The organism is Pseudomonas sp. NPDC087336 (assembly GCF_044744285.1).
In the GTDB taxonomy this organism is placed as follows: domain Bacteria; phylum Pseudomonadota; class Gammaproteobacteria; order Pseudomonadales; family Pseudomonadaceae; genus Aquipseudomonas.
Genome location: NZ_JBIUYA010000040.1, coordinates 1 through 47599 on the forward strand (window position 1 = coordinate 1; position 47599 = coordinate 47599).

Consider the following 47599-nt stretch of genomic DNA (forward strand, 5'->3'; position numbering starts at 1 on the left):
GAGCGTCCTGGACCTGGGCCTATAGGTTAGGTTGATCCGGAGGACCATGAGCCAGATCAACATCTTCACCACCGGCCGTGTCTACGAGCACGTGCTGCGCAAAGAGCGCCGTGGTGACTACCTGGGTGCAACCATCCAGGTGATCCCGCACATCACCGACGAAATCAAGCGCCGCATCATCAAGGGCGCTGGCGATGCCGACGTGGCGATGGTCGAGATCGGTGGCACCGTGGGTGACATCGAATCCCAACCGTTCCTGGAGGCTATCCGCCAGCTGCGTTTCGAAGTCGGCGCCAAGCGCGCGATGCTGATGCACCTGACGCTGGTGCCGTACATCGCCACTGCAGGCGAAACCAAGACCAAGCCAACCCAGCACTCGGTGAAGGAACTGCGTTCCATCGGCCTGCAACCAGACGTGCTGGTGTGCCGCTCCGATCACCCGATCGATGTGTCGTCGCGTCGCAAGATCGCGCAGTTCACCAACGTTGAAGAACGTGCGGTGATCGCACTGGAAGACGCCGACACCATCTACAAGATCCCGGGCATCCTGCACTCCCAGGGTCTGGACGACTTCGTCGTCGAGCGTTTCGGCCTGCAATGCGGCGGTGCCGACCTGTCCGAATGGGAAGCCGTGGTCGACGCCAAGCTCAACCCTGAGCATGAAGTCACCATCGCCATGGTTGGCAAGTACATGGAACTGCTGGACGCGTACAAGTCGCTGATCGAAGCGATGAGCCACGCCGGTATCAGCAACCGCACCAAGGTCAACCTGCGCTACATTGATTCCGAAGACATCGAGAACCAGGGCACTGCGCTGCTCGAAGGCGTCGACGCGATCCTGGTACCTGGCGGCTTCGGCCTGCGTGGCGTGGAAGGCAAGATCACTGCCGTCCAGTACGCTCGCGAAAACAAGGTGCCTTACCTGGGCATCTGCCTGGGCATGCAGGTGGCCGTGATCGAGTTCGCTCGTAACGTGCTGGGCTGGAAAGACGCCAACTCCACCGAGTTCGATCGTGCCAGCGGTCACCCGGTCGTGGGCCTGATCACCGAGTGGGAAGACGCCACCGGTGCTGTCGAAACCCGTACCGAATCGTCCGACCTGGGTGGCACCATGCGCCTGGGCGCACAGGATTGCCTGCTGGAGCCGGGCTCCCTGGTTCACGGCTGCTACGGCAAGGACGTGATCGTCGAGCGTCACCGTCACCGCTATGAAGTGAACAACAACCTGCTGCCACAGATCATGGAAGCCGGCCTGAAAATCTCCGGTCGTTCCGGTGATGGCGCGTTGGTCGAAGTGGTGGAAGCACCGGATCACCCATGGTTCGTCGCTTGCCAGTTCCACCCGGAGTTCACTTCGACACCACGCGACGGTCACCCGTTGTTCAGCGGTTTCGTTAAAGCTGCTTTGGCTCAACACCAGAAGAAGGCGTAAACCTGATGGCGCAGAAGATCATCCGCGTAGGCGATATCGAAATTGCCAACGACAAGCCTATGGTGCTGTTCGGTGGCATGAACGTGCTGGAAAGCCGCGACATGGCGATGCAGGTCTGCGAAGAGTATGTGAAGGTTACCCAGAAACTGGGTATCCCTTACGTGTTCAAGGCCAGCTTCGACAAGGCCAACCGCTCCTCCGTGACCTCTTACCGTGGCCCAGGCCTGGAAGAAGGCATGCGGATTTTCCAGGACATCAAGCAAGCTTTCGGCGTGCCGATCATCACCGACGTCCATGAGCCGGAGCAGGCCGCGGTCGTCGCTGAAGTCTGCGACATCATCCAGTTGCCGGCCTTCCTGTCGCGCCAGACGGATCTGGTTGTCGCGATGGCCAAGACCGGCGCGGTGATCAACATCAAAAAGGCCCAGTTCCTCGCGCCTCAGGAAATGAAACACATCCTGAACAAGTGCGTGGAAGCGGGTAACGATCAGTTGATCCTCTGCGAGCGTGGTTCGAGCTTCGGTTACAACAACCTGGTCGTCGACATGCTCGGCTTCGGCATCATGAAGCAGTTTGAATACCCGGTGTTCTTCGACGTGACCCACGCGCTGCAAATGCCGGGCGGTCGTGCTGATTCCGCTGGTGGTCGTCGCGCCCAGGTCCTGGATCTGGCGAAAGCCGGCATGAGCCAGTCTCTGGCCGGCCTGTTCCTCGAGGCCCACCCGGATCCGGACAACGCCAAATGCGACGGCCCTTGCGCCTTGCGCCTGGACAAACTGGAGCCATTCCTGGCCCAGCTCAAAGCCCTGGACGAACTGGTGAAGAGTTTTCCGACGGTAGAAACCGCGTAATCCTCAATTCTCCCTGTAGGAGCTGGCTTGCCAGCGAAGGGGCCCTCAAGTCTTTCCGAGATTTGGAGAAAGCCTTCGCTGGCAAGCCATCTCCTACAAAAAGTAATATGACCCACAAGTTATAAATCGAGCGGTACAAAGCGTTTTCGTCAACTTTGGAGTGTTTACAACAATGGCTAAAATCGTCGACATCAAAGGTCGTGAAGTTCTCGACTCCCGTGGCAATCCCACCGTGGAAGCGGATGTGCTTCTCGATAACGGCATCATCGGCAGCGCTTGCGCGCCGTCCGGTGCTTCCACTGGCTCGCGTGAAGCGCTCGAGCTGCGTGATGGCGACAAGAGCCGTTACCTGGGCAAGGGCGTACTCAAGGCCGTGGCCAACATCAACGGTCCGATCAAGGACTTGTTGAAAGGCATGGACCCAAGCGACCAGAAAGCCCTCGACCTGGCGATGATCAAGCTTGACGGTACTGAAAACAAAGGTTCCCTGGGCGCCAACGCGATCCTCGCCGTTTCCCTGGCCGCGGCCAAGGCAGCAGCGCGGGACCAGGACCTGCCGCTGTACGCGCACATCGCCAACCTGAACGGCACCCCGGGTGTGTACTCGATGCCGGTTCCGATGATGAACATCATCAACGGTGGCGAGCACGCCGATAACAACGTCGACATCCAGGAATTCATGGTGCAGCCGGTTGGCGCCAAGTCTTTCTCGGAAGGCCTGCGCATGGGCACCGAGATTTTCCACCACCTCAAGGCTGTTCTGAAGGCCCGTGGCCTGAGCACTGCCGTAGGTGACGAAGGTGGTTTCGCACCTAACCTGGCTTCCAACGAAGACGCTTTGAAAGTGATCTCCGAAGCTGTGGCCAACGCCGGTTACACCCTGGGCACCGACGTGACTCTGGCCCTGGACTGCGCAGCCAGCGAATTCTACGAAGACGGCAAGTACAACCTGTCCGGCGAAGGCCAGGTGTTCACCGCTGAAGGTTTCGCTGATTACCTCAAAGGCCTGACCGAGCGTTACCCGATCATCTCCATCGAAGATGGCCTGGACGAGTCCGACTGGGCTGGCTGGAAAATCCTCACCGACAAGATCGGCGAGAAGACTCAGCTGGTAGGTGACGACCTGTTCGTGACCAACACCAAGATTCTGAAAGAAGGCATCGACAAGAAGATCGCCAACTCGATCCTGATCAAGTTCAACCAGATCGGCACCCTGACCGAAACCCTGGAAGCCATCCAGATGGCCAAGGCCGCCGGTTACACCGCCGTGATCTCGCACCGCTCGGGCGAAACCGAAGATTCGACCATTGCCGACCTGGCCGTGGGCACTTCGGCTGGCCAGATCAAGACCGGCTCCCTGTGCCGTTCCGACCGCGTTTCCAAGTACAACCAACTGCTGCGTATCGAAGAGCAGTTGAACGGTAAAGCCAAGTACAACGGCCGCAGCGAATTCCGCGGTTGATCGTTAGCTGGTAAAAAAGACACCGGATTGTGTCGGAAAAATCGCAACAGCGACGTTTTTGCCACTAATCTGATGCCTTGAAAGCACAAGCCTGGTTTTTCCAGGCTTCGTGCTATCAGTAGCTTCATGTTTTGGTATGGCTGTCTTTTTCCACTGGATACCTGATATTCGATGCGCAGTCCCAATTGGTTGTTTCTCGTCTTGCTCCTGTTGCTGGCTGGCCTGCAATACCGCCTGTGGGTGGGTAATGGCAGCCTGGCGCAAGTGGCTGAGCTGACCCAGCAGATTGCGGATCAACAAGCCGAGAACCAAACATTGTTGGAACGCAATCGGGTGATGGACGCGGAAGTCAGCGAGTTGAAAAAAGGCATGGAGACCGTTGAAGAGCGGGCTCGCCATGAGTTGGGCATGGTCAAGGACGGTGAAACCCTTTACCAGTTGGCCCAATGAACCTTGAACTACCGGCCTTCTGGGCCGTGATTCCTGCCGCGGGCGTCGGTGCCCGTATGGCCGCGGACCGTCCCAAGCAATACTTGCAACTGGGCGGGCGCACTATTCTCGAACACAGCCTTGGCTGTTTCCTTGATCATCCAGGCCTCAAGGGCCTGGTGGTCAGTCTTGCCGTTGATGATCCTTATTGGCCGAACCTGACGCTTGCCGCCGACCCGCGTATTGCACGGGTCGAGGGGGGCGCCGAGCGTTCCGGGTCGGTGCTCAACGCGTTGCTGCATTTGCATGCACAAGGTGCCGATGATGAGGATTGGGTGCTGGTTCACGATGCCGCACGGCCAAACCTGAGCCGTAACGATCTGGACAAGCTGCTGGCTGAACTGGCTGACGATCCTGTGGGTGGACTGCTGGCGGTTCCGGCGCGGGATACACTCAAGCGGGTCGACAAGCACGGTCGTGTGATCGAAACCGTGGACCGCAGTGTGATCTGGCAGGCCTATACGCCGCAGATGTTTCGCCTTGGGGCGTTGCATCGGGCATTGGCGGACAGTCTGGTGGCCGATGCCGTTATCACTGACGAAGCGTCGGCGATGGAGTGGGCGGGTTCGGCACCGCGACTGATCGAAGGGCGGTCCGATAACCTCAAGGTTACGCGTCCTGAAGACCTTGAATGGTTGAGACAGCGTTGGGCCAATCGTCACTGATTGACATTGGTTTTGTGCTGCCCCCAATCGCGAGCAAGCTCGCTCCCACAGGGTTTTCTGGCGTTTACAAGATTTGTGTTCGACCCCGCCCACTGTGGGAGCGAGCTTGCTCGCGGTTGCGGTAGCCCAGGCAATCGACATCTTGCTGACACGCCAGCTAGCTTCGGTATTCCGGCCTTTCAGCCAATCCCTCTTTTAAAAAATCCACCAACTTGCGCACCTTCGGCGACAAATGCCGTTGCTGCGGATACAACGCCCACACCGCCGTATTTGGTGGTTGATGCGCTTCCAGCAACGAAATCAACGCGCCGCTTTTCAGATGCTCCAGCACGTAATAGTCCGGCAGCTGACACAACCCCACGCCCTGTAGCGCCGCATCCAGCACCGCTTGCCCACTGTTGCAGCGCCAGTTTCCCTGGACTCGTTGGGAAAATTCCCGCCCGTTCTGTTCCAGTTGCCAGAGGTCCGAACTGCCAATAAGACAATTGTGCCGGCTCAATTCCGACAAGCTGTGTGGCCGACCATAGCGTTCCAGGTAGGAAGGCGACGCGCAGAGGAACATGCGCCGTGGCGCGAGGCGGGTGGCGACCAGTCTTGAGTCCTGCAAGCGCCCCAGGCGGATCGCCAGGTCCAGGCCTTCATGCACGAGGTCAAGCTGGCGATTGCTCAGTTCGATGTCGATCCGCAGTTGCGGATAGAACCCCATGAAGCGAGTCACCAGCGGCACGATGAAGCGTTCGCCGTAGGCCACGGCACAGGTCATGCGCAGCATGCCCTTGGGTTCACTGGTCAGATCGCCGACCGCCCGCAGCGCCTCTTCGCGGCCATCCTGCAAACGCTGACAATGTTGCAGAAAGGTTTGCCCGGCCTCGGTCAGCGTGACCCGCCGGGTACTGCGATAGAGCAGGCGGGTTTGCAGGCGCTCTTCGAGGCGTACGATTTGCCGACTGACGTGCGAGGAAGAAACCCCCAGGCGTTCGGCCGCCGCAGTGAACTGGCTGCATTCGGCGACGGCCACGAATTCGTCGATCCCTTCCCAGCGGTTTTCCGACATGGAGGATTATCCCTGTGTAGCAATAATGTTTTGCTTTTGTCCTGATTATTCACCGTAAGGCGCTGTATTACACTCTCAGTCTCGTTTTTATTCACTGGAGAATCACCATGATCAAGTCACGCGCCGCCGTTGCCTTCGAGGCCAAGAAACCTTTGGAGATCGTTGAAGTCGATGTCGCCATGCCCAAGGCCGGTGAAGTGTTGCTGCGCGTGGTGGCTTCCGGTGTCTGCCATACCGATGCCTACACCCTCTCGGGCGCTGACCCGGAAGGCATTTTCCCGTCGATCCTTGGTCACGAAGGCGGAGCGATCGTCGAAGCGATCGGTGAAGGCGTGACCTCGGTGGCGGTGGGCGATCATGTGATCCCGCTGTACACCCCGGAATGCCGCCAATGCAAATTCTGCCTGTCGGGCAAGACCAACCTCTGCCAGGCGATTCGTGCGACCCAGGGCAAAGGCCTGATGCCGGATGGCACATCGCGCTTTTCCTACAAGGGCCAGCCGATTTTCCACTACATGGGTACTTCGACATTCTCCGAGTACACCGTGCTGCCGGAAATTTCCGTGGCCAAGATCGCCAAGGAAGCACCGCTGGAAAAAGTCTGCCTGCTGGGTTGTGGTGTCACCACCGGCATCGGTGCCGTGTTGAACACCGCCAAGGTGAAACCCGGTGATACCGTGGCCATTTTCGGTCTCGGTGGCATCGGTCTGTCGGCGATCATCGGTGCGGTAAAAGCCAAGGCCGGACGGATCATTGCCATCGACATCAACCCGGCCAAATTCGAGATCGCCAAACAGCTGGGTGCAACCGACTGTGTAAACCCGAAAGACTTCGATCGTCCGATCCAGGAAGTCATCGTCGACATGACTGACGGCGGCGTCGACTTTTCCTTCGAGTGCATCGGTAACGTGCAATTGATGCGTGCCGCCCTTGAGTGCTGCCACAAAGGCTGGGGCGAGTCGGTGATCATCGGTGTCGCCGCTGCCGGTCAGGAAATCTCTACCCGTCCGTTCCAGCTGGTCACCGGTCGCGTCTGGCGCGGTTCGGCGTTCGGCGGTGTGCGTGGCCGTACCGAATTGCCAAGCTACGTGGAAATGGCCGAGACCGGTGAGATCCCGCTGGATACCTTCATCACCCACACCATGGGCCTGGAAGATATCAACAAGGCGTTCGACCTGATGCATGAAGGAAAAAGCATCCGCTCCGTCATTCATTTCTGAGAAGCAGCTACAAGCCACAAGCTTCAAGCGGCAAGCAGATCATATCGGCTGGACGTTTGAGGTTTTGGCTTTAGTGAGGAGTTTGCTATGAGTTTGGAAAACATCTCCTGCCAGAAAAGTTTTGGCGGCTGGCACAAGCGTTATCGCCATCGCTCGGAAACGCTCGGCTGCGACATGGTGTTTGCCGTGTACCTTCCGCCGCAAGCGGAGCAGGGCGGCAAGTTGCCGGTGCTGTACTGGTTGTCCGGCCTGACCTGCACCGACGAGAACTTCATGCAGAAAGCCGGCGCCATGCGCATGGCCGCCGAATTGGGCCTGATCATCGTCGCGCCGGACACCAGCCCACGAGGTCCCGATGTGCCGGGTGATCCGGACGGTGCCTGGGACTTCGGCCTCGGCGCCGGGTTCTACTTGAACGCCACCCAGGAACCCTGGTCGCGCCACTATCGGATGCATGACTATGTCGTGCAGGAATTGCCGGCATTGGTCGAGGCGCATTTCCCGGCGTCGGACAAGCGCGGCATCAGCGGTCACTCCATGGGGGGGCACGGTGCGCTGGTCTGTGCGTTGCGCAATCCGGGGCGTTATCTGTCGGTATCGGCGTTCTCGCCGATCAACAACCCGATGGATTGCCCGTGGGGGCAGAAAGCCTTTTCCCGCTATCTGGGAGAAGACCGTTCGAAATGGCGTGAATGGGACGCCTGCGCGTTGATTGCCGAGGCCGATGAAAAGTTGCCGCTGTTGGTCGACCAGGGCGATCGCGACGATTTCCTTACCAACCAGCTCAAGCCCGAAGCCTTGCAACAGGCGGCCAAACTGGCCGGTCACCCGCTGACGTTGCGCCTGCAACCGGGCTATGACCACAGCTATTTCTTCATCGCCAGTTTCATCGATGAGCACTTGCGGCATCACGCGCATGCTCTAGGTGCCTAATGCAGGTAGAATCACGCCCTGACAAAATTCGGGGCGTTTTTTTATGCGTATTGGCCACGGCTATGATGTGCACCGTTTCGCTGAAGGCGATTTCATCACTCTGGGCGGCGTGCGCATTGCACACGGCTTCGGGCTGCTCGCTCACTCCGACGGTGACGTCCTGCTGCACGCCTTGAGCGATGCCTTGCTCGGCGCTGCTGCGCTGGGTGACATCGGCAAGCATTTCCCGGACACCGACCCGCAATTCAAGGGCGTCGACAGCCGAGTGCTGTTGCGTCATGTCGTCGCGTTGATCCACGCCAAAGGCTGGAAAGTCGCTAACGTCGACAACACCATCGTTGCCCAGGCGCCGAAAATGGCCCCGCATATCGAATCGATGCGCGCGCTGATTGCCGCGGATCTTCAAGTTGAGTTGGATCAAGTGAACGTGAAAGCTACCACCACCGAAAAGCTTGGCTTTGTCGGTCGCGAAGAGGGCATTGCCGTGCATTCCGTTGCCTTGTTGCTGCGCGCATGAACGAACTGCAATTGCTCGGCCCGCGGGCCTATGGTGAACCGCTCGGCAGCGCCGTACTGAAAGCCATCGCCGAAGATTTCCAGGTCGACGAAGTCCTCGATATCCCCTTGAGCGGTGACGGTGAACACCTGTGGATCTGGGTGGAAAAACGCGGCCTGAATACTGAAGAGGCAGCACGTCGAATCGCCAAGGCGGCGGGGGTGCCATTGCGTACTGTCAGCTACGCCGGGCTCAAGGACCGCCAGGCGCTGACGCGCCAGTGGTTCAGCGTACAACTGCCGGGCAAGGCCGATCCGGATCTGTCCGCGGCCGAAAACGACACGCTGAAAATCCTCAAGACCAGCCGGCATAAACGCAAGCTGCAACGCGGTGCCCACTCGGCCAACGGCTTCACATTGCGCCTGACGCAGTTCGCAGGCGACAAGGCCGCCATTGAAGAGCGCCTGCAGCTGATCGCCAGGCAAGGCATTCCCAATTATTTCGGTGCCCAGCGCTTTGGGCATGACGGCGGCAACGTGGTCGACGCCCGCGCCTGGGCCGCGCGCAAGGCCTTGCCCGAGCAGCGCAACGTGCGTTCGCGCCTGCTGTCGACCGCTCGCAGTTTCCTGTTCAACCAGGTGTTGGCCGCGCGTGTCGCCGACGGTACCTGGCAGCGTGCTCAGGTCGGTGACCTGCTGGCGTTCACCGATAGCCGCAGCTTTTTTCCGGCAGGTGTTGCCGAGTGCAGCGACCCACGCCTGGCGATTCTCGACCTGCACCCGACCGGTCCGCAGTGGGGCGAAGGTGACTCGCCGACCACGGGCGCTGTCCATGAACTGGAGCAGGCGATCGCCGCTCGCGAAGCGGACCTTCGCGATTGGTTGATCAACGCCGGAATGAGCCACGAACGTCGCATTCTGCGGCTGCCCATTGCCGGGTTGACGTGGCATTATCCCGAACCTGACATTCTGCAACTGGAATTCGTCCTGCCGGCCGGATGCTTCGCCACCGTATTGGTGCGCGAGCTTGTTGATCTGGTGCCGGTGGGGCAGACGGACAGCCCATGCGTATTCTGATTTCTAACGACGACGGGGTAACCGCACCCGGTCTCGCCGCGCTTTATGCTGCGCTGGCGGATTACACCGAGTGCTTGGTGATTGCCCCGGACCAGGACAAAAGCGGCGCGAGCAGTTCGCTCACGCTGGACCGTCCGTTACATCCGCACACGCTGGCCAACGGCTTTATCAGCGTCAATGGCACGCCGACTGACTGCGTGCACCTGGGCCTCAACGGCTTGCTGGAGCGTGAAGCGGACATGGTGGTGTCTGGCATCAACCTGGGCGCCAACCTGGGGGACGACGTGCTCTACTCGGGTACCGTGGCGGCGGCACTCGAAGGTCGGTTCCTGGCGCGCCCTGCGTTTGCCTTTTCGCTGGTCTCGCGACAAGTCGATAACCTTGCCACGGCGGCCTACTTTGCGCGCAAACTGGTCGAGGCCCATGCGGATCTCGAACTGCCACCGCGTACAGTACTGAACGTGAATATTCCCAATTTGCCGCTGGAGCACATCCGCGGTATCCAGTTGACCCGCCTCGGGCATCGCGCCCGCGCGGCTGCACCGGTGAAAGTGGTCGATCCGCGAGGCAGGTCCGGGTACTGGATCGCGGCGGCGGGGGACGCTGAGGATGGCGGACCCGGCACCGATTTCCATGCCGTGATGCAGGGCTTTGTTTCCATCACGCCGTTGCAGCTGGATCGCACCTTCAATGATGCCTTCAGAAGCCTCGACGGCTGGCTGGAGGGGCTGCACCCATGACCCGTGGACAAGACGACATGATGCGCCGCGGCATCGGCATGACCTCGCAACGGACCCGCGAGCGCCTGATCCAGCGCCTGTACGAAGAGGGGATTTGCAACGCCAAGGTGTTGGAAGTCATTCGTCGTACACCGCGTCACCTGTTCGTCGACGAGGCGCTGGCGCATCGGGCCTACGAAGACACGGCGCTGCCCATCGGCCATAACCAGACCATCTCCCAGCCTTACATGGTAGCTCGCATGAGCGAATTGCTGCTCGAAGCCGGGCCGTTGGACAAGGTCATGGAAATCGGCACGGGGTCGGGTTACCAGACGGCGGTGCTGTCTCAGCTGGTCGAGCGGGTCTTTTCCGTGGAACGTATCAAGGTGCTGCAAGACCGGGCCAAGGAACGCCTGGTCGAGCTGAACTTGCGTAACGTGGTATTTCGCTGGGGCGATGGCTGGGAGGGCTGGCCAGCGCTGGCGCCCTACAACGGCATTATCGTCACGGCGGTGGCAACCGACGTGCCTCAGGCGCTGCTGGATCAACTGGCGCCAGGGGGGCGACTGGTGATCCCGGTCGGCTCCGGTGAGGTGCAACAACTGATGCTGATCATCCGGGAAGAACATGGCTTCTCCAGGCGTGTCCTGGGGTCGGTGCGCTTCGTCCCGTTACTCAATGGTCCACTGGCCTGAGCATTTATTTAAACGTGCTGAATTCTCTTCGATTGCCTCTGTCTTACAGCGGCGTCGATTGATTAAACGGGTTGCTTTGGCGGACAGCAAACGTGTGCGCCAAGCCATTTCGCTTCATTAAGGGTAAAGCCGGCACGGCCCGTTATACTTGCGACACTTCGTGCCGACACACGGCAAATCACATTTTCAGCCACCACAAAGGGAGCGGCGGGTGAGTCTCACAGTCATAGCGCAGCGTATAGGTACAACGAGCTTTCAGCGCCTGGTGACTGGCCTTGTCATGAGCACCTTGCTGGTCGGTTGCTCCAGTAACAAATCCAGCGATGTAGGGGTTGTCGACCGCAACAAAGCCGCCGCCCAGCGTCCGGCTGTGACCACCGGGCAGTACGTCGTTCGCCCCAAGGACACTCTGTTCTCCATCGCCTTTCGCTACGGGTGGGACTACAAGGCGCTGGCGGCGCGCAACAACATTGCGCCGCCATACACCATCCATCCGGGCCAGACGATTCGCTTCGATGGACGCAGTGGTTCAACGCCCACCACCGTGGTCAGCTCGTCCAGTTCCTCGCCTTCATCCTCGAGTAAAACCACGGTCATCCGTCGCTCTGCGGACGGTACGACCACGACCACACCGGTGGTTGTACCGTCCGTCGCCAACAAGCCGGCACCCGCTCCACTGCCTCCACCGGGCCCAGCCCCGACCGGCTGGGGGTGGCCATCTAATGGCATTTTGATTGGCAAATTCTCATCAAACGGTAGTTTGAATAAAGGAATTGATATCGCAGGGGATTTGGGACAGCCTGTTTTAGCTGCGTCTGATGGGACGGTGGTATACGCCGGGAGTGGCTTAAGGGGCTACGGCGAATTAGTCATCATCAAACACAGTGAAACCTACGTCAGTGCCTACGGACATAACCGCAGGCTGTTGGTTCGGGAGGGGCAGCAGGTCAAGGTCGGACAGACAATTGCCGAAATGGGGTCAACGGGTACAGACCGGGTGAAACTGCATTTTGAGATTCGCCGCCAAGGTAAACCAGTAGATCCGCTGCAATTCCTGCCGCGTCGTTGATCGCTTCCAGCCTGTTCCGTCACGTAGAGGGGACAGGCTCCAGCGTTGCCAAGGATAAAGGCGCCGCTTGAGCTTGAGGTCGAACTCACCAAAGGACTATAACAATGGCTCTCAGTAAAGAAGTGCCGGAGTTTGACATCGACGATGAGGTTCTCCTGATGGAGACCGACGTCGCCGCGGATTCGATGTCGAATGATGAAGGGGCGGCTCCACCTTCCGTTCGTGCCAAATCCAAACACTCCGCGACATTGAAGCAACACAAGTACATCGATTACACGCGGGCACTCGATGCCACGCAGCTGTACCTCAATGAAATCGGCTTTTCCCCTCTACTGTCCCCCGAAGAAGAAGTGCATTTTGCGCGCCTGTCGCAAAGTGGCGATCCGGCCGGGCGCAAACGCATGATTGAAAGTAACCTGCGGCTGGTGGTGAAAATCGCCCGGCGTTACGTCAATCGGGGTCTTTCGCTGCTCGATCTGATCGAAGAGGGCAACCTCGGCTTGATCCGGGCGGTGGAGAAGTTCGACCCTGAGCGCGGTTTCCGCTTCTCGACCTACGCAACCTGGTGGATTCGTCAGACCATCGAGCGCGCGATCATGAATCAGACCCGGACCATCCGGTTGCCGATCCATGTGGTCAAGGAGCTCAATGTGTACCTGCGGGCCGCACGGGAGCTGACGCAAAAACTCGATCATGAACCCTCACCCGAAGAGATCGCCAACCTGCTGGAAAAACCGGTAGCGGAGGTCAAGCGCATGCTGGGCCTGAACGAGCGGGTTTCTTCGGTCGACGTCTCGCTGGGTCCGGATTCGGATAAAACCCTGCTGGACACCCTTACCGACGATCGCCCAACCGATCCATGCGAACTGCTGCAGGATGACGACCTGTCTCAAAGCATCGACCAGTGGCTCTCGGAATTGACCGACAAGCAGCGCGAGGTGGTTGTACGCCGCTTCGGCCTGCGCGGTCATGAGAGCAGTACCCTTGAAGATGTGGGCCTGGAAATTGGCCTGACCCGGGAACGGGTCAGACAGATTCAGGTAGAAGGTCTGAAGCGTCTGCGGGAGATCCTGGAGAAAAACGGGCTGTCGAGCGAGTCGCTGTTTCAATAAGCCATTCGTTAAGCGGATAGCAAGAAGCCCCGACTGGTTCGGGGCTTTTTGTTATCCGCCTACCCTGGTGTTATCCCCGGGACGCCTGCGCTGCTTTGTAGCGTCAGGATGTAAGTCTTCGCTTACTCTTTTCGTAAGTGTTCACTATTTTTACAGGTTGGCAGTCAACCATGTTCTTCGCAGGTCAGTTTTATCCCGTTGAAAAACAAGCCGATTTTTTAACATGAACGGGATGTGACAAGTCATGCGGGCATGGACAGGCGATTGCTCTTGGCGCTAAAAACTCTAGTATCGGTGTTGTGTCTACGGACAGACACGCCCTTCAAGGACGAGGGGAAAGGACATCGCAGGACGCGATTCATCAGGATGATGAAAAGGAACACAGGGAATAGGGAAAAAATGTGGGCGGGTCAGACCGCCCCTTTTTTTGCCTGCAGAAAAGCAAAAAGGCCCTTGTGGGGCCTTTTTCAGGAACGCGGGGATAATCAGCGTTCGAGGTATTCGAGCTTGCCTTGCTTGCCATCCCACTCAGCGGCATCGGGCAACGGATCCTTGCGTTCGGTAACGTTCGGCCAGACCTCGGCTAATTCGAGGTTCAGCGCGATAAAGTTTTCCATGCCGGCAGGGACTTCATCTTCGGAGAAGATGGCCACAGCCGGGCATTCAGGTTCGCACAGTGCGCAGTCGATGCACTCATCCGGGTGAATCACCAGGAAATTCGGGCCTTCGTAAAAGCAGTCCACCGGACAGACTTCTACGCAGTCGGTGTACTTGCACTTGATGCAGTTGTCGGTGACGACGAAGGTCATTTCTAATTTTCTCCTCAGGCGCGGCTTGCTGCGCCCCTTCACGTAGGGGTCGCAAGGTTTGGGAGCGATAGTCTGCAGGCCAGGCTAAAAGCCAGCAGCATCCCAAACCGCGCGAGATTCTAACAGCTTGCAAGCCGCTGCGTTAGACCCGTGTCTTTAGTGTATAGAGCATTTCGAGTGCGCGACGTGGCGTCATGTTGTCCAGATCGAGCTTGGCCAGTTCATCCAGCACCGGATGTGGCAGGCTGGCGAACATGTCGCTTTGCTGCGGCGCGGCCGGTTTGCCTTTGGTCGGCGCAGGCGCCTCATGGGGCAGGGCGGTGTCTTCCAGCCGGCTCAAGTGCTCACGGGCACGCACGATCACTTCGTTCGGCACACCAGCCAACTGCGCGACCGCCAGGCCATAGCTCTGGCTGGCCGGCCCTGGCAGCACATGGTGCAGGAACACGATGCGTTCGTTGTGCTCGGTGGCATTGAGGTGCACGTTGGCTACCAATGGCTGGGCTTCCGGCAGCACCGTCAGCTCAAAGTAGTGGGTGGCGAACAGCGTATAGGCCCGCAGGTGCGCCAGGCGCTCAGCCGCCGCCCATGCCAGGGACAGGCCGTCGAAGGTGCTGGTGCCGCGTCCGACTTCGTCCATCAGCACCAGGCTGCGGTCGGTGGCGTTGTGCAGGATGTTGGCGGTTTCGCTCATCTCGACCATGAAGGTCGAGCGTCCGCCGGCCAGGTCGTCGCTGGAACCGATCCGGGTGAAAATGCGGTCAACCAGGGACAATTCGCAACTGGCCGCCGGCACGAAACTGCCGATGTGTGCCAGGAGCACGATCAAGGCGGTCTGACGCATGTAGGTGGATTTACCGCCCATGTTCGGACCGGTGATCACCAGCATGCGGGTGTTGTCGTCGAGGCTCAGGTCGTTGGCCACGAACGGGGTGGTCAATACCTGTTCAACCACCGGGTGGCGACCCTGGTTGATGCGCATGCACGGCTCGCTGACAAAGCGCGGGCAGTTCAGGTCGAGGTTCAGCGCCCGTTCGGCCAGGTTGCTCAGCACGTCAAGCTCGGCCAGCGCAGCCGCGGTGTCCTGCAGGGGTGGCAGCTGGGCAATCAGGTCTTCGAGCAGTGCTTCGTACAGCATCTTCTCCCGCGCCAGGGCACGGCTCTTGGCTGACAGGGCCTTGTCTTCAAAGGCCTTCAGTTCCGGCGTAATGAAGCGCTCGGCGCCTTTGAGGGTCTGGCGGCGAATGTAATCGGCGGGTGCGGACTCCGCTTGCTTGCTCGGCAGTTCGATGAAGTAGCCGTGGATGCGGTTGTAGCCGACTTTCAAATGGGAGAGGCCGGTGCGGGCTTTTTCCCGGGCTTCGAGGTCAATCAGGAATTGCCCGGCGTTCTCGCTGAGCGATTGCAGTTCATCGAGTTCGCTGTCGTAACCGGTTTTTAACACGCCGCCATCGCGGATCACCGCGGGCGGGTTGTCGATGATGGCTTTTTCCAGCAATGCCGCCAGCTCCGGGTAGGTGCTGGTGGTGGTCGCCAGTTGGTTGAGGTGCGGCGCTTCCAGTTCGGTCATTGCCACTTGCAGTTGCGGCAACGCGCCGAGGGCGTCACGCAGGCGAGCGAGGTCCCGTGGACGGGCATTGCGCAGACCGATCCGGGCGAGAATGCGCTCGATGTCGCCGATTTCCTTGAGCTGTGGCTGCAGCTTTTCGAAACGGTAGCCGTCCAGCAGGCAGGTGATCGATGTCTGGCGCGCCAGCAACACGTTCAAGTCGCGCAGTGGGCGGTTCAGCCAGCGAGTCAGCAGGCGGCTGCCCATGGCGGTCTGGCAACGATCGACCACCGACTGCAGGGTGTTGTCGCGACCACCGGCCAGGTTGGTGTCCAGTTCCAGGTTGCGGCGACTCGCACCGTCCAGCACCACTGTATCGTCCAGGCGTTCGTGACGCAGGCTGCGCAAGTGCGGCAGGGCGGTGCGCTGGGTTTCTTTCGCGTAGGCCAGCAGGCAGCCGGCGGCCCCGATGGCCAGGGTCAGGTTTTCGCAACCGAAACCTTTCAGGTCCTGGGTCGAGAATTGCTGGCAAAGACTCTTCAGTGCCGAATCACGCTCGAAATCCCACGGCGCACGGCGACGAACGCCGCGACGTTTTTCGGCCGGCAGGTCCTTGGGCCAGTCATCCGGTATCAGCAATTCCACCGGATTGACGCGCTCCAGTTCCGCCAACAGGTTTTCCCAGCCCTTGATTTCCAGCACGCTGAAGTTGCCGCTGGTGATATCCAGCACTGCCAGGCCGAACAGGCGCTCATCGCCCAGGACAGCGGCGATCAGGTTGTCCCGGCGCTCATCGAGCAGCGCCTCATCGCTTACCGTACCGGGGGTGATGATCCGCACCACTTGGCGATCCACCGGGCCTTTGCTGGTGGCCGGGTCGCCGACCTGCTCGCAGATCACCACGGACTCGCCGAGCTTCACCAGTTTCGCCAGATAACCTTCTGCGGCATGGTAAGGAATGCCGCACATCGGAATCGCTTGGCCGGCCGACTGCCCGCGAGCGGTCAGGGTGATGTCGAGAAGCTTGGCGGCCTTTTTCGCGTCTTCATAGAAGATCTCGTAGAAGTCGCCCATGCGGTAAAACATCAACTGGTCAGGGTGCTGGTTCTTCAGGCGCCAGTACTGCTGCATCATCGGCGTGTGCGAGGACAGGTCGGAGAGGGCTTTATTCATCGGATTGCCAGGAAAACTCGTTCAAAAGGTGTGGGGCAAAAGCGGGCGTTGGCACGGCTTTTCCGCGATGGGCGCAAGGTTACCATGGGCAGTCTTGTCGACGCAGGCATCACGGCCGGGTGACGTCTTTATTGATGGTTCATGCATGATTTATGCAAATAAGCATTTGTCGTGGCAAAAAACTTCGAGCATTATGCGCGTTATGCAAAATCGCAATGTTTCGACCGTTTTAAGAGCGCTGCTCGATCAGCACGGTATCTCCCCCACGGAGCTTCACCGTCGCACCGGCGTGCCGCAATCCACGCTCTCGCGCATCCTCGGCGGGAAAATTGTCGACCCCTCCGATAAACACATTTCGAAGATCGCCGAATACTTCGCCGTCAGTACCGATCAGTTGCGTGGCCGGGTGGACATCGCGAAGGCATTGGGTGCCCGGCGTGAAAGCGCGCATTCGCAACTCACCGACATCAGTCTGTGGGACGACGACACCCCCATTGATGACGACGAGGTCTCGGTACCCTTTCTTCGCGAGGTTGAATTGGCTGCAGGATCAGGAAGATTCGTGATCGAAGAGAGCGAGCGCGCCAGCCTGCGCTTCGGCAAGCGCAGCCTGCGTCATAACGGCGTGCAGTTCGACCAGGCCAAATGCGTGACGGTGCGCGGCAACAGCATGCTGCCGGTGTTGCGCGACGGCGCCACGGTGGGCGTCAACGCCGGCAAGCGCGGGATCGGCGATATCGTCGATGGCGACCTCTATGCCATCAATCATAACGGCCAACTGCGGGTCAAACAGCTGTATCGACTGCCGACCGGGATTCGCCTGCGCAGCTTCAACCGCGACGAACATCCCGATGAGGACTATTCCTTCCAGGAAATGCAGGAAGAGCAGATCCTGATTCTGGGCCATGTGTTCTGGTGGGGCATGTACGCTCGTTAATCGTTGGTTGGCCTGTGACAGCCATTTCTTTCGGATTGAAAAATGCACTACTGCATTGACTGTATATGCATCCATGCATAATCTGACGCTCTACCGCTTGCATACCCTGGAGGCCTGACATGACACACGAGCAACAATTGTTGCTGGACCTGCCGATATGGCTGGTCGTCGCGCTCGCGGTGGTCAGCGGGGTGTCCGGGGAAATGTGGCGAGCCGACAAGGAGGGGGCTCGCGGCTGGTCATTGCTGCGACGAGTTGCTTTGCGTTCCGGGGCCTGCATGGTCTGCGGCGCATCGGCAATGATGTTGCTGTACGCCGCCGGCATGTCGATCTGGGCCGCGGGTGCCTTCGGCTGCCTCACCGCGATAGCCGGCGCCGACATGGCCGTCGGACTCTATGGGCGCTGGGTGGCCAGGCGTATCGGTATCGAGGACGGACCCTCGCGGGATTCTCGCCCCGACCAACAGTGAATGGGTGTCGCTCTGTTGGCTGCCATGGTCGCAGCGCTGCGTGGCATAACAATGCGCAACAATTGCTGGGGAGGCTTGCGTGAGGCAGGTCTGTAATCTTGTGTTCAGGGTGCGGCGCTCCCAGCCCCACCTTGCGAATTTCATGCATCAATCAAGGAGCGAGCGATGCACCTCACCGAGCAACAGTTACTCATGATTTTTCCAGGCGCCCGCACTCAGGCGGGTGTGTTCATCCTGGCTCTCAATAACGCCATGACACGCCGCAATATCAGTACCCCCGGGCGCATCGCCGCCTTCCTGGCGCAAATCGGCCACGAGTCGGGGCAGTTGCAGCATGTGCGGGAGTTGGGCAGCGAGAAGTATTTCGATAAATACGATACCGGGGACCTGGCCAAGCGCCTGGGCAATTCCCCTGAGCCTGACGGCGACGGTCAACGCTATCGGGGTCGTGGCCTGATCCAGGTCACCGGCCGCAGTAATTATCTGCAGTGCAGTCGGGCACTGTTTGCTGATGAGCGCTTGCTGCAGCAACCCGAACTGTTGGAGTTGCCACAGTGGGCGGCTGAATCCGCGGCCTGGTTCTGGGAACGAAACGGCCTCAATGAACTGGCGGATGGCGATGAGTTCAACAGTATTACCCGGCGGATCAATGGGGGCTTGAACGGGCTGCCAGAGCGTTTGCTGCTGTGGGAACGGGCAAAGGCGGTGTTAATCCCGCCCGCGGTCTGATCCGGCTGGCGACTGGCCGCCTGCAAGCCTTTGAGGCCTGCGTCAGAGCGTTTGCCCGCAAACATTTTGATCAGTCCTGTCACTTGCAAGCGCTACTCGCTCGTGTACGTTAGCTTCATTCCGTTCGATCAGGAGATGACCGTGAAAGAAATCACACAGCTGGCTGCTGAACTCGGCAGGCGCCTGCAGGTTCTCAATGCCCACGTCGCCGCCGCCGAATCCTGTACGGGCGGGGGTATCAGCGAGGCGATTACCCGGATCCCTGGTAGCTCGGCGTGGTTCGAGGCCGGTTATGTCACCTATTCCAACCGACAGAAGACGCTTCAGCTGAATGTTCCGACCGAGCTGTTTTCAACGGTGGGGGCGGTCAGTCGGGAAGTGGTCGAGGCCATGGTCCGTGGCGCGCAGGAAAAAAGCCGTGCGCGGTTTGCCGTGGCGGTCAGCGGGGTGGCAGGGCCGGACGGCGGTTCGCCTAGCAAGCCGGTGGGTACCGTTTGGCTGGCGTGGGGCGTCAACGACCAGGTGTTCAGCGAGGTACAGCACTTTGCCGGTAATCGCGACGAGGTCCGCCGACAAACGGTGAAGGCCGCGCTAGAGGGGCTGCTGCGCCATGCCGCGGGAGAAATCGCAAATCAGGGGTAGGCGATCTGCAAGCGCTGTGGAATAATACTGTCTACTTATACAGGTGTTGGCCGTCAGGCCTTATTGATTACGTGAGGACTTTAATGGACGACAACAAGAAGAAAGCCTTGGCTGCGGCCCTGGGTCAGATCGAACGTCAATTCGGCAAGGGTGCCGTAATGCGTATGGGCGATCAGGATCGTCAGGCGATCCCCGCCATCTCCACTGGCTCTCTGGGTCTGGACATCGCTTTGGGCATTGGCGGCCTGCCAAAAGGCCGCATTGTTGAAATCTACGGTCCTGAATCCTCCGGTAAAACCACACTGACATTGTCCGTGATTGCCCAGGCTCAAAAAGCCGGCGCGACCTGCGCATTCGTCGATGCCGAGCACGCCCTGGACCCTGAGTACGCCGGCAAGCTGGGCGTCAACGTCGACGACCTGCTGGTGTCCCAGCCTGACACCGGTGAGCAGGCCTTGGAAATCACCGACATGCTGGTGCGTTCCAATGCGGTCGACGTGATCATCGTCGACTCCGTGGCGGCGCTGGTGCCGAAAGCTGAAATCGAAGGCGAAATGGGTGACATGCACGTGGGCCTGCAGGCTCGTCTGATGTCCCAGGCACTGCGTAAAATCACCGGTAACATCAAGAACGCCAACTGCCTGGTGATCTTCATCAACCAGATCCGTATGAAAATCGGCGTGATGTTCGGTAGCCCGGAAACGACTACCGGCGGTAACGCGCTGAAGTTCTATGCGTCGGTTCGTCTGGATATCCGCCGTACGGGTGCGGTGAAAGAAGGTGATGAAGTCGTCGGTAGCGAGACTCGCGTCAAGGTTGTAAAGAACAAGGTGGCTTCGCCGTTCCGTCAGGCCGAGTTCCAGATTCTTTACGGCAAGGGCATCTACCTCAACGGCGAGATGATCGACTTGGGTGTTCTGCACGGTTTCGTCGAGAAGTCCGGTGCCTGGTATGCCTATAACGGCACCAAGATCGGTCAGGGTAAGGCCAACTCGGCCAAGTACCTGGCGGATAACCCGGATATTGCCGCAACGCTCGAGAAACAACTGCGTGACAAACTGCTGTCTCCGGCTTCGGTAGCGGATGCCAAGGCTTCTGCGGTCAAAGAGACCGAAGACGATCTGGCTGACGCAGATATCTGATTGATCCGATGACCGCCGTACTCGATACCCTCGTCGCGGTGCGGCGAACCGCAATGGACCTGCTCGCACGTCGCGAGCATGGTCGAGTTGAGCTGACGCGTAAACTGCGTCAGCGCGGCGCTCTCCCCGAAATGATCGAAACAGCACTCGACCGATTGACGCAAGAGGGCTTGTTGTCCGAATCCCGCTACCTTGAAAGCTTCGTTTCCTACCGTGCCCGTAGTGGCTATGGTCCTTTGCGCATTCGTGAAGAGTTGAGTCAGCGTGGCCTCCAGCGTAGCGACATCGAGCTCGCCCTGCGCGAGAGCGGCATCGACTGGCAGGAACAATTGCAGGACACCTGGCGACGCAAGTTTTCCGGGCAGTTACCGATAGATGCCCGGGAGCGCGCCAAGCAAGGCAGGTTTCTGGCGTATCGGGGCTACTCCATGGAAATGATCAGCCGCTTGTTCAGCGGCCGAGGGATGGACGATTGACTGAAACGGCTCGCTACTTCGATAGCGGGCCGTTTTTTTTCGCCTCACGTAACCTTTAATGGTTCTCGCGTTCGCTGCTGCGCCTGTGGCTGGGTATGTGCCCAGTTTTCCGGCAGGTTGATGTAATCCACCAACTCGCGCAGCCGGCCGTGATCACGGGCGGTGAAGGTGAAGGCCAACCGCGCCAAGTGGCTGAACCGTGGTTCGTCCTGCTCCTCGCCGTTATAGGCATGTTGATGGAATTGATCGCTCAGGCACAGGTCGGCGAATGCCTGCTGCATGTGTTCGAGTGCCACGTCACTGAGCTTGTGGTTCATGCGAATCACGAACTGGTGCTTGAGCCAGCGGCTGGAGTGGTAATTGCTGTAGAACTGGTTGATCTGCTCCACCGCTTCCTCGGCACTGTAGACCAGTTTCACCAGCTTCATGTCGGTGGGCAGGATGTAGCGATTCTCCTCCAGTTGATGGTGAATGAAGTCCAGGGCGCCCTGCCAGAACTTGCCACCTGGCGCGTCCAGCAACACCACGGGCACCAACGGGCTTTTGCCCGTCTGGATCAGCGTCAGTACTTCCAGCGCTTCGTCCAGGGTGCCGAAGCCGCCAGGGCACAGCACCAGTGCATCGGCTTCCTTGACGAAGAACAGCTTGCGCGTGAAGAAAAAATGGAAGGGCAGTAGGTTGGTGGTGCCCTGAACGGTGGGGTTGGCATGCTGCTCAAAGGGCAGGGTGATGTTGAATCCCAGGCTGTGTTCCAGGCCTGCACCTTCGTGGGCAGCGGCCATGATGCCGCCGCCCGCGCCCGTGATGACCATCATGTCCGAGCGCGCCAGGGCGGCGCCGAGTTCCCGGGCGAGGCCGTACAAGGGGTGTTCCACTGGTGTGCGCGCGGAGCCGAAGACTGTGACTTTGCGTCGCCCCTTGAATTGCTCCAGTACACGGAAAGCGTGCTCGAGTTCGCGCAGGGCTTGCAGGGTTATCTTGGCATTCCAGCGGTTGTGGTCTTCCTGGGCCATGCGCAGCACGGTCAGGATCATGTCGCGGTAGATCGGAGTGTTCGGGCTGTTGGGTGAAACCAGGTTGAGTTGCTCTTCGACCTTGCTGATGAGGTTGTGGCCGCTTTGTTCAAAATGACGGCTCAGGAGGTCATTCGGTTGGTAAGGCATTCAACTTCTCCTTCTGCACAGAGCCATCGGCTTCGACCATTGAAGCGCCAACGCCACGACACTTCATGTGTCGCTGTCTGCCCAGGCCCATGCCTGGGCGATTCACTTGACCCTGATCGGGTCATCCATACCGGCTCTGTTTTTCCCTTGGGTGAAAGAAACGTTCGCACAGTACAAGGCGAAACGGGTAGCCCTTTCCTGCCCTGACACAATGAACGTAGATACCTGAAATCTAGACCCTCGCGATGATTCGTGCTGCCTTGATCATTGCGCCGCAAAGTCTTTCCTGGCAACCGTTTATTGACGATTTGCAAGGTGCTTTCACCGCCCGTCCGAACCCGCCCCGAGTGCTTCGTACTCTGATTTACTAAGTTACAGGTATTACACGACAACTTGGCGTCAAGGGCAGGGCGCAGGGTATAAGCGGTTCAAGGATTTTTCGCTCATCACGAGCGAGGTGCAGGGAGCGGGTAAGCCATGGCCAGGGTCATTCTGGAGATCGATACGCAACTGTATCGATTGCTGAAGTCATCAGCCGAGATCAATCATTTGAGTCTCGAGGAGGAGTGCTGCCGGCGTCTTATGGACGCGGAGCGGCGTTCACGCTATTTGCAGGCGCTGGTGGCGGAACTGCGCGCCGAGGATGAACAGCGGCGCGCAAAATCCCACTGACTTACTTTTTCTTCTGGGTCGCTTTCGGGCAATCCGATTCCTGGTAGCTTGCAGAACCGACCGCACGGTTGGTCTTTACCTCGGTGAAGTCGTAACGCATGACCGCACCCTTGGCCATCAGCTTGCGGAAGGACGGGTTGTTGCATACCGAGGCGCCAAGCTGGAAGTACACAGCCTTGGGGTCGGCACGCATCTTGTTGGCGTGGCTGCTTTGCACGCTCAGGTGGTTGATCAGCACATTGCCTTCGACCGTGTAGCCCTGATCGAGAATGTCTTCATTGATCGCCCGTGGAGTGCCGACGCTGCTTTGGGTGGCGACGTTTCGCAGCTCTCTGTTCAGATTCTGCTCACTCAAGGACGCAGCCTGAGCGTTGAAGGACGACGCCAGCAGAATGGCAGCGGTGGGAACGATAAGGCGCAGCATGAAACTCTCCTGGGGCAGTGATGGGGGTTTGACCCACCACATGACTGTGCGTTCAGTGGCGGCGAATTATAGGGGAGCGGGCCTGGACGGTACAGGTTTGCGCCAGAGGGTCTGGTAAACTGCCTGTACTTTCACCCCTTGCCGAGTGCTTTTCGTGTCGATCTCTTTTTCCTGCCGGCGTGGCCTGCGATGAACCATGCTCCCAACGCCGTAGCCCGCCTGCGCGACCAGCGCGAAGAGGAAGGCATCAAGCCGATCCAGGCCCGTGGATGGCGGGCAACGCGCTGCCGTGCGTGCCGCGTGATCGAGAGTCACTGCCTGTGCGCCTGGCGCCCGCAGGTCGAGACTCGCTCCGGGGTGTGCTTGATCATGACCGGCAAGGAAGTTTTCAAGCCCAGCAACACCGGCTGGCTGATTGCCGATGTAGTGCGTGACAACCACGCATTCATCTGGTCGCGTACCGAAGTCGATCAACAGTTGCTGGCGTTGCTGTCCGACCCGCAATGGCAGCCTTATCTGGTGTTCCCGGGTGAATATGTCGCGCCCGAGCGGGTGACTCACGGCGTGGCGGTGGATCAAAGCAGGCGGCCGCTGTTCATCTTGCTGGATGCGACCTGGACCGAAGCCCGGAAGATTTTCCGTAAAAGCCCGTATTTCGACACGCTTCCGATCCTCAGTCTGTTGCCCGAGAAGCTCTCGCGCTATCAATTGCGCCGCTCCACCCGAAGCGAACACCTGTGCACCGCGGAAGTCGCGGCGTTGTGTCTCGATCTTGCGGGGGATGTAGAAGCAGCCGCGGCACTCGACGCTTATTTCGATGTGTTCAGCCAGCATTACCTCGACGCCAAGCGTCAGCTGGAAATGAATGTTTCGACCCCGGCGCACACCGAGTTGATGGCCTATGTTCAACCAGCAGTGGTATCGATGGACTGATTGTCGCCGATACTGCAATAAAGTGTACCGGCCATGTCGCTTGACCACCCCGGTTTCGCTGGGCATGCTTGGCGCCGATTAGGGTGCGGCCAGAGTTTGAAACGCCGTTTTTTGCGTTGAACGTGCCCCGTTGGTGCAGCTGCGTGGCTGTTACCTCGCGTTGTATTGGCGATACCCGAATGCATCGGGCATCCCGTGAAAAACAGGATCATTTGAAAAATGGCCACATACGAAATCCTGATTGCCGATGACCATCCTCTTTTTCGTTCCGCTCTGCATCAAGCCGTGACACTGGGCCTGGGGCCGGATGTTCGCCTGGTGGAAGTGGCGAGCATTGCCGAGCTGGAGGCACGCCTGGGCGAAAAGGCTGACTGGGACCTGGTGCTGCTGGATCTGAACATGCCGGGCGCGTATGGGTTTTCCGGGTTGGTGCTGTTGCGCGGCCAGTATCCGCAAATTCCTGTGGTCATGGTCTCGGCCCAGGAAGAAGCGACGATCATGGTGAAGTCCCGCGAATTTGGTGCAAGCGGTTTCATCCCCAAGTCCAGCGACCTGAGCGTTATCCAGAAAGCTGTGCGCGCGGTGCTCGATGGCGATGTTTTCTGGCCACCACAGGCGTTCGAAGCGGTCAGCGTTTCCGATGAAGCCAAGGCCGCCAGTGAAGGCCTTGCAAGCTTGACTCCGCAACAGTTCCGGGTGCTGACCATGGTCTGCGAAGGGTTGCTGAACAAGCAGATTGCCTACGAACTGAGCGTTTCCGAAGCGACCATCAAGGCTCACGTCACCGCGATTTTTCGTAAACTGAATGTGCGGACCCGCACCCAGGCGGCGCTGCTGCTGCAACAACTTGAGTCAATTTCAAGCCATTGAGCGCTGGCGCCTTCACGCTTTTTTGACTTTGGTTAATCTAGCGTTCTCACTCCTTTTTTTGGTCAGTTCCTACTCTATGTCACCTTTCAAAGGCCAGACCGGCCTGAAACGTATACTTAATGCTTCCGGCTACTCGCTGGACGGCCTGCGCGCAGCGTTCACCGGCGAGGCGGCTTTTCGGCAGCTGGTGTTGCTCAACGTCATTTTGATCCCGCTGTCGTTCTTCCTGAACGTGAGTCGTGTCGAGCAGGCGTTGCTGATTGCGGTATGCCTGCTGGCGCTGATCGTCGAGTTGCTCAATTCGGCCGTGGAAGCGGCCATCGACCGCATTTCCCTGGAACTGCACCCGCTGTCGAAAAATGCCAAGGACATGGGCAGCGCCGCGCAATTGGTGGCCTTGACCATGATCGCGCTGGTCTGGGCGGTGATTCTGCTTTAAGCGATCGCTGGCAGAACGATCTCGTCGCTGCGCTGCACCCCGGCGGTGAACGCGCGGCACAGGTCGAGGAACTCACGCATCGCCGAGGTCTGGTACTTCTGCTTGTGCCAGATGAAATAGAACTGTCGCGCCAGGTCCAGGTCCGGCGTCTCCACCGCCACCAGGCTGCCGCGACGGAACGCATCCCGTAGCGCCAGTCGCGAGATACAGCCTATCCCCAGGCCGGACTCGACGGCGCGCTTGATCGCTTCGGTGTGCTCCAGTTCCAGGCGGATGTTCAGCGCGCTACGGTGGTGGCGCATGGCCTGGTCGAACGTCAGGCGTGTGCCTGAGCCTTGTTCGCGCAAGATCCAGGCTTCCTGGCTCAGTTCCTCCATGCTCGCGGTACCGCGTTTGGCCAGCGGATGCTGTGGTGCGCAAAAGACCACCAGTTCATCTTCGACCCAACTTTGCACTTCGATGTCCGGGTGGCTGCAATCGCCTTCGATCAGACCCAGGTCAATTTCGTAGTGGGCGACCTGTTGCACAATATTGGCGGTGTTCTGCACGTGCAGCTTCACCTGGCTTTCCGGGTGGCGCTGCATGAAGCCGCCGATCAGCAGGGTCGCGAGGTAGTTGCCAATGGTCAGGGTTGCGCCCACCGCCAATGAGCCAAAACCCGACTTGCCATTGAGCAGGTCTTCGATTTCCTTGGCCTGGTCGAGCAAGGCTACGGCCTGGGGCAGCAGTTGTTTACCCAGGGCGTTGAGGCTCAGCCGTTTGCCGGCGCGGTCGAACAGCTGGCAGCTGCACTGGCGCTCCAGCTCGGTAATCGATGTGCTCGCCGCCGACTGTGAGAGATTGAGCAGGCCCGCAGCACGGGAGACGCTTTCCTGCTGGGCGACGGCAACGAATACTTGAAGTTGACGGAGAGTAAATCGCATATCGATATAACCGATAACCCTTATCTTAATAATCCAGTTAACAGATATTGTCGTCGCTATTAGAATGCGATGCAATTGCGCACCACAGGTCTCTTCCTGAAAGGGCAAGCGCAGACCCAATCTCCAGGAGTCCCCGTACATGAGCAACATGAACCACGAGCGTGTCCTCAGTGTTCATCACTGGAACGACACTCTGTTCAGCTTCAAGTGCACCCGTGATCCGGGCCTGCGCTTCGAGAACGGTCAGTTCGTGATGATCGGCCTGCAACAACCCAACGGCCGCCCGCTTATGCGCGCTTACTCGATTGCCAGCCCGAACTGGGAAGAGCATCTCGAGTTCTTCAGCATCAAGGTGCCTGATGGTCCGCTGACTTCCCAGCTGCAGCATCTGAAGGAAGGTGACGAGATCATCATCAGCAAGAAGCCTACCGGCACGCTGGTGCTGGATGACTTGAAGCCTGGCAAACATTTGTACCTGCTCAGCACCGGTACCGGTCTGGCGCCGTTCATGAGCGTCATCCAGGACCCGGAGACCTACGAGCGTTTCGAAAAAGTGATCCTGTGCCACGGCGTACGTTACGTCAACGAAGTCGCCTACCGCGAGTTCATCACCGAGCACCTGCCACAGAACGAGTTCTTCGGCGATGCCCTGCGTGACAAGTTGATCTACTACCCGACCGTGACCCGCGAGCCGTTCGAAAACGAAGGTCGCCTGACCGACCTGATGCGCAGCGGCAAGCTGTTCAGCGACATCGGCCTGCCACCGATCAACCCGCAGGACGACCGCGCCATGCTGTGCGGCAGCCCGAGCATGCTCGACGAGACCAGCGAAGTGCTGAACAGCTTCGGCCTGAAAGTATCGCCGCGCATGCGCGAGCCGGGTGATTACCTGATCGAGCGTGCGTTCGTCGAGAAGTGACCGTAGGTCACCTGTAGGAGCGAGCTTGCTCGCGAAGAACCTGAGGGCGCTGCGGGGCATCAGGCTTCCCGCGGTATCGTTGACCTCCATCGCGAGCATGCTCGCTCCTACAGAAGGCAATCGCACAAAAATAGCCCGAATGGCCTGGTAAGGTCATGCGGGCTTTTTCGTTTCCGGCGTTCAGGCTTTTGCGGGGATAACTTCCAGGACGCGGATCATCTCCGGCGTCGGATAATGCCAGCGCACATCCACATCCCACAGTTGCGCACCATATTCCCGTTCCGGGGCCGGCGTCTGGTACGCCGGGCGCGGATCCTGCGCCAAACACTGCTCGATTAACTCAACCAAGGGCTCTTCGAGGCGCTGGGCGTGCCCGTGAGCCTGTTGCAGGGCTGAGTCCGTCCACTGCACGGCAATCAACTGCGGCGCGGCGCTGGCGACGCTATTGGTGGCTGTGTCGATGATGTCTGCGTAAGGCACGTAGGGTTTGATGTCGAGGATCGGCGTGCCATCGAGCAGGTCGATGCCGGATATCCACAGGCGATTGGCTTCGACCTTGTCCAGTTTGACCACGGACTGGCCAATGCCGTTAGGACGGTGGGTGGCGCGGGTGGCAAACACGCCCATGGACTTGTTTCCGCCCAGGCGAGGCGGGCGGACTTTGAGGCGCGGCTTTTCCTCCAGGGCCTGATGGAACAGGAACAGCAGCCAGACATGGCTGACCTGTTCCAGGCCCTGTACGGCATCGCCCTGATCGAATGGCGCCACCAGTTCCAGAACGCCGCGCGCGGCCGGGGCCAATTGCGGCTGCCGAGGGATGGCGAACTTCTCCTTGAAGCAGGAGCGCACGAAGCCGATGGGGGAAACGCTGTAAGTCATGGTTGGTGGTCGAGGCGGTATGGGGTGGGCATGATAACCCGATCGACCTGTGTTCAGTGGTGCCTGTGCCGGCCCCTTCGCGAGCAAGCTCGCTCCCACAGTGGATCTCGACGGCCACAGATTTTGACAGCACAGAAAATCCCTGTGGGAGCGAGCCTGCTCGCGAAAGCCACACCGCCGATTTAGAGGCTGAACCCACCATCCAGCGGAATGATATTCCCGGTCATGTAAGCCCCGGCCGTACTCGCCAGGCTGATCGCCAGAGCCGCCATCTCTTCCTCGCGGCCCCAACGCTTCATCGGAATCAGCGCCGTATCCTGCGCCAGTGCCTGCGCATCACTGTCGATGTGCTGGGTCATCTTGCTTGGAAAGCGCCCTGGTGCAATCACATTGACGTTGATGTGCTGGCTCACCAGTTCCCGCGCCAGAATCCGCGACAGTTGATGCAAGGCCGCTTTGCTCGGCCCATAGGCGTACGCCTGTTCGCCGAAGGAAGAAATCCCGGCGACTGAGCCGATATTGATGATGCGGGCCGGGTTCGCAGGTGAACCCGCTTTGCGTAGCAGTGGCAGGAACTGCTGGATGCAGTTGAATACTGACGTCACATTCAGTTGCATGACCTTTTCCCAGCCCTTGATCGGGTAGCTTTCCAATGGCGCCCCCCAGGTGGTACCAGCGTTGTTCACCAGAATATCGAGGTGGGTCATCTGCTCACCCAGCCGCGTGGCCAGCTGCTGCACGCCTTCTTCAGTGGCCAGGTTGGCGACCACCGCGTGGCAGTGTCCGAACGCGCCGAGTTCGTCTGCCGTTTGCCGGCAGGCTTCGACATCGCGGGCGCAGACGTAGACGGTGGCACCTGCCTCGACATAGGCCTTGGCGATCATTTTGCCGATACCGCGGGTGCCGCCGGTCACCAGAGCGGTGCGGCCTTGCAGGGAGAAGTAGGGATGCATGGCTAATCCTGAGAACTGAGGGTCTTTACACCCTAGTCGTCAGCCGCCGGAAGCGGAGCCACTATTTTTACGCGGAATGGGGGGCCATTCGGCGTGGGCCCTTGTAGGAGCTGGCTTGCCAGCGAAGAGGCCCGAGAGCCTTGCGGCGATCAATCAGCCGCCTTCGCTGGCAAGCCAGCTCCTACAAGGGGTTGCAATCAGCCTTGGGATTTATTGCGGGCGCACGCGCAGGGTCAGGCCCTTGAGGAAGTTACGCAGCAACTGGTCGCCGCACGGGCGGTAGTTGGTGTGGCCGAACTTGCGGAACAGCGCGCTCAGCTCAGGCTTGGATACCGGGAACTCGGCGGCCTTGAGGATCGCGTGCATATCGTCTTCTTTCAGCTCGAAGGCTACACGCAGCTTTTTCAGGATGATGTTGTTGGTCACCGGTACTTCGATCGGCTGCGGCGGACGGCTTTCGTCCTTGCCGCGCTTGAAGATCACCAGGCCGTCGAGGAAGTGCGCCATGACCTCGTCCGGGCAGCGTACGAAACCTTCCTCGTCTTCCTCTTTTTTGTCGAGGTAGGTCAGCAGGTCGGCCAAGGTCACGTCCATGCCGCCGAGCTTGATGATCTCGATGACTTTTTTGTCGCTGATGTCGAGCATGTAGCGCACGCTGCGCAGTACGTCATTGTGAATCATGGTGTGCAATCCTGATATTCAGCAGTGGGCGCCGCACAAGCAGCGGCGCCAGAATGTGTGGCGGCGTGAGAAGCCTTAGAACTTCTCTTTGCCGGACAGGTAGCGCCATTGCCCCAGAGGCACCTTGCCGATGGACACGCCGCCGATACGGATGCGGCGGATGCCCACGACTTTCAGGCCGACGGCCTGGCAGAACAGGGCAATCACACCCGGCTGCGGGTTCTTCATGGCGAAGCGCAGGCGGTTTTCGTTCTGCCAGCTCGCCTTGACCGGTGGCAGTTCCTTGCCCTTGTAGGTCAGGCCGTGTTGCAAGCGATTGAGGCCATGCTCAACCATGTCGCCTTCGACTTCGACCACGTATTCCTGCTCGATCTTGCTCGCGTCGGCGGTGAGCTTGCGCAGGATCTTCCAGTCCTGGGTGAACACCAGCAAACCACTGGCATTGGCCTGCAGGTCGGTGCTGGCGGTCAGGCGCTGGAAGTGGCCCTTGAGAGGGCGTTTGCCGTAGCGGTGCTCTTCGCTCAGGGTCTCGGCGCTGATGGCCGCCATGGCGGTGTCCGCGTCCATGCCGGCCGGTACATTGAGCAGGATGGTGACTGGCTCTGGCGCCGAGGCCTTGGCCTCTGGATCCAGCTCGACTTTTTGGCTGCCGACCTTGAACTGCGGCTCGTCGACGACTTCGCCGTCGACGGTGACCCAGCCGCCCTCGATGAACAGCTCAGCCTCCCGACGGGAACAGCCGACGAGTTCGATGAGGCGTTTGGAGAGTCGAATCGGGTCAGTCATGACAGGGCCGTAACAAAAAAGGGGTGGGCATTGTACCTGCCTGGCGCCGGTTAATCCCGGAACCATTTGCCTCATGCAGTAATTGTAGGAGCTGGCTTGCCAGCGAAGGCGGCCGATTGATCGCCGCTAGGCTTTCGGGCCTCTTCGCTGGCAAGCCAGGTCCTGCAATTGTTCTATGTTGTTTCAGCCATTGCGCGTCAGTTGCCGAGCCTGGCGCAAACGCATGTGCAACAGCGGATACGGCTGGCCCATGCCGTCGACTTCCGAACGGCCGATCACCTCGAAACCCTGCTTGAAGTAAAAGCCCAAGGCTTGCGGGTTTTGTTCGTTGACGTCCAGTTCATCGGCGTTGAGGTTTTCCAGGGCGTAACGCAGTAATCGTTTGCCAAGGCCCTGGCCACGATGCGCCGGGTCGATGAACAGCATCTCGATCTTGCCCGCCGCGACACCGGCGAATCCGGTGATTCGCTGCTGCGGGTCTTTGGTGCAGATCAGCATCACCGCGTCGAGGTAGCGGGTCAGCACCAGGTTCTTCAACAGCTCGATGTAGCTGTCCGGCAGAAAGTCGTGGGTAGCGCGGACCGAGGCCTCCCAGACCCTGGTCAATTCTTCGTAGTCGCTTTGTTTCGGTGTATGAATGACCGAATGTTGGCGCATGCCAGCCTGCCCCTTGGATGATTGGAGATGAGAATCCGTTCCTCACCAAACGATAGCCGTAAAAAAGCCCCGCATCTCGTCAAGAGAGCGGGGCTTTTCATATTTTTTGCGACTAGATCTGTTCAGCCCACAGGTCGTATTCGTCGGCGTCGGTCACTTTGCACCAGACTTTGTCGCCCGGCTTCAAGTTGCTGCCATTGTCGATGAACACGTTGCCGTCGATTTCCGGCGCATCGAAGAAGCAGCGGCCAACCGCGCCTTGCTCGTCGACTTCATCGACCAGCACTTCGATCTCACGGCCGATGCGCATTTGCAGGCGCGCCGAGCTGATGGCCTGCTGGTGCGCCATGAAGCGCTCCCAACGGTCCTGCTTGACGTCGTCTGGCACCACTTCCAGGTCCAGGTCATTGGCCGGAGCGCCTTCAACTGGCGAGTACTGGAAGCAGCCGACGCGGTCGAGCTGGGCTTCGGTCAGCCAGTTCAGCAGGTACTGGAAGTCTTCTTCGGTCTCGCCTGGGAAGCCGACGATGAAGGTCGAGCGGATGATCAGGTCCGGGCAGATTTCGCGCCAGTTCTTGATCCGCGCCAGAGTCTTGTCTTCGAACGCCGGGCGTTTCATCGACTTCAGCACTTTCGGGCTGGCGTGCTGGAACGGGATGTCCAGGTACGGCAGGATCTTGCCGGCGGCCATCAGCGGGATCAGCTCGTCAACGTGCGGGTACGGGTAAACGTAGTGCAGGCGTACCCAGACACCCAGGGTGCTCAGGGCTTCGCAGAGTTCGGTCATGCGGGTTTTCACCGGCGCGCCGTTCCAGAAACCGGTGCGGTACTTGACGTCGACACCATAGGCGCTGGTGTCCTGGGAGATCACCAACAGCTCCTTGACGCCGGACTTGACCAGGCGCTGGGCCTCGTCGAGAACGTCGCCGACCGGACGGCTGACCAGCTTGCCGCGCATCGACGGGATGATACAGAAGCTGCAGCTGTGGTTGCAGCCTTCAGAAATCTTCAGGTAGGCATAGTGGCGCGGGGTCAGCTTGATCCCTTGCGGCGGTACCAGGTCGATCAGCGGGTTGTGGTCCTGGCGTGGCGGCACGACTTCGTGCACGGCGTTGACCACTTGCTCGTACTGCTGCGGACCGGTGACGGCCAGCACGCTCGGGTGTACGTTGCGGATATTGCCTTCTTCGACGCCCATGCAGCCGGTCACGATGACCTTGCCGTTTTCCTTGATGGCTTCGCCGATCACTTCCAGGGACTCGGCCTTGGCCGAGTCGATGAAGCCGCAGGTGTTGACCACCACGACATCGGCGTCCTGATAGGTGGACACGACGTCATAGCCTTCCATGCGCAGCTGGGTGAGGATGCGCTCGGAGTCGACCAGTGCTTTGGGGCAACCCAGGGATACGAAGCCAACCTTTGGATTGGCTGGCGCAGGAGTGGTGGACATGTCTAACCTCGGTATTTGTGACGCCTCCAGCCGCAAATGGGCAAGGCGACAAACGGGCACTTGGCGTGCCTCTGATCAAAAAGTGCGCAATTCTAGCGATGAGACGCTCACTTGACCAGCTTTATGCAGGGAAATACGACGAGTGCTGCGCTATGCTTCGCGCCGTTGGGCCTTACCGATTTTTTACAGTCAAGAAAACGTCTGTAACAACAGGTAAAACGGCGCATGCTGCAATGCAAAGCATAGTGCTTCGTTCAAAGAGGCCGGTCTGGGAATCAGGAGTGTTGGATGGGTCAGGCAGGTAGTCACGCGGCGGGCGCCGAGCATTCGGCGGCCAAGCCGATCGGCATGCTGGTCGCGGCGGTCGGGGTGGTTTATGGCGATATCGGCACAAGCCCGCTCTATACCCTCAAAGAAGTGTTCTCCGGCGACTATGGCGTACCGGTCAACCATGACGGCGTGCTGGGAATTCTGGCGCTGATCTTCTGGTCGCTGATCTGGGTCGTGTCGATCAAGTACATGATGTTTGTCCTGCGCGCCGACAACCAGGGCGAAGGCGGGATCATGGCCTTGACCGCGCTGGCCCGGCGGGCGGCGGCAGGGCATGCGAAATTGCGCGCGCTGCTGGTGGTCTGCGGGCTGATCGGTGCGGCGCTGTTTTATGGTGACAGCATGATCACCCCGGCGATTTCCGTACTGTCGGCCATTGAAGGACTGGGGCTGGCCTTCGATGGCATCGACCATTGGGTGGTGCCACTGTCGCTGATCGTGCTGGTGGCATTGTTCCTGATTCAACGTCACGGCACCGCGCGCATCGGCATTCTGTTCGGACCCATCATGGTCACCTGGTTTGTGGTGCTGGGGGCATTGGGTGTCCATGGGATCATTCAGCACCCTGAAGTGTTGCAGGCGATGAATCCGGTGTGGGGCGTGCGTTTCTTCGTCGTGCACCCGGGAATGGGCGTGGCGATCCTTGGCGCGGTAGTGTTGGCATTGACCGGTGCCGAAGCGCTTTACGCCGACATGGGCCACTTCGGCCGCAAGCCGATTGCTCGTGCCTGGTTCATCCTGGTGCTGCCGGCGTTGGTGCTGAACTACTTCGGTCAGGGCGCGCTGCTGCTCGGCGATCCTGAGGCCGCGCGCAACCCGTTCTATCTGCTGGCGCCAAACTGGGCGTTGATTCCTCTGGTCGGCTTGTCGACCCTGGCCACGGTGATTGCCTCCCAAGCGGTGATTTCCGGTGCGTTCTCCCTGACCCGTCAGGCGATCCAGCTCGGGTACATACCGCGCATGCATATTCAGCACACTTCCAGCGCCGAGCAAGGGCAGATCTACATTGGGGCGGTGAACTGGGCGCTGATGGTCGGCGTGATTCTGCTGGTGATCGGTTTCGAATCTTCAGGTGCCCTGGCTTCGGCTTATGGTGTGGCTGTGACTGGCACGATGCTGATGACCACGATTCTTGTGTCGGCAGTGATCCTGCTGTTGTGGAAGTGGCCACCCATCTTCGCGGTACCGTTGTTGCTCGGTTTCCTGTTGGTCGATGGTCTGTATTTCGCCGCCAACGTGCCGAAAATCGTCCAGGGCGGGGCGTTCCCGGTGATCGCCGGTTTTGCACTGTTTGTGTTGATGACCACCTGGAAACGCGGCAAGCAGTTGCTGGTGGAGCGTATCGACGAGGGTGGCCTGCCGCTGGAGATTTTCATCAGCAGCATCGCTGTGCAACCGCCGCATCGCGTGCAGGGCACGGCGGTGTTCCTCACCGCGCGACCGGACGCCGTGCCCCACGCGCTGTTGCACAACCTGCTGCATAACCAGGTACTGCACGAACAGGTGGTGCTGCTGACGGTGGTCTACGAAGACATCCCGCGAGTACCGGCCAGCCGGCGCTTCGAGGTCGAATCCTATGGTGAAGGCTTCTTCCGGGTGATCCTGCATTTCGGCTTCACCGACGAGCCGGACGTACCGAAGGCGCTGAAACTCTGTCATCTCGACGAGCTGGACTTCAGTCCGATGCGCACCACGTACTTCCTCAGCCGCGAGACGGTCATCGCCTCCAAGCTCGAAGGCATGGCCCGTTGGCGCGAGGCCTTGTTCGCGTTCATGTTGCAGAACGCCAACGGCAATTTGCGCTTCTTCAACCTGCCGCTGAACCGGGTGATTGAGCTGGGGACGCAGGTGGAGATGTAAGGCTTCCTGTAGGCGCGAACAGGCTCGCTCCTACAGTGGGATGTGATGTTCGATGAAAAAAGCCCCCGGAGCCTTCAGGCAGCGGGGGCTTTTTTGTGTGGCCCGGATTATTCCTGGGCTTCGGTTTCCTGCGCTTGTCGCTTCTGGATCACATCCACCAGCCGCTGCGCCAGGGCCGGGTAGTTCTCGTCGAAGTGGTGGCCGCCAGGCAACTTGATGGCTTCGCCCACCGCGCTCTTGTCGGTGCAGCCGCTTTCGTCGACTTCCTCTTCGCCGTAGATGCACACCACTTTGGCGGCGGGCAGCCTGGCCATTTCCGGGCCGGTAGCAGCTTCTTTACCAGCGTTGCCAAGCCAGCCCTCGACTTCGATTTCGAAGCTGCCGGTGCGGGCGAAGGCCAGAAGGATAATGGCATCGACGCGCTGCTGCTCGGACTCTGCCAGGCGGTTGTAGATCGCTGGCAGTACATCAGCGCCGAACGAGTAGCCGGTCAGGATGAAGCGCTTGGTGCCCCATTTCTGCCGGTAGTGCTGCATCAGCTCGGCGAGGTCCAGGGCGCTTTGCTCGGGGCTCTTGTGCTGCCAGTAGTAGCGCAGGGTGTCGATGCCGACCACCGGGTAGCCGATCTTGGCCATCTCGCCCGCCACGTCGCGGTCGAGGTCGCGCCAGCCGCCATCTCCCGACAGGAACAGGGTAACCGTATCCCTGGCCTGGCCGGCGGGCACTTCAACCACCGGAATCTGCAAGCCACCGGCGTCCTTGTCGCCACCGACCAGCAGCTTGCGCAGTTCGTTGTTCAGCACTTGCGGCAGGTTGATGTCGTAGTCGCTGATGCTGGTTTCAGCGTTGGGCTGGTCGCGCACGAAGCCGGCGCTGGTGTCGTCCGGGTTGTCGTTCCACGCCACGAGCCAGTGGCCATGAGATGCGCTTTTCGGCAGCAAGTGAGTGCAGCCGGGTTTTTCCAGGGCCAGGTCCACCGACACGGCCTGTGCCTTGTCGTTTTTCTGTTCGGACAACCAGCGCCAGGCCAGTACCGCGCCCGGGCCGATGCCGCTGACCAGGGTCGCCGGGCCTTTGAGTTCCCGCAGGCCCGATTGCAAGGCACGGCTTTGCAGCAGGCAGTCCTTGGGCAGGATCACCTGGACAATCTGCGCCGAACCGCTACGGCTCAGGGTCAGCAATTGCTTGTCGCTGAGTTTCTGCTCTTCGTTGACCGCCACCAGTACCTGGGCCTTGGGCGTGGTGCCGGGGATAACGCGGGTCATCGCCGCGCCATCGGTCGGGGTCAGCAGTTCGAGGGTGGGTTCCGGTGCCGGACGTTTGAGGTACCAATAGCCACCACCGAGAATCAGGGCCACCACTACCAGGGTGCCCAGGACATAGCGCAGGGAGCGTTGAATCATCAGCGTTTCACCAATCCAGTCAAGCCGCCCGCGATCAGGGCGGCAGTATCGGCCAAGGCAACCAGCGGATCGAGTCCGGCGGGCACGGCCATATAACGGGGTTCCCAGTCAGGCTGGAACTTGTCTTTGAAACGGCGCAAGCCTTGGAAGTTGTAGAGCTGCTCACCACGGCGGAATACCATCGAGCCCAGGCGCTGGGTCAAAGGGGCACCGCGACGGGGTTGCAACCCCGACAACGGCACCATGCCCAGGCTGAAACGCGCGTATCCGTGACTCTTATAATGTTGGATCAGGCCGACCATCATGAACTCCATGGTCAGCTTGGGGGCGTCCGGGTGCGCGCGCATCAGGTCGAGGCTGGCCAGGTCATGGCCGTAGGTCTCGAGCAGGTTGGCGAACGCGACCGGGCGTCCTTCGAAACGGATCACGGCAATGCGGAAGTGCTTGAGGTAATCGTCGCTGAAGCGGCCGAGGGAGAAGCCTTTCTCGCGCACGTTCTTGCCGGTCAGCCAGGCATCGGAAATCACCTTGAGCTCATCCATTGGCGCCTGGCCCGGCTCATGGATTTCCAGCGACAGGCCATCGCGGGTGCCACGGTTCCAGGTGTAGCGCAGGTCCTTCATCTCCTTGCCCTTGGCCTCAAGGTCAAAGCGCTTGAGGTCGACCCGGGCTTCTTCGCCCAGCTTGATCGCGGTCAGGCCGATGTCCATGTAGTACGGCAGGTTCTCCGCGCGCACTTGATAGAACACGGGGCGGGCGTGATGGATGTCACACAGGTCGCGGAACTGCCAGATCATTTCCGCCCGTTGCTGGCCCGGACCGATCGGGTCATACAGCGCCACCAGGCTGCGGCCGCGGCGGGCGTACATCAGGAACGCCTCGTCGTTGGGGTGGAACAGCAGCGCCTTGTCGCCGGTCAGGGCCAGGCCGCCATCCGGTTGGGCGGACGCCATGAGGATCTTGCTCGCGCGCTCCAGCTCATCGGCTGTCGGCAAGTGGATGACCGGGCGTGCGGTGCGCAGCAGCCAGGTCAGGGACACCACCACCAGCAGGACCGCCGCGCCGAGTAGCGAGCGCAAGCCGCGGGGAGCATCGGCATCGAGGGTGAACTGCCACCAGAGTTGATGGCTGTACGGAACGTCCTGGTATGCAAACAACAGCAGCCACATCGAGGCGCCAAGTACGCACAGGCTGGCCACCAGGTACAGGGGCGAGAACGGCACCTCGGTCAGGCGGCTGGGGCGATAGAACGAGCTCCGGAAAACCCCCAGCAGGCTCGCGGTCAGCACCATCAGGCTGGCTTCCTCCCAGTCGAAACCCTTGAGCAGGGAGAGCAGGGCGCCGACCAGCAGCAGAATGGTGGTCAGCATCCAGGCGGCCGACAGTCGACGACGCAGGCCTTGGGCCAGCAACAGGCACAACACGCCGATCAGGCTGGCGCCAAAGTGCGAGGCATCGACCAGGCGGTGCGGGATCAGGAAGCCGATATGTTCAAGGCGCGTGTCGATTTCCGGAGTCGCACCGGAGAACAGCAATACAACACCGGACAGGAACACCAGCACCGCCAAAATTGGCGCGGCCAGGCCGGAGGCGGCACGCAGGGTCTGGCGCGTCTGAAACAGGCGCTGACCTTCGCTGATCAGCAGGAACAGGCAGGCCACCAGCATCGGCAGCACCACGTAGATCAAGCGGTAGAGTAGCAGGGCGGCGGCCAGAGGCGCGGCACCGAGTTTGTCGGAGAAGGCGGCGAGCAAAATCGCTTCGAACACGCCGACCCCGCCCGGCACATGGCTGAGCACGCCGGCGGCCAGGGCCAGCAGATAAACCAGAAGAAACGCGCCGAACGGCGGCGCTTCCGGCAACAACAAATAGAGCACGGTAGCGGCAGCGGCTACGTCCAGTGCGGTAATGATCAGTTGCAGAAAGGTCAGGCGGCGCCCGGGCAGGCGCAAGGTGCGGCGGCCGATCTGCACCAGCAGGTTGTCGGCGTACGGTTGTTCCGGCAGGCGCCGACGGTAGATGCCGATGGCCAGTACCGAGAACAGCAACAACACAGCCGTCGCGAGGGTGCCCAGCAAGACCTGCGAAAGCCCCAGTGCGGCGGAGGCTGCCGGCAGGTCGCTGAGTGTCGCCAGCGCGGCAAGCGGTGGCAGGGCGCAGCCGAGCGAGAGGCTGGCGAACAGCGTCATACGCGCGACTTCAGTGGCCCCCAGGCCATGGCGCGCATACAGGCGGTAACGCACCGAGCCGCCGGACAGCATCGAAAGACCAATGGCATTGCCGATCGCGAAGGCGGTGAAGCCGCCCAGCGCCAGGGTTCGCGGTGCCAGGCTGACGCCGGCGTAGCGGCTGGCCGACCATTCGTAACCCAGCAAAATGATGAAGCCTGCGACGGTCGCGCCCAGCGCACCCAGCAGTGCCGGTTGCGGAACCTCGAGGATCGAGTCGTGCAAAGCGTCCAGGTCGAGTTCGCTCAAGAGGTGACGGCAGGCAATCAGTGCAATGGTGAACAACAACAGGGTGACCGCCAGGCCGATGGGTTGGCGGTACTTGCTGATCAGGTCAAGCAAACGCAGGCGTTGCGCCTTGATCGGTTGGGTCGCTGTGACGGTGTCTTGTGGGTCAGACGAGTTGGCGCGCATCAATCACCTCTTGGATTGTGCGCGACAGGATGGGGGTATCCAGCCAAGTTACCAATCCCTGTAGAAAAAAATAATCACGAATATTAACGCCAGGCACCGAGTCCCGGTGACAGTTCGTCTTCAGTCGTAGAGCGTGCGATGTGCGATTGAGCATAGTCGGAACTCAGCGCATCCGTGAGCCCCGAAGGTTCACCGCACAGTGACAGATCATTGTTGCGAAAGGACTTTTTCTACAGATACAAAAAAGGCCACTCTTTCGAGTAGCCTTTTTTGATGTTTGGTTGCGGGAGCCGGATTTGAACCGACGACCTTCGGGTTATGAGCCCGACGAGCTACCAGACTGCTCCATCCCGCGTCTGTGTGGCGGCATTCTATAGAGAATCGCCGGGGTGTCAACCGTTAATCCCGAACTGGGTCAAATAAGTGCGAAAAAGACCAAAGCAGCGGGAGGAGGGGAGCTAAGTTTCGGAATCAGAACGATTTCTCATGGCGTTGTAGCGCGGATCGCCATGAGAAGGTGGGGCGGACAACAAAACTGACGCGCACAAAAAAGGCCACTCTTTCGAGTAGCCTTTTTTGATGTTTGGTTGCGGGAGCCGGATTTGAACCGACGACCTTCGGGTTATGAGCCCGACGAGCTACCAGACTGCTCCATCCCGCGTCTGTGTTGGCAATTCTATAGAAATGCGCAGGGGTGTCAACCCGCAATTTTGATAAAACCTGTTCCGGTTCAATCGCTTAGCTGCAAATTGCATGTCTGCGATGGGCTGAGAGGCAGGCGTGGCAAGGGCTGAGGCTCTATTGGAGCCAACTCCTTGATTGAGAAAATAAATTTCTCGGAGCGTTCCAGCGTGTGAAAAAGAACCCTCAAGGTACTGGTGCTATATACAGTTGTCAGTGAGATACTGTTTTTCCTACATCGCGTGACACTATTTCTACTCCATGAACACCGCGTTGAAATGACCCAGCGAAAAATCATCCACGTCGATTGTGATTGTTTCTACGCCGCCATCGAGATGCGTGACGACTCGCGCCTGGCTGGAAAACCCCTGGCGGTCGGCGGATCGGCAGACCGGCGCGGAGTGATAGCCACCTGCAATTATGAAGCCCGTGCCTATGGCGTGCGCTCGGCCATGTCTTCGGGGCACGCATTGAAGTTGTGCCCGGACCTGACGATCGTCAAACCGCGCATGGACGCCTATAGAGAAGCATCCAGGGAAATTCACACGATCTTTCGCGACTACACCGAGATCATCGAGCCGCTTTCCCTGGATGAGGCGTACCTCGATGTGTCGGACAGCGCGCATTTTGGCGGCAGTGCCACGCGAATCGCCCAGGACATTCGTCGGCGCGTCTCCAATCAATTGCACATCACCGTCTCTGCCGGGGTGGCGCCCAACAAGTTTCTGGCCAAGATCGCCAGTGACTGGAAAAAGCCCAACGGATTGTTTGTCATCACCCCGGATCAGGTCGAGGCGTTTGTCAGTGGCTTGCCGGTGAGCAAGCTGCATGGGGTCGGTAAAGTCACCGCCGACAGGCTGGGCAAGCTCGGCATCGCCGACTGCTCGCAGCTGCGTGAATGGGGCAAGTTGGCGCTGGTGCGCGAATTCGGCAGTTTTGGCGAGCGACTCTGGAGCCTGGCCCGTGGGATCGATGACCGCCTGGTGCATAACGACAGTCGCCGTCAGTCCATTAGTGTCGAAAACACTTACGACGTCGACTTGCCGGACCTGCGCAGTTGCCTGGACAAGTTGCCGGAATTGCTGGAAACCCTCGCCTCGCGCATGGCGCGAATCGACAGCAGCTATCGGCCGGGCAAACCCTTCGTCAAAGTGAAGTTCCATGATTTCACCCAGACCACGCTGGAACAGGCGGGTGCGGGGCGGGATCTGGGCAGTTATCAGTTGTTGCTGACGCAGGCGTTCAACCGTGGCGGTAAACCAGTGCGGTTGTTGGGCGTGGGGGTGAGGCTGGAGGATTTGCGGGGAGGGTTTGAGCAGATGGAGTTGTTTGAGCGTTAAAACCTGAAAATCAAAAGATCGCAGCCTGCGGCAGCTCCTACAGGGGAATGTGGATCCCTGTAGGAGCTGCCGCAGGCTGCGATCTTTTAAAGGCCTTAATTCGGCCCCGGATCCGCCACCAGTCGCCCGGCATCCTTGGTCAGGGACTTGAGGAATTCGCTCTGCAGCTCCGGGTCGTTGCGAGTCAGTTCGATCAGGCTCTGTTCAAGCTCCGTGGCTTCTTCTTCCAGACCTAGTTCCGACAAGCGCTTGACCCGGTGAACCCACTGGCTCACTTCGTCGTCTTCAAGGTCGTCGTAAATCAAGCCATGGGCTTCGAGCAACTTGCCGCGCAAGGTGCTGCTCAGTGCGAGCGACGAATCGCTGTGCACATCGTCCTTGGCGTCCTGGACGTTGATCTGCAGCTTGCTCAGGTGATTGAGGTCATGTTCGGCGAACGGGCTGTCCAGCAGGTTCAGGCGCAAGACGCCGTTCTTGTCGGTGCTCAGCTGGAAGGTTTCCTTGCCAGCCTTGACCTCGACCGGACGCTCGCTCCAGGGCAGGCTCGAGTACTCCGTGCGCTTGTCGAGCTGTACTTCGTCGATGCCGGCCAGGTTCTGCTGGGCGCGTCCATGGGACTGCACGTTCATGAGCGGGTTGAGCCCGGCGAAGCCGTAGCTGAACCAGTCCCTGGTCATGCTATCCGGCAGATTGCCCAGGGCAAACACGTTGGCCACGTTGGCGCCGACCCCGGCCACCACCGCGACCGCGCCCAGCGGGATCTCATAGACCTCCCGCCAGGGTTGATACGGTGTGTAGCGATCGTAATGGCGGGTGACCTCGAACTCGGTGACTTCGAAAGTCTTCTGCTCGTGGATTTTCACCCGGCGTTGAGGCAGCTCAAGCACCTTGGGCTCACCCACATCGATCTGCAGGCTGTGATCGAGCAGTTTGCGCTCGACACGTTCCTCGTGCTCGCTGCGTTGTGACATGTGATTGGCACAGCCGCTGACCAGCAGGGCGCCGCACAGGGCGGCACCACCGAGGCCTAAGGTGTTTCGCTTGAACATGACGTCTCTATCTGGTTTCAGCGGCGGATACGGGCCTGAAGGAAAGGCAGCACGTCGGCAACCGGCAGCGCTTGCGGCTCGGCCTCGGTACGGCTCTTGTATTCCAGGTTGCCTTCGGCAAGGCCGCGGTCACTGACCACGATCCGGTGAGGAATGCCGATCAGCTCCATGTCCGCGAACTTGATGCCCGGGCTGGTTTTCTTGTCACGGTCGTCCAGCAGCACTTCGAAGCCGGCGGCAGTCAGTTCTGCGTACAGCTTGTCGGTGGCTTCGCGAACCAGGTCGGTCTCGTAGCGTAGTGGCACCAGGGCAACCTGGAACGGAGCCAGCGTGTCGCTCCAGATGATGCCTTTGTCGTCGTTGTTCTGCTCGATGGCCGCCGCGACCACGCGGGAAACGCCGATGCCGTAGCAGCCCATTTCCAGGGTGACCGGCTTGCCGTTCTCGCCCAGTACTTCGCACTTCATCGCCTTGCTGTACTTGTTGCCCAGCTGGAAGATGTGCCCGACTTCGATGCCGCGCTTGATTTCCAGGGTGCCCTTGCCGTCCGGGCTTGGGTCGCCGCTGACCACGTTACGCAGGTCGGCAACGGTCGGAACCGGCAGGTCGCGCTCCCAGTTCACGCCGAAGTAGTGCTTGTCGTCGATGTTGGCACCGATGCCGAAGTCGCTCATCAGCTCGACGGAACGGTCGATGATGATTGGCAGTGGCAGGTTCAACGGGCCGAGGGAACCGGCGCCGGCGCCGATGGCGTCACGCAGTTCGGCGTCGGAGGCCATGACCAGCGGGCTGGCGACGCCAGGCTGGTTGGCGGCCTTGATTTCGTTCAGCTCGTGGTCGCCACGGATGATCAGGGCGATCAACTTGCCTTCTTCTTCGGCGTGCACGATCAGGGTCTTGATGGTCTTTTCAATCGGCAGATTGAATTTTTCCACCAGCGCGGCAATGGTCTTGGTTTCTGGTGTGTCGACCAGGCGCAGCTCTTCGCTTGGCGCTGGACGCGAGGTTTCCCGCGGTACGGCTTCGGCTTTCTCGATGTTCGCTGCGTAGTCGGAACCATTGCTGAAGACGATATCGTCTTCGCCGGACTCGGCCAGTACGTGGAACTCGTGGGAGCCGGCGCCGCCGATGGAACCGTTGTCGGCTTCAACCGGGCGGAACTTCAGGCCCAGGCGGGTGAACACGTTGCAGTACGCCTGGTGCATGCGATCGTAGGTGATCTGCAGCGATGGCTGGTCAGCGTGGAACGAATAGGCGTCCTTCATGATGAATTCGCGGCCGCGCATCAAGCCGAAGCGTGGACGGATCTCGTCACGGAATTTGGTCTGGATCTGATACAGGTTGATCGGCAGCTGCTTGTAGCTGCTCAGCTCATTGCGCATCAGGTCGGTGATGACTTCTTCGTGGGTTGGGCCGGCGCAGAAATCGCGACCGTGGCGATCCTTGAAGCGCAGCAGTTCAGGGCCGTACTCTTCCCAGCGCCCGGATTCCTGCCACAACTCAGCCGGTTGAGTGCTCGGCATCAACACTTCGAGCGAGCCGGCGGCGTTCATTTCTTCGCGAACGACGGCTTCGACCTTGCGCATCACTCGCAAGCCCATCGGCAGCCAGGTGTACAGGCCCGAGGCGAGTTTGCGGATCATGCCGGCGCGCAGCATCAGCTGATGGCTGATCACGACCGCGTCGGAAGGCGTTTCTTTTTGTGTGGCAAGCAAAAATTGACTGGTGCGCATGGTTGGCCGTTATCGATTGCTGATGACGAGAAATGACGGAGCATTGTACGGGCGAGATCCGCTGTCGTACAGGCGTGCGGTCGGTGCGGTGGCAGGAGGATGGGATTGACCCCGTCCTCTGTAGGATTTCTGCGCGTGTTCCCTACGATTCTTCCATTACCTGGGTAGGAGTCGGTTCCGGTTTCGGTGTCGGACCTGCGCGACGGTTCTCCTGGAACCAGTGCAAGGCGATCAGCAGTAGCGTCGGAACACCCAGCAGGGCGGTGATCAGGAAGAAGTTGTGATATCCGAACTTCTCTACCATGACGCCCGAATAACCGCCGATCAGGCGTGGCAGCAAGAGCATGATCGAGCTGAGCAGGGCGTATTGGGTGGCGGAGAACTTGAGGTTGGTCAGGCTTGACAGGTAGGCGACGAACGCCGAGGTCGCCAGGCCCGAACTGAAGTTGTCCAGGGAAATGGTCACGATCAGCATGTTCAGGTTGGCGCCCATGTCGGCGAGCATCAGGAACAATATATTGGTGCCCGCCGACGCGGCGCCGCCGATGAACAGGATCGGCAGGATGCCAAAGCGCACGATCAGCAGGCCGCCCATGCCGGCGCCTACCAGGGTCATGATCAGGCCGAAGATCTTGCTGACGCTGGCGATCTGGTCCTTGGTGAAACCCATGTCGATATAGAACACGTTGGCCATCACGCCCATGACCGTATCGGACATCCGGTAGGTGGCGATCAGCCCTAGCAGCAGCAGCGCTTGCCAGCGATAACGCAGAATGAAGTCGTTGACCGGCGTCAGCACCGGCGCCAGGCCCCGGCGACCCATGGCCGACAGGCACAGGGCGGTGAGCGTGGTGTAGAGGATGGCGCGCAGGAACGCGCGGTCTTCGAGCAACAGGTCGAGCAGGCTTGCGCCTTCGAACAGCACACTGGCGAAGTCGGTGTTGTAGAGCTGGGTAAACATGGCCGGCACGGACACCAGCAGCACGATCAGGACGAACACCGAGGCCAGTTGATGCACGAAGCTATAGCGTCCGGCCTGCAGTTGCGTGCGCAGCGGCACCGCAGGTTCGCGCATGAAGAAGGAGGTGAGCAGCGCCGGGACCATCAGGGCGCCGAATAGCAGATAAGTGCCGGCCCATGCCGAATGCTTGTAGTTGAAGCCAGTGGAGCCGAAGCCTTCAGCGAAGAACAGGGCGCCAGCCGTGGCCAGCAGTGCCGCTATGCGATAGCCGGACATGTAGCTGGCGGCGAGTGCCGCCTGGCGACTGTCATCCGCGATCTCCAGGCGGTAGGCGTCCACTGCAATGTCTTGCGTCGCCGAGGCGAAGGCGACGACCACCGCGATGGCGATCAGCCACGACAAATGCTTTTGCGGGTCACAAAAGCCCATCCCGACCAGGCCAAGAATCACCAGCGCTTGCGACAGCACCAGCCAGGACCGTCGTCGGCCGAGTTTGCCGAGCAATGGCAGGCGCCATTGGTCGAGTAGGGGGGACCAGACCCATTTGAAGGCATACGCCAGGCCGATCAGGCTCGCGTAGCCGATGGTTTCGCGCGCCACACCGGCTTCACGCAACCAGACTGAAAGCGTCGAAAAAACCAGCATGTAGGGCAGGCCGGCGGCGAAACCCAGCAATAACAGTACGAGCGTCGAAGGGCTGGCATAGGCAGCAAGCGCGGCGCGCCAGGTTTTACGGGGCATGGGCTGGAGTCTGCCTCAAGAAATACGGAAACAAAGCGCGCACTCTAACCGCTGTGCTCTACCGGGCGCCACCCATGGCGCTGAATATCAACACGATTGTTCAGGATACTGATGCCCTCCATGCGCAACCGCGCGCGCTGTTCGTCCCCGGAGGGACTGCCTGCGGGCAGGCTCAGGCGCCCGCCGGCACCGAGTACGCGGTGCCAGGGCAATTTGCTGTCGCCGGGCAGTTGACTCAGGGTCCTGCCGACCCAGCGAGCGGCGCGTCCCAGTCCCGCAAGTTCGGCGAGTTGACCATAACTCACGACCTTGCCTTCGGGTACTTGCGCGAGTGTCAGGTAGAGCGCCGCGCGTCGGATTTGCGCGGCACTGTCGGTTTGTTCGGTCGGCTCGATCACATTCGCAGTTCCTGAAGTCGTTCGCAGTACCGTTTGTAGAGTAAATGCTGGACGGCCGGTTGAGAATTGAACTCAATAGAAATAGTTGGGTCAGTCCTTGCTAGGGTCTTATTCCTGCGGATAATGCCGACTTTTTTTCGCGAACCTGAGCCTGTATTTGCTTATGTTGTCCAGAACCGTGCTATGCCTCGCTGTCCTCAGTGCCTCCACTCCCTTGCTCGCGGATACCGTCTGGTTGAAGAACGGTGACAAGCTGAGCGGCAAGATCATCCTGTTCGATGGCGGCAAGTTGCTGGTCCAGACCGAATATGCCGGTGCGGTTCCGATCGACTGGAAACAGGTCAAGACCCTGGAAAGTGATCAGCAACTGTTGGTCAAGCAGGACGCCTACACCGGCGAGAAGGCCAAGTCGCTGCACGCGGCGGATGACGGCAAGGTGACCTTGGAAAACGGTGATGGTCCCAAGACGGTAGAGCTGGCGAGTGTCCAGCAGATCCTCAAGCCCAAGCCGGTGGTCGAGGATCTGGTGTGGAAAGGCAATATCGATGCGGCGCTGGATTATCAGCGGGCTGACAAGGATACCGACGATTACGACATCGACTTCAAGACCACGGCGCGCCATGGTCGGTGGAGACATATCGCGGAAGGCGAGTACAACCGCGAATTCCAGGATGACGTGGTCACGACCGACAATTGGCGGGGAGAGTACTCCCTCGACCGTTTCCTGACGGAAAAATGGTTCTGGCAAGGTCGCCTGGTTTACAAGCGTGACAAGGTCGAAGACCTCTCCCGTCAGCGTACCGTGGGTACCGGTCCTGGTTACCAGTTCTGGGATGACGAATTGGGGGCATTCTCCCTGGGCTCCCTGGTCAACCGCACTGATTACCAATTCAGCGATGGCAGCAAGGAGAACTTCTACTCAATCGCGATGAAGTGGGACTACAACCGTTACCTGATAGGCAAGAAAGTCGAGTTCTTCACCAATGGCGAGGTGGGCAAGCCGTTGTCGGGCGTGGCCGAGTATGCGCTGGATGCCGAGATGGGCTTGCGTTACAAGGTGACAGACTGGGCGTCGCTGAACCTCAAGGCTGAGCGAGACATCATCGACGGGACCAACGATGCTGACCTGGACAAAACCCGATACACAGCAGGGTTCGGCGTGGCCTGGTAAGACGTAAAAAAGATCGCGACTTTCGGGTCGCGATTTTTTTGCCCGGCAAAAACATACGGGCACAAAAAAGCCCCGCTGTTGAGGGCGGGGCTTTTTACTAAAGCAAGTACAAGTTAGATAACTTGAACTTCTTCAGCTTGCATGCCTTTCTGACCGCGGGTAGCGATGAAAGAAACCTGTTGGCCTTCTTTCAGGCTTTTGAAGCCGTCGGATTGGATAGCTTTGAAGTGAACGAACAGGTCGTCACCGGATTGTGGAGTGATGAAGCCGAAGCCTTTTTCATCGTTGAACCACTTAACGGTACCGGTTTGGCGATTAGACATGGTGTACGTCCTTGTACA

Annotated in this window: 45 protein-coding genes, 2 tRNA genes and 1 pseudogene; 27 read left to right on the top strand and 21 right to left on the bottom strand. The window is 59.7% G+C overall.

Features of this window, described 5'->3' with window-relative positions; genetic code table 11:
* Window positions 1-28: 28 nt before the first annotated feature.
* The 5 genes and pseudogenes from ACIO0C_RS27715 to ispD form a co-directional block, all read left to right on the top strand.
* Window positions 29-1432 (top strand): annotated as a pseudogene (locus ACIO0C_RS27715) (CTP synthase); the annotation flags it as partial.
* Between the two features lie 5 nt (window positions 1433-1437).
* A complete protein-coding gene (gene kdsA, locus ACIO0C_RS27720; RefSeq protein WP_008057333.1) occupies window positions 1438-2283 on the top strand; it encodes a 3-deoxy-8-phosphooctulonate synthase in 846 nt (281 codons plus the stop codon).
* Window positions 2284-2455: 172 nt separating this feature from the next.
* Window positions 2456-3745 (top strand): phosphopyruvate hydratase, encoded by a 1290-nt coding sequence (gene eno / locus ACIO0C_RS27725; protein ID WP_401317090.1) that lies wholly within the window; start codon window positions 2456-2458, stop codon window positions 3743-3745.
* A gap of 171 nt (window positions 3746-3916) precedes the next feature.
* The gene (ftsB, locus tag ACIO0C_RS27730; RefSeq protein ID WP_008057335.1) at window positions 3917-4195 is read left to right on the top strand and encodes a cell division protein FtsB; all 279 of its coding nucleotides are present in this window, start codon (window positions 3917-3919) and stop codon (window positions 4193-4195) included.
* The gene (gene ispD, locus ACIO0C_RS27735) at window positions 4192-4899 is read left to right on the top strand and encodes a 2-C-methyl-D-erythritol 4-phosphate cytidylyltransferase (protein ID WP_401317093.1); all 708 of its coding nucleotides are present in this window, start codon (window positions 4192-4194) and stop codon (window positions 4897-4899) included. The genes ftsB and ispD overlap by 4 nt, the downstream gene beginning before the upstream one ends.
* A gap of 157 nt (window positions 4900-5056) precedes the next feature.
* On the opposite strand, the gene ACIO0C_RS27740 is transcribed toward ispD, so the two are convergent.
* A complete protein-coding gene (locus ACIO0C_RS27740; RefSeq protein WP_401317095.1) occupies window positions 5057-5953 on the bottom strand; it encodes a LysR substrate-binding domain-containing protein in 897 nt (298 codons plus the stop codon).
* Window positions 5954-6060: 107 nt separating this feature from the next.
* Between ACIO0C_RS27740 and ACIO0C_RS27745 the strand changes: the two genes are divergently transcribed.
* From ACIO0C_RS27745 to rpoS, 8 genes are all read left to right on the top strand, one after another.
* Window positions 6061-7173 carry an S-(hydroxymethyl)glutathione dehydrogenase/class III alcohol dehydrogenase gene (locus ACIO0C_RS27745; RefSeq protein WP_401317098.1) on the top strand — a complete coding sequence of 371 codons (1113 nt, stop codon included), beginning with the start codon at window positions 6061-6063 and terminating at the stop codon, window positions 7171-7173.
* 87 nt (window positions 7174-7260) lie between these two features.
* Window positions 7261-8106, top strand: a complete 846-nt coding sequence (gene fghA / locus ACIO0C_RS27750; RefSeq protein WP_401317101.1) for an S-formylglutathione hydrolase — start codon at window positions 7261-7263, stop codon at window positions 8104-8106.
* Window positions 8107-8149: 43 nt separating this feature from the next.
* Entirely contained in the window at window positions 8150-8623 is a 474-nt protein-coding gene (ispF, locus tag ACIO0C_RS27755) for a 2-C-methyl-D-erythritol 2,4-cyclodiphosphate synthase (RefSeq protein WP_401317103.1), read from the top strand.
* Window positions 8620-9678 carry a tRNA pseudouridine(13) synthase TruD gene (gene truD / locus ACIO0C_RS27760; RefSeq protein WP_008057341.1) on the top strand — a complete coding sequence of 353 codons (1059 nt, stop codon included), beginning with the start codon at window positions 8620-8622 and terminating at the stop codon, window positions 9676-9678. The genes ispF and truD overlap by 4 nt, the downstream gene beginning before the upstream one ends.
* Window positions 9666-10418, top strand: a complete 753-nt coding sequence (surE, locus tag ACIO0C_RS27765) for a 5'/3'-nucleotidase SurE (RefSeq protein ID WP_401317105.1) — start codon at window positions 9666-9668, stop codon at window positions 10416-10418. The genes truD and surE overlap by 13 nt, the downstream gene beginning before the upstream one ends.
* A gap of 38 nt (window positions 10419-10456) precedes the next feature.
* Window positions 10457-11092 (top strand): protein-L-isoaspartate(D-aspartate) O-methyltransferase, encoded by a 636-nt coding sequence (locus ACIO0C_RS27770; protein WP_173667175.1) that lies wholly within the window; start codon window positions 10457-10459, stop codon window positions 11090-11092.
* 211 nt (window positions 11093-11303) lie between these two features.
* A complete protein-coding gene (locus ACIO0C_RS27775; protein WP_401317108.1) occupies window positions 11304-12161 on the top strand; it encodes a peptidoglycan DD-metalloendopeptidase family protein in 858 nt (285 codons plus the stop codon).
* 104 nt (window positions 12162-12265) lie between these two features.
* Complete coding sequence (gene rpoS, locus ACIO0C_RS27780; protein ID WP_008057345.1) at window positions 12266-13273, top strand: RNA polymerase sigma factor RpoS; 1008 nt, start codon at window positions 12266-12268, stop codon at window positions 13271-13273.
* Window positions 13274-13758: 485 nt separating this feature from the next.
* Here rpoS and fdxA read toward each other — a convergent pair whose 3' ends face one another.
* Both fdxA and mutS read right to left on the bottom strand, forming a co-directional pair.
* Window positions 13759-14082 carry a ferredoxin FdxA gene (fdxA, locus tag ACIO0C_RS27785; protein WP_401317112.1) on the bottom strand — a complete coding sequence of 108 codons (324 nt, stop codon included), beginning with the start codon at window positions 14080-14082 and terminating at the stop codon, window positions 13759-13761.
* 142 nt (window positions 14083-14224) lie between these two features.
* The gene (mutS, locus tag ACIO0C_RS27790) at window positions 14225-16804 is read right to left on the bottom strand and encodes a DNA mismatch repair protein MutS (protein WP_401317115.1); all 2580 of its coding nucleotides are present in this window, start codon (window positions 16802-16804) and stop codon (window positions 14225-14227) included.
* Window positions 16805-16997: 193 nt separating this feature from the next.
* On the opposite strand from mutS, the gene ACIO0C_RS27795 reads away from it, so the two are divergent.
* From ACIO0C_RS27795 to recX, 6 genes are all read left to right on the top strand, one after another.
* Window positions 16998-17741, top strand: a complete 744-nt coding sequence (locus ACIO0C_RS27795; protein ID WP_401317169.1) for a helix-turn-helix transcriptional regulator — start codon at window positions 16998-17000, stop codon at window positions 17739-17741.
* A gap of 119 nt (window positions 17742-17860) precedes the next feature.
* A complete protein-coding gene (locus ACIO0C_RS27800) occupies window positions 17861-18211 on the top strand; it encodes a phage holin family protein (protein WP_401317118.1) in 351 nt (116 codons plus the stop codon).
* A gap of 165 nt (window positions 18212-18376) precedes the next feature.
* Window positions 18377-18940 carry a glycoside hydrolase family 19 protein gene (locus ACIO0C_RS27805; protein WP_401317120.1) on the top strand — a complete coding sequence of 188 codons (564 nt, stop codon included), beginning with the start codon at window positions 18377-18379 and terminating at the stop codon, window positions 18938-18940.
* A 141-nt stretch (window positions 18941-19081) separates the two neighbouring features.
* Window positions 19082-19582, top strand: a complete 501-nt coding sequence (locus ACIO0C_RS27810) for a CinA family protein (RefSeq protein ID WP_401317122.1) — start codon at window positions 19082-19084, stop codon at window positions 19580-19582.
* 83 nt (window positions 19583-19665) lie between these two features.
* Window positions 19666-20724 (top strand): recombinase RecA, encoded by a 1059-nt coding sequence (recA, locus tag ACIO0C_RS27815; RefSeq protein WP_008060630.1) that lies wholly within the window; start codon window positions 19666-19668, stop codon window positions 20722-20724.
* Window positions 20725-20732: 8 nt separating this feature from the next.
* Complete coding sequence (recX, locus tag ACIO0C_RS27820) at window positions 20733-21200, top strand: recombination regulator RecX (RefSeq protein WP_401317125.1); 468 nt, start codon at window positions 20733-20735, stop codon at window positions 21198-21200.
* A 44-nt stretch (window positions 21201-21244) separates the two neighbouring features.
* Here the strand turns inward: recX and ACIO0C_RS27825 are convergent, their stop codons facing one another.
* The gene (locus ACIO0C_RS27825; protein WP_401317127.1) at window positions 21245-22363 is read right to left on the bottom strand and encodes a TIGR00730 family Rossman fold protein; all 1119 of its coding nucleotides are present in this window, start codon (window positions 22361-22363) and stop codon (window positions 21245-21247) included.
* Window positions 22364-22840: 477 nt separating this feature from the next.
* Here ACIO0C_RS27825 and ACIO0C_RS27830 point away from each other — a divergent pair, with 477 nt between their 5' ends.
* Window positions 22841-23035, top strand: a complete 195-nt coding sequence (locus ACIO0C_RS27830; RefSeq protein ID WP_401317130.1) for a hypothetical protein — start codon at window positions 22841-22843, stop codon at window positions 23033-23035.
* Between the two features lies 1 nt (window position 23036).
* On the opposite strand, the gene ACIO0C_RS27835 is transcribed toward ACIO0C_RS27830, so the two are convergent.
* Complete coding sequence (locus ACIO0C_RS27835) at window positions 23037-23459, bottom strand: PA3611 family quorum-sensing-regulated virulence factor (RefSeq protein WP_110748735.1); 423 nt, start codon at window positions 23457-23459, stop codon at window positions 23037-23039.
* 189 nt (window positions 23460-23648) lie between these two features.
* On the opposite strand from ACIO0C_RS27835, the gene ACIO0C_RS27840 reads away from it, so the two are divergent.
* From ACIO0C_RS27840 to ACIO0C_RS27850, 3 genes are all read left to right on the top strand, one after another.
* On the top strand, window positions 23649-24392 hold the full coding sequence (locus tag ACIO0C_RS27840; protein WP_401317133.1) for a tRNA-uridine aminocarboxypropyltransferase: 744 nt from the start codon (window positions 23649-23651) through the stop codon (window positions 24390-24392).
* A 219-nt stretch (window positions 24393-24611) separates the two neighbouring features.
* Complete coding sequence (gene erdR / locus ACIO0C_RS27845) at window positions 24612-25262, top strand: response regulator transcription factor ErdR (protein ID WP_180203233.1); 651 nt, start codon at window positions 24612-24614, stop codon at window positions 25260-25262.
* A 76-nt stretch (window positions 25263-25338) separates the two neighbouring features.
* The gene (locus tag ACIO0C_RS27850; RefSeq protein WP_008060649.1) at window positions 25339-25701 is read left to right on the top strand and encodes a diacylglycerol kinase; all 363 of its coding nucleotides are present in this window, start codon (window positions 25339-25341) and stop codon (window positions 25699-25701) included.
* Here ACIO0C_RS27850 and ACIO0C_RS27855 read toward each other — a convergent pair.
* Entirely contained in the window at window positions 25698-26624 is a 927-nt protein-coding gene (locus ACIO0C_RS27855; RefSeq protein ID WP_401317136.1) for a LysR family transcriptional regulator, read from the bottom strand. The genes ACIO0C_RS27850 and ACIO0C_RS27855 overlap by 4 nt on opposite strands.
* A 139-nt stretch (window positions 26625-26763) precedes the next feature.
* Here ACIO0C_RS27855 and fpr point away from each other — a divergent pair, with 139 nt between their 5' ends.
* Window positions 26764-27543: a ferredoxin-NADP reductase gene (fpr, locus tag ACIO0C_RS27860; RefSeq protein ID WP_008054100.1), complete on the top strand. Its 780-nt coding sequence runs from the start codon at window positions 26764-26766 to the stop codon at window positions 27541-27543.
* Between the two features lie 180 nt (window positions 27544-27723).
* Here the strand turns inward: fpr and tsaA are convergent, their stop codons facing one another.
* The 6 genes from tsaA to rimO form a co-directional block, all read right to left on the bottom strand.
* Complete coding sequence (gene tsaA, locus ACIO0C_RS27865) at window positions 27724-28422, bottom strand: tRNA (N6-threonylcarbamoyladenosine(37)-N6)-methyltransferase TrmO (RefSeq protein ID WP_401317140.1); 699 nt, start codon at window positions 28420-28422, stop codon at window positions 27724-27726.
* Between the two features lie 182 nt (window positions 28423-28604).
* Window positions 28605-29375, bottom strand: coding sequence for an SDR family oxidoreductase (locus ACIO0C_RS27870; RefSeq protein ID WP_401317143.1), 771 nt, complete (start codon window positions 29373-29375; stop codon window positions 28605-28607).
* A 210-nt stretch (window positions 29376-29585) separates the two neighbouring features.
* Window positions 29586-30056: a DUF1456 family protein gene (locus ACIO0C_RS27875; protein ID WP_103394455.1), complete on the bottom strand. Its 471-nt coding sequence runs from the start codon at window positions 30054-30056 to the stop codon at window positions 29586-29588.
* Window positions 30057-30131: 75 nt separating this feature from the next.
* Window positions 30132-30842, bottom strand: a complete 711-nt coding sequence (locus tag ACIO0C_RS27880; protein WP_401317145.1) for an rRNA pseudouridine synthase — start codon at window positions 30840-30842, stop codon at window positions 30132-30134.
* A gap of 183 nt (window positions 30843-31025) precedes the next feature.
* Window positions 31026-31499, bottom strand: coding sequence for a GNAT family N-acetyltransferase (locus ACIO0C_RS27885; protein WP_401317147.1), 474 nt, complete (start codon window positions 31497-31499; stop codon window positions 31026-31028).
* A gap of 112 nt (window positions 31500-31611) precedes the next feature.
* Window positions 31612-32949 carry a 30S ribosomal protein S12 methylthiotransferase RimO gene (gene rimO / locus ACIO0C_RS27890; RefSeq protein ID WP_008052161.1) on the bottom strand — a complete coding sequence of 446 codons (1338 nt, stop codon included), beginning with the start codon at window positions 32947-32949 and terminating at the stop codon, window positions 31612-31614.
* Between the two features lie 288 nt (window positions 32950-33237).
* Here rimO and ACIO0C_RS27895 point away from each other — a divergent pair, with 288 nt between their 5' ends.
* Window positions 33238-35139 carry a potassium transporter Kup gene (locus ACIO0C_RS27895; protein ID WP_401317150.1) on the top strand — a complete coding sequence of 634 codons (1902 nt, stop codon included), beginning with the start codon at window positions 33238-33240 and terminating at the stop codon, window positions 35137-35139.
* Window positions 35140-35246: 107 nt separating this feature from the next.
* On the opposite strand, the gene ACIO0C_RS27900 is transcribed toward ACIO0C_RS27895, so the two are convergent.
* The 4 genes from ACIO0C_RS27900 to ACIO0C_RS27915 form a co-directional block, all read right to left on the bottom strand.
* Window positions 35247-36542: an AcvB/VirJ family lysyl-phosphatidylglycerol hydrolase gene (locus tag ACIO0C_RS27900; protein WP_401317153.1), complete on the bottom strand. Its 1296-nt coding sequence runs from the start codon at window positions 36540-36542 to the stop codon at window positions 35247-35249.
* Window positions 36542-39184 (bottom strand): bifunctional lysylphosphatidylglycerol flippase/synthetase MprF, encoded by a 2643-nt coding sequence (mprF, locus tag ACIO0C_RS27905; RefSeq protein WP_401317155.1) that lies wholly within the window; start codon window positions 39182-39184, stop codon window positions 36542-36544. The genes ACIO0C_RS27900 and mprF overlap by 1 nt, the downstream gene beginning before the upstream one ends.
* A gap of 278 nt (window positions 39185-39462) precedes the next feature.
* Window positions 39463-39539 (bottom strand) — tRNA-Met (locus ACIO0C_RS27910).
* 229 nt (window positions 39540-39768) lie between these two features.
* Window positions 39769-39845: transfer RNA gene (locus ACIO0C_RS27915), tRNA-Met, on the bottom strand.
* A 298-nt stretch (window positions 39846-40143) separates the two neighbouring features.
* Here ACIO0C_RS27915 and dinB point away from each other — a divergent pair.
* Complete coding sequence (gene dinB / locus ACIO0C_RS27920) at window positions 40144-41205, top strand: DNA polymerase IV (RefSeq protein WP_401317158.1); 1062 nt, start codon at window positions 40144-40146, stop codon at window positions 41203-41205.
* A gap of 95 nt (window positions 41206-41300) precedes the next feature.
* Here the strand turns inward: dinB and ACIO0C_RS27925 are convergent, their stop codons facing one another.
* The 4 genes from ACIO0C_RS27925 to ACIO0C_RS27940 all read right to left on the bottom strand — a co-directional run bounded on the left by ACIO0C_RS27925 (window position 41301) and on the right by ACIO0C_RS27940 (window position 46114).
* Window positions 41301-42254 (bottom strand): hypothetical protein, encoded by a 954-nt coding sequence (locus ACIO0C_RS27925; RefSeq protein WP_401317160.1) that lies wholly within the window; start codon window positions 42252-42254, stop codon window positions 41301-41303.
* A 17-nt stretch (window positions 42255-42271) separates the two neighbouring features.
* On the bottom strand, window positions 42272-43987 hold the full coding sequence (locus ACIO0C_RS27930; protein WP_401317162.1) for a proline--tRNA ligase: 1716 nt from the start codon (window positions 43985-43987) through the stop codon (window positions 42272-42274).
* 142 nt (window positions 43988-44129) lie between these two features.
* Window positions 44130-45689 (bottom strand): AmpG family muropeptide MFS transporter, encoded by a 1560-nt coding sequence (locus tag ACIO0C_RS27935; RefSeq protein ID WP_401317164.1) that lies wholly within the window; start codon window positions 45687-45689, stop codon window positions 44130-44132.
* Between the two features lie 44 nt (window positions 45690-45733).
* Window positions 45734-46114, bottom strand: coding sequence for an MGMT family protein (locus ACIO0C_RS27940; protein ID WP_401317172.1), 381 nt, complete (start codon window positions 46112-46114; stop codon window positions 45734-45736).
* A gap of 136 nt (window positions 46115-46250) precedes the next feature.
* Between ACIO0C_RS27940 and ACIO0C_RS27945 the strand changes: the two genes are divergently transcribed.
* Window positions 46251-47258, top strand: coding sequence for a DUF481 domain-containing protein (locus ACIO0C_RS27945; RefSeq protein WP_401317166.1), 1008 nt, complete (start codon window positions 46251-46253; stop codon window positions 47256-47258).
* Window positions 47259-47371: 113 nt separating this feature from the next.
* On the opposite strand, the gene ACIO0C_RS27950 is transcribed toward ACIO0C_RS27945, so the two are convergent.
* On the bottom strand, window positions 47372-47581 hold the full coding sequence (locus ACIO0C_RS27950; protein WP_002554837.1) for a cold-shock protein: 210 nt from the start codon (window positions 47579-47581) through the stop codon (window positions 47372-47374).
* Window positions 47582-47599: the final 18 nt, after the last annotated feature.

Coding starts and splice junctions, on each gene's coding strand:
- kdsA (WP_008057333.1), top strand. CDS start 1,438: ATGGCGCAGAAGATCATCCGCGTAGGCGATATCGAAATTGCCAACGAC.
- eno (WP_401317090.1), top strand. CDS start 2,456: ATGGCTAAAATCGTCGACATCAAAGGTCGTGAAGTTCTCGACTCCCGT.
- ftsB (WP_008057335.1), top strand. CDS start 3,917: ATGCGCAGTCCCAATTGGTTGTTTCTCGTCTTGCTCCTGTTGCTGGCT.
- ispD (WP_401317093.1), top strand. CDS start 4,192: ATGAACCTTGAACTACCGGCCTTCTGGGCCGTGATTCCTGCCGCGGGC.
- ACIO0C_RS27740 (WP_401317095.1), bottom strand. CDS start 5,953: ATGTCGGAAAACCGCTGGGAAGGGATCGACGAATTCGTGGCCGTCGCC.
- ACIO0C_RS27745 (WP_401317098.1), top strand. CDS start 6,061: ATGATCAAGTCACGCGCCGCCGTTGCCTTCGAGGCCAAGAAACCTTTG.
- fghA (WP_401317101.1), top strand. CDS start 7,261: ATGAGTTTGGAAAACATCTCCTGCCAGAAAAGTTTTGGCGGCTGGCAC.
- ispF (WP_401317103.1), top strand. CDS start 8,150: ATGCGTATTGGCCACGGCTATGATGTGCACCGTTTCGCTGAAGGCGAT.
- truD (WP_008057341.1), top strand. CDS start 8,620: ATGAACGAACTGCAATTGCTCGGCCCGCGGGCCTATGGTGAACCGCTC.
- surE (WP_401317105.1), top strand. CDS start 9,666: ATGCGTATTCTGATTTCTAACGACGACGGGGTAACCGCACCCGGTCTC.
- ACIO0C_RS27770 (WP_173667175.1), top strand. CDS start 10,457: ATGACCTCGCAACGGACCCGCGAGCGCCTGATCCAGCGCCTGTACGAA.
- rpoS (WP_008057345.1), top strand. CDS start 12,266: ATGGCTCTCAGTAAAGAAGTGCCGGAGTTTGACATCGACGATGAGGTT.
- fdxA (WP_401317112.1), bottom strand. CDS start 14,082: ATGACCTTCGTCGTCACCGACAACTGCATCAAGTGCAAGTACACCGAC.
- mutS (WP_401317115.1), bottom strand. CDS start 16,804: ATGAATAAAGCCCTCTCCGACCTGTCCTCGCACACGCCGATGATGCAG.
- ACIO0C_RS27795 (WP_401317169.1), top strand. CDS start 16,998: ATGCGCGTTATGCAAAATCGCAATGTTTCGACCGTTTTAAGAGCGCTG.
- ACIO0C_RS27800 (WP_401317118.1), top strand. CDS start 17,861: ATGACACACGAGCAACAATTGTTGCTGGACCTGCCGATATGGCTGGTC.
- ACIO0C_RS27805 (WP_401317120.1), top strand. CDS start 18,377: ATGCACCTCACCGAGCAACAGTTACTCATGATTTTTCCAGGCGCCCGC.
- recA (WP_008060630.1), top strand. CDS start 19,666: ATGGACGACAACAAGAAGAAAGCCTTGGCTGCGGCCCTGGGTCAGATC.
- recX (WP_401317125.1), top strand. CDS start 20,733: ATGACCGCCGTACTCGATACCCTCGTCGCGGTGCGGCGAACCGCAATG.
- ACIO0C_RS27825 (WP_401317127.1), bottom strand. CDS start 22,363: ATGCCTTACCAACCGAATGACCTCCTGAGCCGTCATTTTGAACAAAGC.
- ACIO0C_RS27830 (WP_401317130.1), top strand. CDS start 22,841: ATGGCCAGGGTCATTCTGGAGATCGATACGCAACTGTATCGATTGCTG.
- ACIO0C_RS27835 (WP_110748735.1), bottom strand. CDS start 23,459: ATGCTGCGCCTTATCGTTCCCACCGCTGCCATTCTGCTGGCGTCGTCC.
- ACIO0C_RS27840 (WP_401317133.1), top strand. CDS start 23,649: ATGAACCATGCTCCCAACGCCGTAGCCCGCCTGCGCGACCAGCGCGAA.
- erdR (WP_180203233.1), top strand. CDS start 24,612: ATGGCCACATACGAAATCCTGATTGCCGATGACCATCCTCTTTTTCGT.
- ACIO0C_RS27850 (WP_008060649.1), top strand. CDS start 25,339: ATGTCACCTTTCAAAGGCCAGACCGGCCTGAAACGTATACTTAATGCT.
- ACIO0C_RS27855 (WP_401317136.1), bottom strand. CDS start 26,624: ATGCGATTTACTCTCCGTCAACTTCAAGTATTCGTTGCCGTCGCCCAG.
- fpr (WP_008054100.1), top strand. CDS start 26,764: ATGAGCAACATGAACCACGAGCGTGTCCTCAGTGTTCATCACTGGAAC.
- tsaA (WP_401317140.1), bottom strand. CDS start 28,422: ATGACTTACAGCGTTTCCCCCATCGGCTTCGTGCGCTCCTGCTTCAAG.
- ACIO0C_RS27870 (WP_401317143.1), bottom strand. CDS start 29,375: ATGCATCCCTACTTCTCCCTGCAAGGCCGCACCGCTCTGGTGACCGGC.
- ACIO0C_RS27875 (WP_103394455.1), bottom strand. CDS start 30,056: ATGATTCACAATGACGTACTGCGCAGCGTGCGCTACATGCTCGACATC.
- ACIO0C_RS27880 (WP_401317145.1), bottom strand. CDS start 30,842: ATGACTGACCCGATTCGACTCTCCAAACGCCTCATCGAACTCGTCGGC.
- ACIO0C_RS27885 (WP_401317147.1), bottom strand. CDS start 31,499: ATGCGCCAACATTCGGTCATTCATACACCGAAACAAAGCGACTACGAA.
- rimO (WP_008052161.1), bottom strand. CDS start 32,949: ATGTCCACCACTCCTGCGCCAGCCAATCCAAAGGTTGGCTTCGTATCC.
- ACIO0C_RS27895 (WP_401317150.1), top strand. CDS start 33,238: ATGGGTCAGGCAGGTAGTCACGCGGCGGGCGCCGAGCATTCGGCGGCC.
- ACIO0C_RS27900 (WP_401317153.1), bottom strand. CDS start 36,542: ATGATTCAACGCTCCCTGCGCTATGTCCTGGGCACCCTGGTAGTGGTG.
- mprF (WP_401317155.1), bottom strand. CDS start 39,184: ATGCGCGCCAACTCGTCTGACCCACAAGACACCGTCACAGCGACCCAA.
- dinB (WP_401317158.1), top strand. CDS start 40,144: ATGACCCAGCGAAAAATCATCCACGTCGATTGTGATTGTTTCTACGCC.
- ACIO0C_RS27925 (WP_401317160.1), bottom strand. CDS start 42,254: ATGTTCAAGCGAAACACCTTAGGCCTCGGTGGTGCCGCCCTGTGCGGC.
- ACIO0C_RS27930 (WP_401317162.1), bottom strand. CDS start 43,987: ATGCGCACCAGTCAATTTTTGCTTGCCACACAAAAAGAAACGCCTTCC.
- ACIO0C_RS27935 (WP_401317164.1), bottom strand. CDS start 45,689: ATGCCCCGTAAAACCTGGCGCGCCGCGCTTGCTGCCTATGCCAGCCCT.
- ACIO0C_RS27945 (WP_401317166.1), top strand. CDS start 46,251: ATGTTGTCCAGAACCGTGCTATGCCTCGCTGTCCTCAGTGCCTCCACT.
- ACIO0C_RS27950 (WP_002554837.1), bottom strand. CDS start 47,581: ATGTCTAATCGCCAAACCGGTACCGTTAAGTGGTTCAACGATGAAAAA.